The sequence below is a fragment of the Kitasatospora sp. NPDC087861 genome (assembly GCF_044742585.1).
Lineage (GTDB): Bacteria > Actinomycetota > Actinomycetes > Streptomycetales > Streptomycetaceae > Kitasatospora.
The window spans coordinates 112,129-167,023 of sequence record NZ_JBIUUS010000016.1 but is presented as its reverse complement, the minus strand read 5'-3'; the positions used below and the strand labels follow the sequence as shown (position 1 = coordinate 167,023).

General features: G+C 72.7%; 51 protein-coding genes, 5 tRNA genes and 1 pseudogene (1 of these 57 cut by a window edge). 23 read left to right on the top strand and 34 right to left on the bottom strand.

The features are described from left to right. A protein-coding gene (locus tag ACIOJE_RS23140) for an alpha/beta fold hydrolase (RefSeq protein ID WP_400778399.1) crosses the window boundary here: on the bottom strand, positions 1-437 show its 5' portion. The gene continues 250 nt to the left of window position 1, outside the view; 437 of the gene's 687 nt are visible here — the first part of the coding sequence; its start codon is at positions 435-437; its stop codon lies off the left edge, out of view. Positions 438-538: 101 nt separating this feature from the next. Next, a complete protein-coding gene (locus ACIOJE_RS23135) occupies positions 539-1,423 on the bottom strand; it encodes a sigma-70 family RNA polymerase sigma factor (RefSeq protein WP_280674071.1) in 885 nt (294 codons plus the stop codon). A 153-nt stretch (positions 1,424-1,576) separates the two neighbouring features. On the opposite strand from ACIOJE_RS23135, the gene ACIOJE_RS23130 reads away from it, so the two are divergent. Beyond that, on the top strand, positions 1,577-3,004 hold the full coding sequence (locus tag ACIOJE_RS23130; RefSeq protein WP_400778396.1) for a PLP-dependent aminotransferase family protein: 1,428 nt from the start codon (positions 1,577-1,579) through the stop codon (positions 3,002-3,004). Between the two features lie 18 nt (positions 3,005-3,022). Here the strand turns inward: ACIOJE_RS23130 and ACIOJE_RS23125 are convergent, their stop codons facing one another. The 8 genes from ACIOJE_RS23125 to ACIOJE_RS23090 form a co-directional block, all read right to left on the bottom strand. Then, positions 3,023-3,235 (bottom strand): DUF6126 family protein, encoded by a 213-nt coding sequence (locus ACIOJE_RS23125; protein WP_280674069.1) that lies wholly within the window; start codon positions 3,233-3,235, stop codon positions 3,023-3,025. A 32-nt stretch (positions 3,236-3,267) separates the two neighbouring features. After that, positions 3,268-3,900, bottom strand: coding sequence for an XRE family transcriptional regulator (locus tag ACIOJE_RS23120; protein WP_280674068.1), 633 nt, complete (start codon positions 3,898-3,900; stop codon positions 3,268-3,270). 71 nt (positions 3,901-3,971) lie between these two features. Beyond that, entirely contained in the window at positions 3,972-5,684 is a 1,713-nt protein-coding gene (locus ACIOJE_RS23115) for a pyruvate dehydrogenase (RefSeq protein WP_400778467.1), read from the bottom strand. Between the two features lie 160 nt (positions 5,685-5,844). Further along, positions 5,845-8,253 carry a glycoside hydrolase family 65 protein gene (locus ACIOJE_RS23110; RefSeq protein WP_280674066.1) on the bottom strand — a complete coding sequence of 803 codons (2,409 nt, stop codon included), beginning with the start codon at positions 8,251-8,253 and terminating at the stop codon, positions 5,845-5,847. Beyond that, on the bottom strand, positions 8,250-9,002 hold the full coding sequence (locus ACIOJE_RS23105) for an HAD family hydrolase (protein ID WP_400778391.1): 753 nt from the start codon (positions 9,000-9,002) through the stop codon (positions 8,250-8,252). Before ACIOJE_RS23105 ends, ACIOJE_RS23110 begins: the two co-directional genes overlap by 4 nt. Before the next feature lie 111 nt (positions 9,003-9,113). Beyond that, entirely contained in the window at positions 9,114-9,914 is an 801-nt protein-coding gene (locus ACIOJE_RS23100) for a VOC family protein (protein WP_280674064.1), read from the bottom strand. Between the two features lie 181 nt (positions 9,915-10,095). Beyond that, the gene (locus tag ACIOJE_RS23095; RefSeq protein ID WP_400778388.1) at positions 10,096-10,545 is read right to left on the bottom strand and encodes an SRPBCC domain-containing protein; all 450 of its coding nucleotides are present in this window, start codon (positions 10,543-10,545) and stop codon (positions 10,096-10,098) included. A 140-nt stretch (positions 10,546-10,685) separates the two neighbouring features. Further along, a complete protein-coding gene (locus tag ACIOJE_RS23090) occupies positions 10,686-12,500 on the bottom strand; it encodes an LCP family protein (RefSeq protein ID WP_280674062.1) in 1,815 nt (604 codons plus the stop codon). A 386-nt stretch (positions 12,501-12,886) separates the two neighbouring features. On the opposite strand from ACIOJE_RS23090, the gene ACIOJE_RS23085 reads away from it, so the two are divergent. Then, positions 12,887-13,969: an acyl-CoA desaturase gene (locus ACIOJE_RS23085; protein ID WP_280674061.1), complete on the top strand. Its 1,083-nt coding sequence runs from the start codon at positions 12,887-12,889 to the stop codon at positions 13,967-13,969. Positions 13,970-14,444: 475 nt separating this feature from the next. On the opposite strand, the gene ACIOJE_RS23080 is transcribed toward ACIOJE_RS23085, so the two are convergent. Both ACIOJE_RS23080 and ACIOJE_RS23075 read right to left on the bottom strand, forming a co-directional pair. Then, positions 14,445-14,520 (bottom strand) — tRNA-Lys (locus ACIOJE_RS23080). Between the two features lie 37 nt (positions 14,521-14,557). Continuing rightward, entirely contained in the window at positions 14,558-15,349 is a 792-nt protein-coding gene (locus tag ACIOJE_RS23075) for a DNA polymerase beta superfamily protein (RefSeq protein WP_400778383.1), read from the bottom strand. A gap of 127 nt (positions 15,350-15,476) precedes the next feature. On the opposite strand from ACIOJE_RS23075, the gene ACIOJE_RS23070 reads away from it, so the two are divergent. After that, positions 15,477-16,238 carry an SDR family oxidoreductase gene (locus ACIOJE_RS23070; protein ID WP_400778382.1) on the top strand — a complete coding sequence of 254 codons (762 nt, stop codon included), beginning with the start codon at positions 15,477-15,479 and terminating at the stop codon, positions 16,236-16,238. A 152-nt stretch (positions 16,239-16,390) separates the two neighbouring features. Further along, the gene (locus tag ACIOJE_RS23065; RefSeq protein WP_400778379.1) at positions 16,391-17,086 is read left to right on the top strand and encodes a tyrosine-protein phosphatase; all 696 of its coding nucleotides are present in this window, start codon (positions 16,391-16,393) and stop codon (positions 17,084-17,086) included. Positions 17,087-17,125: 39 nt separating this feature from the next. On the opposite strand, the gene ACIOJE_RS23060 is transcribed toward ACIOJE_RS23065, so the two are convergent. Next, entirely contained in the window at positions 17,126-17,641 is a 516-nt protein-coding gene (locus ACIOJE_RS23060; protein ID WP_400778377.1) for an RICIN domain-containing protein, read from the bottom strand. 81 nt (positions 17,642-17,722) lie between these two features. On the opposite strand from ACIOJE_RS23060, the gene ACIOJE_RS23055 reads away from it, so the two are divergent. Together ACIOJE_RS23055 and ACIOJE_RS23050 are read left to right on the top strand one after the other, a co-directional pair. Beyond that, a complete protein-coding gene (locus ACIOJE_RS23055) occupies positions 17,723-18,817 on the top strand; it encodes a hypothetical protein (RefSeq protein WP_400778375.1) in 1,095 nt (364 codons plus the stop codon). A gap of 109 nt (positions 18,818-18,926) precedes the next feature. After that, complete coding sequence (locus ACIOJE_RS23050; RefSeq protein WP_280674056.1) at positions 18,927-19,262, top strand: hypothetical protein; 336 nt, start codon at positions 18,927-18,929, stop codon at positions 19,260-19,262. 137 nt (positions 19,263-19,399) lie between these two features. Here ACIOJE_RS23050 and ACIOJE_RS23045 read toward each other — a convergent pair whose 3' ends face one another. The 5 genes from ACIOJE_RS23045 to crcB (ACIOJE_RS23025) all read right to left on the bottom strand — a co-directional run bounded on the left by ACIOJE_RS23045 (position 19,400) and on the right by crcB (ACIOJE_RS23025) (position 25,072). Next, complete coding sequence (locus ACIOJE_RS23045; protein ID WP_280674055.1) at positions 19,400-20,230, bottom strand: TIGR02452 family protein; 831 nt, start codon at positions 20,228-20,230, stop codon at positions 19,400-19,402. A 184-nt stretch (positions 20,231-20,414) separates the two neighbouring features. Further along, positions 20,415-22,763: a DEAD/DEAH box helicase gene (locus ACIOJE_RS23040; RefSeq protein WP_400778370.1), complete on the bottom strand. Its 2,349-nt coding sequence runs from the start codon at positions 22,761-22,763 to the stop codon at positions 20,415-20,417. A 1,093-nt stretch (positions 22,764-23,856) separates the two neighbouring features. Further along, on the bottom strand, positions 23,857-24,231 hold the full coding sequence (gene crcB / locus ACIOJE_RS23035; protein WP_400778368.1) for a fluoride efflux transporter CrcB: 375 nt from the start codon (positions 24,229-24,231) through the stop codon (positions 23,857-23,859). After that, positions 24,228-24,578, bottom strand: coding sequence for a DUF190 domain-containing protein (locus ACIOJE_RS23030; protein WP_280674051.1), 351 nt, complete (start codon positions 24,576-24,578; stop codon positions 24,228-24,230). The genes crcB (ACIOJE_RS23035) and ACIOJE_RS23030 overlap by 4 nt, the downstream gene beginning before the upstream one ends. Beyond that, positions 24,575-25,072, bottom strand: a complete 498-nt coding sequence (crcB, locus tag ACIOJE_RS23025; protein WP_400778366.1) for a fluoride efflux transporter CrcB — start codon at positions 25,070-25,072, stop codon at positions 24,575-24,577. Before crcB (ACIOJE_RS23025) ends, ACIOJE_RS23030 begins: the two co-directional genes overlap by 4 nt. 70 nt (positions 25,073-25,142) lie before the next feature. Between crcB (ACIOJE_RS23025) and ACIOJE_RS23020 the strand changes: the two genes are divergently transcribed. From ACIOJE_RS23020 to ACIOJE_RS23005, 4 genes are all read left to right on the top strand, one after another. Then, positions 25,143-25,484 carry a metallopeptidase family protein gene (locus tag ACIOJE_RS23020; RefSeq protein WP_280674049.1) on the top strand — a complete coding sequence of 114 codons (342 nt, stop codon included), beginning with the start codon at positions 25,143-25,145 and terminating at the stop codon, positions 25,482-25,484. Between the two features lie 115 nt (positions 25,485-25,599). Then, positions 25,600-25,672: transfer RNA gene (locus ACIOJE_RS23015), tRNA-Glu, on the top strand. Positions 25,673-25,726: 54 nt separating this feature from the next. After that, positions 25,727-25,800 (top strand) — tRNA-Asp (locus ACIOJE_RS23010). 27 nt (positions 25,801-25,827) lie between these two features. Next, positions 25,828-25,901, top strand: a tRNA-Phe gene (locus ACIOJE_RS23005). 129 nt (positions 25,902-26,030) lie between these two features. Here ACIOJE_RS23005 and ACIOJE_RS23000 read toward each other — a convergent pair. The 4 genes from ACIOJE_RS23000 to ACIOJE_RS22985 are packed head-to-tail and all read right to left on the bottom strand — an operon-like array spanning position 26,031 to position 27,909. Beyond that, positions 26,031-26,291, bottom strand: a complete 261-nt coding sequence (locus tag ACIOJE_RS23000) for a helix-turn-helix domain-containing protein (RefSeq protein ID WP_400778363.1) — start codon at positions 26,289-26,291, stop codon at positions 26,031-26,033. A 13-nt stretch (positions 26,292-26,304) separates the two neighbouring features. Beyond that, positions 26,305-26,640: a helix-turn-helix transcriptional regulator gene (locus tag ACIOJE_RS22995; RefSeq protein WP_329566339.1), complete on the bottom strand. Its 336-nt coding sequence runs from the start codon at positions 26,638-26,640 to the stop codon at positions 26,305-26,307. After that, positions 26,637-27,014, bottom strand: a complete 378-nt coding sequence (locus ACIOJE_RS22990) for a type II toxin-antitoxin system RelE/ParE family toxin (RefSeq protein WP_400778360.1) — start codon at positions 27,012-27,014, stop codon at positions 26,637-26,639. Before ACIOJE_RS22990 ends, ACIOJE_RS22995 begins: the two co-directional genes overlap by 4 nt. Positions 27,015-27,060: 46 nt before the next feature. Continuing rightward, positions 27,061-27,909, bottom strand: coding sequence for a hypothetical protein (locus tag ACIOJE_RS22985; protein ID WP_400778357.1), 849 nt, complete (start codon positions 27,907-27,909; stop codon positions 27,061-27,063). A gap of 70 nt (positions 27,910-27,979) precedes the next feature. Here ACIOJE_RS22985 and ACIOJE_RS22980 point away from each other — a divergent pair, with 70 nt between their 5' ends. Then, positions 27,980-29,221, top strand: a complete 1,242-nt coding sequence (locus ACIOJE_RS22980; protein WP_400778354.1) for a plasmid pRiA4b ORF-3 family protein — start codon at positions 27,980-27,982, stop codon at positions 29,219-29,221. Between the two features lie 417 nt (positions 29,222-29,638). Here ACIOJE_RS22980 and ACIOJE_RS22975 read toward each other — a convergent pair whose 3' ends face one another. Further along, positions 29,639-30,799: an alpha/beta hydrolase family protein gene (locus ACIOJE_RS22975; protein ID WP_400778352.1), complete on the bottom strand. Its 1,161-nt coding sequence runs from the start codon at positions 30,797-30,799 to the stop codon at positions 29,639-29,641. 48 nt (positions 30,800-30,847) lie between these two features. Then, the gene (locus ACIOJE_RS22970; protein WP_280674047.1) at positions 30,848-31,768 is read right to left on the bottom strand and encodes a zinc-binding dehydrogenase; all 921 of its coding nucleotides are present in this window, start codon (positions 31,766-31,768) and stop codon (positions 30,848-30,850) included. A 178-nt stretch (positions 31,769-31,946) separates the two neighbouring features. On the opposite strand from ACIOJE_RS22970, the gene ACIOJE_RS22965 reads away from it, so the two are divergent. Beyond that, entirely contained in the window at positions 31,947-32,927 is a 981-nt protein-coding gene (locus ACIOJE_RS22965) for a LysR family transcriptional regulator (protein WP_280674046.1), read from the top strand. Here the strand turns inward: ACIOJE_RS22965 and ACIOJE_RS22960 are convergent. After that, positions 32,917-33,105, bottom strand: a complete 189-nt coding sequence (locus ACIOJE_RS22960) for a hypothetical protein (protein WP_280674045.1) — start codon at positions 33,103-33,105, stop codon at positions 32,917-32,919. The two genes, ACIOJE_RS22965 and ACIOJE_RS22960, sit on opposite strands and share 11 nt — an antisense overlap. A gap of 171 nt (positions 33,106-33,276) precedes the next feature. Between ACIOJE_RS22960 and hrpA the strand changes: the two genes are divergently transcribed. Continuing rightward, entirely contained in the window at positions 33,277-37,260 is a 3,984-nt protein-coding gene (gene hrpA / locus ACIOJE_RS22955; RefSeq protein WP_400778348.1) for an ATP-dependent RNA helicase HrpA, read from the top strand. A gap of 117 nt (positions 37,261-37,377) precedes the next feature. Continuing rightward, positions 37,378-37,451, top strand: a tRNA-Asp gene (locus ACIOJE_RS22950). A gap of 347 nt (positions 37,452-37,798) precedes the next feature. Here the strand turns inward: ACIOJE_RS22950 and bldC are convergent. Together bldC and ACIOJE_RS22940 are read right to left on the bottom strand one after the other, a co-directional pair. Beyond that, positions 37,799-38,005 carry a developmental transcriptional regulator BldC gene (gene bldC, locus ACIOJE_RS22945; protein ID WP_014137253.1) on the bottom strand — a complete coding sequence of 69 codons (207 nt, stop codon included), beginning with the start codon at positions 38,003-38,005 and terminating at the stop codon, positions 37,799-37,801. A gap of 485 nt (positions 38,006-38,490) precedes the next feature. Further along, a complete protein-coding gene (locus tag ACIOJE_RS22940; protein WP_400778345.1) occupies positions 38,491-39,387 on the bottom strand; it encodes a hypothetical protein in 897 nt (298 codons plus the stop codon). Between the two features lie 198 nt (positions 39,388-39,585). On the opposite strand from ACIOJE_RS22940, the gene ACIOJE_RS22935 reads away from it, so the two are divergent. Further along, entirely contained in the window at positions 39,586-40,743 is a 1,158-nt protein-coding gene (locus tag ACIOJE_RS22935; protein WP_280674042.1) for a Glu/Leu/Phe/Val dehydrogenase dimerization domain-containing protein, read from the top strand. Between the two features lie 386 nt (positions 40,744-41,129). Continuing rightward, positions 41,130-41,387: a DUF3073 domain-containing protein gene (locus tag ACIOJE_RS22930; RefSeq protein ID WP_280674041.1), complete on the top strand. Its 258-nt coding sequence runs from the start codon at positions 41,130-41,132 to the stop codon at positions 41,385-41,387. 147 nt (positions 41,388-41,534) lie between these two features. Here ACIOJE_RS22930 and purM read toward each other — a convergent pair whose 3' ends face one another. The 3 genes from purM to ACIOJE_RS22915 all read right to left on the bottom strand — a co-directional run bounded on the left by purM (position 41,535) and on the right by ACIOJE_RS22915 (position 45,380). Continuing rightward, positions 41,535-42,623, bottom strand: coding sequence for a phosphoribosylformylglycinamidine cyclo-ligase (gene purM / locus ACIOJE_RS22925; RefSeq protein WP_280674040.1), 1,089 nt, complete (start codon positions 42,621-42,623; stop codon positions 41,535-41,537). A gap of 76 nt (positions 42,624-42,699) precedes the next feature. Continuing rightward, positions 42,700-44,283 carry an amidophosphoribosyltransferase gene (gene purF, locus ACIOJE_RS22920; protein WP_280674039.1) on the bottom strand — a complete coding sequence of 528 codons (1,584 nt, stop codon included), beginning with the start codon at positions 44,281-44,283 and terminating at the stop codon, positions 42,700-42,702. A gap of 242 nt (positions 44,284-44,525) precedes the next feature. Next, positions 44,526-45,380 carry a diacylglycerol kinase gene (locus tag ACIOJE_RS22915; RefSeq protein WP_400778340.1) on the bottom strand — a complete coding sequence of 285 codons (855 nt, stop codon included), beginning with the start codon at positions 45,378-45,380 and terminating at the stop codon, positions 44,526-44,528. 126 nt (positions 45,381-45,506) lie between these two features. Here ACIOJE_RS22915 and ACIOJE_RS22910 point away from each other — a divergent pair, with 126 nt between their 5' ends. From ACIOJE_RS22910 to ACIOJE_RS22900, 3 genes are all read left to right on the top strand, one after another. Then, the gene (locus ACIOJE_RS22910) at positions 45,507-46,790 is read left to right on the top strand and encodes an adenylosuccinate synthase (RefSeq protein WP_280674037.1); all 1,284 of its coding nucleotides are present in this window, start codon (positions 45,507-45,509) and stop codon (positions 46,788-46,790) included. A gap of 123 nt (positions 46,791-46,913) precedes the next feature. Further along, the gene (locus tag ACIOJE_RS22905) at positions 46,914-47,516 is read left to right on the top strand and encodes a GNAT family protein (RefSeq protein WP_280674036.1); all 603 of its coding nucleotides are present in this window, start codon (positions 46,914-46,916) and stop codon (positions 47,514-47,516) included. Between the two features lie 129 nt (positions 47,517-47,645). Further along, positions 47,646-47,843, top strand: coding sequence for a DUF397 domain-containing protein (locus ACIOJE_RS22900; RefSeq protein WP_280674035.1), 198 nt, complete (start codon positions 47,646-47,648; stop codon positions 47,841-47,843). 71 nt (positions 47,844-47,914) lie between these two features. On the opposite strand, the gene ACIOJE_RS22895 is transcribed toward ACIOJE_RS22900, so the two are convergent. Further along, positions 47,915-48,163: a hypothetical protein gene (locus ACIOJE_RS22895; protein WP_280674034.1), complete on the bottom strand. Its 249-nt coding sequence runs from the start codon at positions 48,161-48,163 to the stop codon at positions 47,915-47,917. Positions 48,164-48,473: 310 nt separating this feature from the next. Here ACIOJE_RS22895 and ACIOJE_RS22890 point away from each other — a divergent pair, with 310 nt between their 5' ends. The 3 genes from ACIOJE_RS22890 (at position 48,474) to metG (ending at position 51,384) form a co-directional block, all read left to right on the top strand. Continuing rightward, positions 48,474-49,325, top strand: a complete 852-nt coding sequence (locus ACIOJE_RS22890) for a helix-turn-helix transcriptional regulator (RefSeq protein WP_280674033.1) — start codon at positions 48,474-48,476, stop codon at positions 49,323-49,325. Beyond that, entirely contained in the window at positions 49,322-49,522 is a 201-nt protein-coding gene (locus ACIOJE_RS22885; protein ID WP_280674032.1) for a DUF397 domain-containing protein, read from the top strand. Before ACIOJE_RS22890 ends, ACIOJE_RS22885 begins: the two co-directional genes overlap by 4 nt. A 128-nt stretch (positions 49,523-49,650) precedes the next feature. Continuing rightward, the gene (gene metG, locus ACIOJE_RS22880) at positions 49,651-51,384 is read left to right on the top strand and encodes a methionine--tRNA ligase (protein WP_400778334.1); all 1,734 of its coding nucleotides are present in this window, start codon (positions 49,651-49,653) and stop codon (positions 51,382-51,384) included. A gap of 168 nt (positions 51,385-51,552) precedes the next feature. On the opposite strand, the gene ACIOJE_RS22875 is transcribed toward metG, so the two are convergent. Beyond that, positions 51,553-52,461, bottom strand: coding sequence for a class I SAM-dependent methyltransferase (locus tag ACIOJE_RS22875; RefSeq protein ID WP_280674030.1), 909 nt, complete (start codon positions 52,459-52,461; stop codon positions 51,553-51,555). Between the two features lie 224 nt (positions 52,462-52,685). On the opposite strand from ACIOJE_RS22875, the gene ACIOJE_RS22870 reads away from it, so the two are divergent. Continuing rightward, on the top strand, positions 52,686-53,741 hold the full coding sequence (locus ACIOJE_RS22870) for an aldo/keto reductase (protein ID WP_400778330.1): 1,056 nt from the start codon (positions 52,686-52,688) through the stop codon (positions 53,739-53,741). A 29-nt stretch (positions 53,742-53,770) separates the two neighbouring features. Here ACIOJE_RS22870 and ACIOJE_RS22865 read toward each other — a convergent pair whose 3' ends face one another. Together ACIOJE_RS22865 and ACIOJE_RS22860 are read right to left on the bottom strand one after the other, a co-directional pair. Next, the gene (locus tag ACIOJE_RS22865; RefSeq protein ID WP_280674028.1) at positions 53,771-54,340 is read right to left on the bottom strand and encodes a GNAT family N-acetyltransferase; all 570 of its coding nucleotides are present in this window, start codon (positions 54,338-54,340) and stop codon (positions 53,771-53,773) included. Positions 54,341-54,363: 23 nt separating this feature from the next. Next, positions 54,364-54,837 (bottom strand): annotated as a pseudogene (locus tag ACIOJE_RS22860) (NAD(P)-dependent oxidoreductase); the annotation flags it as partial. Positions 54,838-54,895 lie beyond the last annotated feature (58 nt).

The following is a 54,895-nucleotide window of genomic DNA, read 5'->3' as shown; positions in this document are numbered from 1 at the left end:
TGCCCCGTCGTCAGCCCCTGGTCGGCGAACTCGGCGGCGGGCAGCGGCGCCCAGAACCCGCCGTTCGCCGCGACCGCCGCCGCCAGCGCGGTCGGCTCCGCCCCCTGGTCGGCGAAGGACTCGCCGACCACCGGCACGTTGGCGTCCACGAAGACCACCCTGGTCAGCCGGGCCCCGATCCGCGCCGCGGCCTGCCCCGCCGGGATGCCCGCGTAGCTGTGCCCTACCAGGACGACGTCCCGCAGGTCGAGCCGCTCCACCTCGGACACGATGTCCGCCACGTGCGTGTGCTGCCCGGCCGGCCCTCCCCGCTTCTCCGCCAGCCCGGACAGCGTCAGCGGATGCACCCCGTGCCCCGCCGCCCGCAGCTCCGCCGCGACCTCGTCCCACGCCCACCCGCCGAGCCACGCACCCGCCACCAGTACAAAGTTCGCCATGGGCGGCACGGTAGCGCGCGGGTGTGGCAACCGGGCCCGTCCGGCGGGGTGCCGGACGGGCCCGATCGGGACGGCCGGGCCGGGAGGCCCGGGTCGGACGGTCAGCCGGTGAGGCCCAGGGCGGCCAGCCGGGTCGGGTCGGTGAGGACGTCCAGGGCGGTGATGCGGCCGTCGTGGATCGTGAAGGACATGACCGAGAGCGGGCGGCCGTCGGCGAAGGAGACCACGCCGGGCGAGCCGTTGACCAGGACCGGCCGACCGTCGGCGGCGAAGCGGGCGAAGGCGATCGCCTGGCCGGCCACCTCGGCCGCGCCGCGGCGCAGCGCGCTCGGCACGAGCGCCCCGCCGTCGGAGCGGGCCACCACCTCGGGGTCGAGGACGGCGAGCAGCGCCTCGAAGTCGCCGCCGCGCGCGGCGCGCAGGAAGGCGTCCACCACCTCGCGCTTGCGGGCGACGTCGGAGTCGGCGGCCGGGGTCGCGCCCTGGACCCGGCGGCGGGCGCGGCTGGCCAGCTGCCGGGTGGCGGCGGAGGTGCGTCCGAGGATCGGCGCGATCTCGTCGAAGGGCACCTCGAACAGGTCGTGCAGGACGAAGGCCAGTCGCTCGACCGGGCCGAGGGTGTCCAGGACGACCATCAGCGCGATCCCGACCGAGTCCGCGACCAGGACCTCGTGCACCGGGTCCAGCGTCGACAGCCCGCTGACCACCGGGTCCGGCAGCCGGACCTGCCCCTCCTGCTCGGGCAGCGGGTCCTCCCGGCGCGAGGTGCGGGAGCGCAGCTGGTCCAGGCAGACCCGGCCGACGACCGTGGTGAGCCAGGCCCCGAGGTTCCGCACCCCGCTCACCTCGGTGCGGCTCAGCTTCAGCCAGGCCTCCTGCACCGCGTCCTCCGCCTCGGCGAGTGAACCCAGCATCCGGTAGGCCACCGCCCGCAGTTGGGCCCGTTCCGCCTCGAAGCGCTCGGCCAGAAGACTTTCCTCGCTCACCTGTCACATCCTCGCGTCGGGATCCGTCGGTTCAGTGACGGACGCTAGCCGACGAAGCGGCGCGGACCGTGACCACCGCCCGGCGGCCGGACCGCCGCCCGCGGGATAATCCGGGGGACGGACCCGCGACCGCCCCCGTACAGAACGGCCCCCATGAGCAGCTCCTGGACCTCCTTCGGCGGCGACCTGCACCTGGACCTCACCGAGCGGCGCGCCGCCGGTGCCGGGCTGCGGGCCGCCCTGGAGGACGCGCTGCGCGAGGCCGTCCAGGACGGGCGGCTCGCGCCCGGCACCCGACTGCCGTCCTCGCGGGCCCTCGGCGAGGACCTCGGGATCGCCCGCAACACCGTGGTCGAGGCGTACGGGCAGCTCACCGCGGAGGGCTGGCTCACCTCCCGGCAGGGCTCCGGCACCACCGTCGCCCAGCGGACCACGCCCGGCCCGGGGCGGCGGACCGCCCGTCCGGCGGCGGAGCACCGGACCGTCCGGCACGACCTGATGGCCGGCCGGCCCGACCTCTCGCTCTTCCCCCGAACCGCCTGGCTCGCCGCCGCCCGGCGCGCCCTCGCCACCGCGCCGCACGAGGCCCTCGGCTACGGCGACCCGCTCGGCCGGATCGAGCTGCGGCAGGCGCTCACCGACTACCTGGCGCGGGTCCGCGGCGTCCGCACCGACCCCGACCACCTGCTGATCTGCACCGGCGTCGCCCAGGGCCTGGGCCTGCTCTGCGCCGCCCTGCGGGAGCGCGGCGCCCACGCCCTCGCGGTCGAGGAGTACGGGCTGCCGCCGCAGCACGACGTCGCCCGGGCGGCCGGGCTGGCCACCGTCCCGCTGCCGCTGGACGGGGCGGGCGCCCGGGTCGAGCGGCTCGACGCCCGCTGCGGCGCCGTGCTGCTCACCCCCGCCCACCAGTTCCCCACCGGCGCGCCACTGGCCGCCGACCGCCGGGCCGCCGCCGTGCGCTGGGCGCGCGAGCAGGACCGGTACGTCGTCGAGGACGACTACGACGGCGAGTTCCGCTACGACCGGCAGCCGGTCGGCGCGATGCAGGCGCTCGACCCGGAGCGGGTGGTGTACGCGGGGACGGCCGCCAAGAGCCTCGCGCCGGGCCTGCGGCTGGCCTGGCTGGCACTGCCGGACGCGCTGGTCGAGCCGGTGGCCCGGCTGAAGTCGCTGGCCGACACGATGTCCCCGGTGTTCGACCAGCTGACCCTCGCCGAGCTGATCACGTCCGGGACGTACGACCGGCACGTCCGCCGCTGCCGCCTGCACTACCGGCGCCGGCGCGACCGGCTGGTCGCCGCCCTCGCCGAGCACGCCCCGCACGTCCGGGTCACCGGTATCGCCGCCGGGCTGCACGCCGTGCTCCAACTGCCGCCCGGTTCCACGCCGGAGGCCGAGCTGCTGGCCCGTGCCGGGGCCGCCGGACTGGCCGTCAACGGCCTGTCCTGGCACCTCGCGGACCGGTCCGCGCCCGCTCCGGACGCCGCCCCGGCCCTGGTGATCGGCTACGCCACCCCGCCCGAGCACGCCTTCCAGGCCGCGCTGGACGCCCTGTGCGAGCTGCTGCGCGAGAGGTGAACGCCGGACGGTGAACGGCTACTTGTTGCGGTTGCCCAGCTCGAACAGCAGCATGATGAAGCCGGCGAAGGCGTGGATGCCGGCGGTGTAGATGACCAGGCGGATGCCGACGCGGCGGTTGGCCCACTTGCCGGCGTCGATGGTCTTCGCGGCGGGCTTCGCGACGGGGGCCGGGGCGGCGGCCTCAGCGGCCGCGGTGGCGGCCTGGACGGGGGTGGTGGGATCGGCCATGAGGGATCTCCTCCAAGGGTTCTGACGAAGGGTCAGTGGTTCGCGGCGGGGCCGCCGAGGCAGAGTTCACCGCCGGGGCTCTGCAGCAGGGTGTGGACGAAGAGCAGTTCGACGCCGTCCGGCGCGTCCGCGGCGATGCAGTGCGGGGTGAGCGAGTCGAAGTGGGCGGAGTCTCCGACGTCGAGGTGGTGGACCCGGTCGCCGAGGGTCAGCCTGAGCCGGCCCTGCAGGACGTACAGCCACTCCTCGCCGGGGTGGACCCGGACCACCGCGTCCTGCACGCCCGGGGGCACGTGGACGCGCAGCGCCTGCATGGCGCGGCCGGGGGCGCCGGCGCGGCGGTAGCCCCAGCCGCCGGCGCGGCCGGGCTCGATGGCGCCGCCGCGGACGACCGGGTCGGGTTCGGCCATGGTCTCGCCGAGCAGGCCGGAGACGGAGGTGCCGTAGGCGCGGGCGAGGCCGAGCAGGACGGGCAGGGAGGGCTGGCGGCGGCCGGTCTCCAGCCGGGACAGATAGGCTGGGGAGAGTCCGACCCGCGCGGAGGCGACTTCGAGGGTCAGGCGACTGCTGAGCCGGTGTTCCCGGAGGCGGGCGGCGAGGCCGGCCACCTCCTGGTCGTCGAGCCGGTCTCCCGGGGCGGCGTCCCCGGTCGGGCTGGTGGTCATGTGACCAGTGGACACCCGCCGTGCCGCTCGGGCAAGAAATTTGCCTCAGAGGCAAGAGAACCGTGCAGGCCTCACGGGCGCGGGATGTTGCGCAGGTTGCTGCGGGCCAGGTCGACCATCCGCCCGACCCCTCCGGAGAGCACCGTCCGCCCGGCCGCCAGCGCGAAGCCCTTCAGCTGGGCGGCCGTGATGCGCGGCGGGATGGACAGCGCGTTGGGGTCGGTGACCACGTCCACCAGGGCGGGCCCGGGCTGTGCCAACGCCTCCGCCAGCACCTCCCGGACCCTCGCCGGCTCGGTGACCCGCTTGGCCGGGATGCCCATCGCCCGCGCGATCCCCGCGTAGTCGACGTCCCCGTTGTCGATCTCGAACTCCGGGTAGCCGGAGACCAGCATCTCCAGCTTGATCATGCCGAGCGCCCCGTTGTTGAAGACGACGGTCTTCACCGGCAGCCGGTGCTTGGCCACCGTCAGCAGTTCGCCGAGCAGCATGCCGATCCCGCCGTCGCCGGCCATCGCGATCACCTGCCGCCCGGGGCAGGCCAGTTGGGCGCCGATGGCGTGCGGCAGGGCGTTGGCCATCGAGCCGTGCAGGAAGGAGCCGATCACCCGGCGGCGGCCGTTGGGCTGGAGGTAGCGGGCGGCCCAGACGTTGTTCATGCCGGTGTCCACGGTGAACACCGCGTCGTCGGCGGCCACCTCGTCGAGCACCGAGGCGACGTACTCGGGGTGGATCGGCAGGTGCTTCTCGATGTCCCGGGTGTAGGCGCCGACCACGCCCTCCAGCGCCCGGCAGTGCTTGCGCAGCATCTCGTCGAGGAAGGAGCGGTCCTGCCGGGCGTCCAGCAGCGGCAGGACGGCCCGCAGGGTGGCGGCGACGTCGCCGTGGACGGCCAGCTCCAGCGCGGTGCGGCGGCCGAGCCGGGTGGCGTCGTGGTCGACCTGGACGGTGTGCACCTGCGGCAGGAAGGAGTCGTACGGGAAGTCGGTGCCGAGCAGCAGCACCAGGTCGGCGGAGTGCAGGGCCTCGTGGCAGGAGCCGTAGCCGAGCAGGCCGCTCATGCCGACGTCGTACGGGTTGTCGTACTGGATCCACTCCTTGCCGCGCAGCGAGTGCCCGACCGGCGCGTTCAGCGCCTGCGCGGCCGCCATCACCTCGCTGTGCGCCCCGCGCACCCCCGCGCCGCAGAACAGTGCCACCTTGCGGGCCGCGTTGAGCAGCCGGGCCAGCTCCTGCACCTGGGACCAGGGCGGCGCGGCGACGGCCTGCTCGGTGAGGAAGTGGCTCGTCCCGGTCGGCCCGGCGGCGGGGAGCGCGGCGACGTCCCCGGGGAAGGCGAACACCGAGACGCCGTGCGAGCCGAGCGCGTGCTGGATGGCGATCCGCAGCAGCCGGGGCAGCTGGGCGGGGGTGGAGAGCATCTCGCACCAGGTGCTGCAGTCGGTGAACACCCGCTCCGGGTGGGTCTCCTGGAAGAAGCCGGTGCCGATCTGCCCGGACGGGATGTGCGAGGCGAGCGCCAGCACCGGCAGGCCACTGCGCTGGGCGTCGTACAGGCCCTGGATGAGGTGGGTGTTGCCGGGCCCGCAGGACCCGGCGCAGACCGCGAGCCGACCGCTGAGTTCGGCCTCGGCGGCGGCCGCGAAGGCACCGGCCTCCTCGTTGCGCACGTGCACCCAGCTGATGCCCTCGGCCCGCCGGATCGCGTCCACGACCGGGTTGAGGCTGTCGCCGACCACCCCGTAGACCCGCTCGACCCCGGCCTGCCGGAGCACCTCCACCATCTGTTCGGCCACGCTCGCCACGGGTGCTCTCCATTCGCCGGCCGATCGCCGCTCGCCGCCGGGCGCTCAGGACCGAGGCCGCCGGCTGCCGCAGGACACCTGCACCCTCCGGCGCCCCGGCCCGCTCCGCACCCGGAGCGGGCCCGAACAGGTGAACCGGCTACTCCGCCGCCAGGTGGTCCGCCCCCTGCCCGACCTTGCCGCTGACCAGGCCCGCCTGCGCCTGCCGCCGCGCGGGCTCGCGGCCGGGCGGCTGGCCGCACCGCTCCTGCGCCGGCGGCACCGTGGTCGGCAGGGTGACCGGCGCCCCGGCCTTCACCTGCACCGCCTCGCCGTCGTGCCGCAGGTGGAGCACCTCGCCGCGGCGCAGCGTGTACGTCGTCCCGTCGTGGGTGATCTGGACGCCGAGCAGCTGCCCGTGGACCATCAGCGAGAAGCCGAGCTTCATCAGCCCGGCCGGCAGCCGGGGCCGGAAGGACAGCGTCTCGCCGTGGTCGCGCAGCCCGCCGAAGCCGGCCACCAGGGCGATGCAGGCACCGGCGAGCGAGGCCATGTGCAGCCCGTCGCGGGTGTTGCCGCCCAGGTCCTGCAGGTCCATCAGCGCCGCCTCGGCCGTGTAGTCGTACGCGAGGTCGAGCTGGCCGACCTCGGCGGCGATCACCGCCTGGGTGCACGCGGAGAGCGAGGAGTCGCGGACGGTGAGGCGCTCGTAGTAGGTGAAGTTGCGGGCCTTCTGCTCGTCGGTGAAGGCGTCGCCGCGGACCTGCATGGCGAGCACCAGGTCCGCCTGCTTCACCACCTGCTTGCGGTACAGGTCGAAGTACGGGTAGTGCAGCAGCAGCGGGTACTTCTCGGGCGGGGTGCGCTCGAAGTCCCAGACCTGGTGGTGGGTGAAGCCGTCGGCCTGCGGGTGGACGCCGAGGTCCTCGTCGTAGGGGACGTACATCGCGGCGGCGGCGTCCCGCCAGGCGGCGGTCTCCTCGGTGTCGACGCCGAGTTCGCCGGCCTCGTGCGGGTGGCGGGCGGCGGCCTCGGCGGCGGCCCGCAGGTTCGCCTGCGCCATCAGGTTGGTGTACACGTTGTTGTCGGCGACGGCGCTGTACTCGTCCGGGCCGGTGACGCCCTCGATGCGGAACTTCCCGGCGACGTCGTGGTGGCCGAGCGAACGCCACATCCGGGCGGTCTCCACGAGCAGTTCGAGCCCGTACGCGCGCTCGAACTCGGCGTCCCCGGTGGCCCTGACGTAGCGGACGACGGCGGCGGCGATGTCGGCGCCGATGTGGAAGGCGGCGGTGCCGGCCGGCCAGTACCCGGAGCACTCCTCGCCGCGGATGGTCCGCCAGGGGAACACCGCACCGGCCAGGCCGAGTTGGGAGGCCCGCTCACGGGCCAGCGGGAGCGTGGTGTGCCGCCAGCGCAGGGCCTGGTTGACGGCGCCGGGCAGGCAGTAGGTGAGCACCGGCAGGACGAAGGTCTCGGTGTCCCAGAAGCTGTGCCCGTCATAGCCCGGACCGGTCAACCCCTTGGCGGGGATGGCCCGTTCCTCACTGCGGGCGCCGGCCTGCAGGACGTGGAAGACGGCGAACCGGACGGCCTGCTGGAGCTCGACGTCGCCTTCGATCTCGATGTCGCTGGTCTCCCAGAACTCCTTGAGGTAGTCGGCCTGTTCGGCGACGAGGCCGTCCCAGCCGGTGTACCGGGCGGCGGTCAGCGCGGCCTCCACCTGGTCCCGGACGGCGGGCAGCGAGCGGGTCGCGGACCAGCCGTAGGCCATCAACTTGACCAGCCGCAGCCGCTGTCCGGGCCGGAGCACGGTGGTGACGCTGATCCGGCAGTGGTCGACCTCGGCCTCGGCGACGGTGTCGAGCTCCTCCGGGCCCTCGATGACGTGGTCCATCCCGGCGGCGACCCGGATGCCGCTGTAGCGGGTGCGGTGCACCAGGACGGCCTTGCTGCCGCTCGCGTGGTGCACCTCGGGCAGCAGCGGCGCCTCCAGGACGGCCGAGGCCCGCGGGTCGCCCTCGGGGCCGCCGGGCAGCTGCTCGTTGGCGACCAGCTCGGACTGGAGCACGATCCGCACCGGCCCGTCCACCGCCTCGACGCTGTACTCGACGGCGGCGATCGCGCGCTGGGTGAGCGAGACCAGCCGGGTGGAGCGCACCCGGATGGTCCGGCCGGCCGGGGAGGTCCACTCGGCCTCCCGGTGCAGCAGCCCGTCCCGGAAGTCCAACCAGCGCTTGTGGCGGACGAGTTCGCCGTAGCGCAGGTCGAAGGGCTCGTCGTCGACCAGCAGCCGGATGATCTTGCCGTTGGTCACGTTGATGACGCTCTGGCTGGACTCCGGGTAGCCGTAGCCGCCCTCGCCGTACGGCAACGGGCGGAGCTCGAAGACGCCGTTCAGGTAGGTGCCGGGCAGGCCGTGCGGCTCGCCCTCGTCCAGGTTGGCGCGCAGCCCGATGTGGCCGTTGGAGAGCGCGAGCACCGACTCGGCGCGGGCCATCGAGGTGAAGTCCAGGCCGTGCTCGGCGATCTGCCAGGGGTCGACGGTGAAGTTGTCCACGCCGGTCATCGGACGTCGTCCTCCTGCAGCAGTTCGGCGAGGTCGTCGACGACCACGGTGGCGCCGTCCCGGCGCAGTTCGGCGGCCTGGCCGGTGCGGTTCACCCCGACGACGGCCCCGAAGCCGCCGGCCCGGCCGGACGCCACCCCGGCGAGCGCGTCCTCGAACACGGCGGCGTGCGCGGGCTCCACGCCGAGGGTGCGGGCGGCGTACAGGTAGGTGTCGGGGGCGGGTTTGCCCGGCAGGCCCTCGCGCCGCGCGACGACGCCGTCCACGATCACGTCGAACAGCTCCGCGATGCCCGCCGCCCGCAGCACGTCCCGGCAGTTGGCGCTGGAGGACACCACGGCGCTGGGCAGCCCGAGCGCGCGCAGCCGGTGCACGTACGCCACCGAGCCGTCGTACGGCTGGACGCCCTGCTCGCGGATCATCCGCAGCACGGTGTCGTTCTTGGCACGGCTGATCCCGTGCACGGTACGGGCGTTGGGCGGATCGGCCTCGGTGCCCTCGGGCAGGTCGACGCCCCGGCTGTGCAGGAACGCCCGGGTGCCGTCGAGCCTCGGGCGGCCGTCCACGTAGGCGTCGTATTCGGCGAGGGCGTCGAAGGGGACGAACTGCCCGCCGGTGCGGGCGGCTTCGGCGCGCAGGAAGGTGTCGAAGGTGTCCTTCCAGGCCGCGGCGTGCACCTTGGCGGTCTGGGTGAGGACCCCGTCGAGGTCGAAGAGGAAAGCGCGGATGTCGTCCGGTAGCCCCAGCATGGGTGCAGTCTTACCCGCGAACGCGGGGAAGCCGCCCATTTCCCGGCGGCGCGTCGCGGGAAGGGCGACTTCCGGTCACCCTCGGGGTGCCCCTGGCGCTACGGCCGGGTGTCAGGGCGAGTCGGGCATCTGCGCCTCGGCGGCCTCCGCCACCGCGAACACGGCGCCCTGCGGGTCCTGGACGACCGCCATCCGGCCGGACTGCATGTCGAACGGCGGCTGGATCACCGAGCCGCCCGCCTTGACCAGGGCGTCCACGGTGGAGTCGGTGTCGTCCACCGAGAAGTACGGCATCCAGTGCGAGGGCGTGCCCGCCGACAGGTACCCGGGGATCGGCTGCATGCCGCCCACCGTGCGGTCGCCGACGTTGAGCGAGAAGTAGCCGTCCATGCCCTGGATGGTCGCCGGGCGCAGCCCCAGCGCCGGCCGGTAGAAGCGGCCGGCGGCGTCGGTGTCGGCGGTGTTGAGCTCGTTCCAGACCAGCGCGCCGGGCTCGTTCACCACGCCCGCGCCGATGAAGTCCATGGCCTGCCAGACGCCGAACACCGCGCCGGTCGGGTCGGCGGCGACCAGCATCCGGCCGATCACGCCGACGTCCATCGCCGGGTAGAGGATCGTGCCGCCCTGCTCGGCGATGGCGGCGCCGGTCGCCTCGGCGTCGTCCGAGGCGAGGTAGGTGGTCCAGCTGACGGGCGGCAGCGGCTGGCCCTCGGGCGCGGACCGCGCCATGATCCCGGCGACCGGCCTGCCGTTGAGCATGCACACGGCGTAGCCGCCGAACTCGGCCGGCCCGACCTCGCCCTGCCAGCCGAACAGGTCGCGGTAGAAGTCGAGCGCGGCCTGCTGGTCGCTCGCCATCAGATCGATCCAGCACGGGGTGCCGGGCTTGTACGGAGCGGTCACTACGGGCATTGCTGGGCCTCCCGAAGGCAGTGGTCGCCGGCGTGGCCGCCGGGGCGGGCGGATCCGGGGCCGCCCGGTGCCGGGCGTCCGGTGCCCGCCGTCGGCGCGAACGGCGGTACACCGCCACCATCGGCCCGCCGCCGCGATCCCGCCACCGGACGGCGCCCTGGCGGGCGACGGTCACGTCCGCTCACGCCTCGTCGTGCCGCCGGGCCGTGACGAAGTACGGCTGCGCCTTGCCGCTCTGCACGTAGTCCTTGAGCCGCACCAGCAGTTCGGCCCAGGTGCCGGCGACCATCGGGACGCCCTCCTCGCTGCCCGGCTGCCAGCCGCCGTGCCGGAACAGCAGCCGGGTGCGCCCGGGCTCGTCGGGCTGGTCGGCGAGGTCCCAGCTGATCCAGGTGCCGGCCCAGTGCGGCGGGAAGGCCCCGGCGTTGGTCCACACCACCCGGTCCTGGTCGGCCCGCTCGCGGCGCAGCCGGAACGGCTCCGGGACGTCGGGGAAGTCGAACAGCAGGACGTCGCCCTCCCGGTCCACGGCGGTGGTCCACCAGCTGGTCAGCCCGTCGTGCGTGTTGAGCGCGGCGAGGACGACGTCCCGGGGTGCGGCGACGTCGATCTGCAGGGCGATCTCGGGCATGGGGTCCGCCTTTCGGTGCGCGCCCCCTCGTCCCCGTGTCGGGCCCCTCCGCGGGTTCTCCCGGCCACCATGGCACGACCCCCGGGCCCCCGCGCCCTGGAGGGCGCCGGCCCGGGGGTCGTCCCCGTGTCACGGTGCGGTCAGCCGCCGCTGCCGTAGGTGGTGTTCGCGCAGATGTCGTCGTCCGCCGAGCGGGCGTCGTTGGTGACGGTGGTGGGCAGCGGTGCCGGGGGCGTCGGGGCGCCCGTGGCCGTACCGCTCGCCGCCGCGCCGGTCGTGCCGCCCGCGCCGGGGGCCGTGCCGCCGTTGGCCGCGGCGAAGTCCTTGCCGACGATCAGGGTCACGCCCGGCGAGTTGCCGGCCTCGACGCTGGCGCCCGGGAACAGCGCGGCGACCTTCTCGGCGTTCGCCTTCTGCCCGGCCCCGTACTCGACCATGGTGGTCCTGTACTTGGTGCTCGCCGCCTGGCCCGCCGTGGTGGCGGCGAACTTGGCGGCCTTCAGCTGCTCGGTCGCCTTGCCGGCCAGGCCGTTGTTGATCGTCCCGTTGTAGACCGCCACCTTGATCGACGCGTTACTGGTGTCCGCGGCCGGTGCGGCGGGCGTGCTGGGCGCGGCCTGCTGCGGCGCGGTCTGGGCGTCCGGGCTGGCGGGGGCGTCCGGCTGCTGGCCGGTGGCGTTCTGCCCGTCGATCGTCCGGTCCGCCTTGAGGGTCTCCCAGAGCTTGTTGGAGTCCGGCTGGATCAGGTCGATGTTGGCGTCCTGGGTGCGGTAACGCCAGGGTGCCGTCACGAACTTGAGGTCGTGCATGTCGATGTTCTTCAGCGACAGGCCGAACGAGAGCAGCTTGTCCGCGGAGGCCAGCCCCGGGTCCACGGTCAGCGACTTGGTGGCGGCGTCGGCCAGCGGCAGCAGGTTGGTGGGGCTCAGCCCGTCCTTCTTGACCTTGGTGGCGAGCGAGCTGAGGAAGGCCTGCTGGCGCTTCATCCGGCCGATGTCGGAGCCGTCGCCGATGCCGTGCCGCAGGCGCACGTAGTCGAGCGCCTTCTGGCCCTCCACGGTCTGCTTGCCCTGCGGCAGGACGAGGTCGCCCTTCTTCTTCAGGTTGGGGTTGATGTCCCCCTCGTAGATCGCCTTCGGGAGGCAGACGTCGACGCCGTTCACGGCCTTGGTCATCGAGGCGAAGCCGTTGAAGTCGACCACGATGGTGTGGTCGACCCGGATCCCGGTGAGCTTCTCGATCGTGTTCTGGGTGCAGGCCGGGTTGCCGTCGTCGCTGCCGCCGGTCGAGAACGCGGCGTTGAACAGGTCGGTGCCGCCCTTGGTCCACTTGCCGTTGGGGAGCTTGCAGGACGGTATCTGGACCATCGCGTTGCGCGGGATCGAGATGCCCACCGCGTGCTTGTGGTCGGCGTAGACGTGCAGCAGGATCGTGGTGTCCGAGCGGGCGCCGCCGTCCTCGCCGCCGCCGAGGTCGGCGTTGTTCTTGCCGCGGCTGTCCGAGCCGATCAGCAGCACGTTGACCGGCTTGTTGCCGTCCGCGTCCGCCTGCGCCTCCGGCGGGCGGTCGGTGGCTATCGCGTCGCCGTCGAAGGACTTGATGTTGGCGTTCAGCTTGAAGTAGATCGCCCCGCCGGCGCCCGCGATCAGCACCAGCACACCGGCCGCCGACCACGCCACGATCTTCTTCACGTTCCGCTTCGGCTTGCGGCTGTTGCGCGCCGCCGCCCGGCCGCCGCCGGCCGCCGCCTCCGACCGGCCGCCGTCCTTGCCGTCCTTGCCGCCGTCCCGGCCGCCGTCCTTGCCACCCCGGCCGCCGCCCTTGCCCTGAGCGGCACGCCGGGCCTCCGCCCGGCCGCCAGTGCGCGGCGGCGGCACGGCTCCGCCGCCCTCCGTCGTGAGCGCGCCGGGCTCGTTCTCACCCCGAGCCGGGCCCTCGCCCCACTGACCTGACATGCGCGTACCTTTCACCGACGGAAGCGACGCCCCGGACGATCTGGCGCACCGCACACAGGGAGACGGCCGAAACCGGTCCCAGGTTGCACATACGAACGTTGATACAAACCGACCAACGTGGCTTCCGATCATATTTAGGCCCGACGTGATCACCGACCTCCGGTACACCACCAGCCACGGCCGCCATCTCCCAATCCCCCTACAGAACACCCGAAACCGGCCGATTCCAACGTGACCTACGCCACGTCCGCCACGCACCGGCAACCCCACGAGACACCACACGTCACACAAGCACCACCGTCCGACCGGCCCGGGGGTTTTCCTCCCCCCGCCCCTGGGGCTGCCCCCGTTTCTCAAGGCCCGTTCGCTAGACCACACTCATCACCATGACCACCGACACCGCGGGGACGCCGACCGCGCAAACCCGGCCGCCGCAGCCCGCCGGACCACCGGACACCGCCCAGTCCGGCACCGGCGGCAGCGACTTCGCCCAGCTGAGCCGCCGGATCACGGCCGAGGGCCTGCTCGACCGGCGCCCGGTCTACTACACCGTCCGCGCGGGCCTCGTCCTCGCCGCGTTCCTCGGCGGCTGGTGGGCCATGTTCGCCCTCGGCGACACCTGGCTCCAACTCGCGCTGGCCGCCGCCATGTCCATCGTCTTCGCCCAACTGGGACTACTGGCTCACGACCTGGCCCACCGTCAGGTGTTCACCGGCCGCCGGGCCGGCGAGCTCGGCGGCCGCATCGTCGCCAACCTCCTGATGGGCATGAGCTACGGCTGGTGGATGAACAAGCACACCCGCCACCACGCCAACCCCAACCACGAGGAGCGGGACCCGGACGTCTCCCCCGACCTCGTCGTCTGGTCCCAGCGCCAGGCCCGGCAGGCCAGCGGCCTCGCCCGCTTCATCGGCCGCCGTCAGGCCTTCCTCTTCTTCCCGCTGCTCCTGCTCGAAGGCCTCAACCTCAGCTTCAACAGCTTCCGCGCGCTGCGCAGCCCGATCATGAAGCGCCCGTACCTGGAGGGCGTCCTGCTGGTCGTCCACTTCGCCGCCTACCTCGGGCTGGTCTTCGCCGCCCTCCCGGTCGGCAAGGCCTTCGCCTTCCTCGCCATCCACCAGGCCCTGCTCGGCGTCTACCTCGGCTGCGTCTTCGCCCCCAACCACAAGGGCATGCTGATGGTCACCCCCGGCATGCGGCTCGACTTCCTCCGCCGCCAGGTCCTCACCTCCCGCAACGTCCGCGGCGGCTTCTTCCTCGACGCCCTGATGGGCGGCCTCAACTACCAGGTCGAGCACCACCTCTTCCCCAGCATGCCCACCCCGGCCCTGCGCCGCGCCGCCCGGATGACCCGCACCTTCTGCGCCGAGAAGGAGATCCCCTACTACGAGACCGGCCTCTTCCGCTCCTACCGCGAGATCCTCGCTCACCTCCACCACACCGGCGCCCCCCTCCGCACCCCGTCCTGACCCACCCCTCCGGTCCCACGACGGGCGGCCCATCCGCCCGCACCCCGAAAACCCAGCGGCACCCCGGCAGCACGAACAGCCGGGGTGCCGCTGTCACTCTCGTTCACGACCCGTCCGGCGGAAACCGGGATCCTTCGGCCACCCGAAGGACCGGCGCCGACTCCGGTCGACTTCAGTCGAGTTCGTCCATTCCGGGGCCGCCGGGCCGCACTCGGCTCCGTGCCGTTGGAGGGGAGCCCGAGCCGCTCGGCGAGCGCGTCGGCAAGCTCCCGACGGCGTCCGATCAGCCCCGGGGACTCCCCCGGTCGTGCGACGGCCCGTACCGCGACGGCCGCTCGGGCCGCTCGCTCAGGGGCCGCTCGCTCAGGAGCCGCGATCGCGGCCAGGCGCGGGGGACGAAACCCACCGGCGCGGTCAGCTGCCCGCCGGACACGAAAAAGGCCAGGTCAGAGGAGGTCTGACCTGGCCTTCGGTGTGGTGGGCCACCAGGGGCTCGAACCCTGAACCTACGGATTAAAAGTCCGCAGCTCTGCCAATTGAGCTAGTGGCCCGCGGCCCCGGTCCCGGTCGGGGAGGGCCATCGTGATCCTACCCGGTGGGGCCCAGGGCTCCGCCAGTGGATTGCGCGGGCGCGCCGGGGGTGGGGAACGGGGTGTAGTGGGCGGCGCGGACGCGGCGGAGCCAGGATTCGACGGGGCGCGGGTCGGGGGCGGCCGGGAGGACGCCGGGGCGGGCGAGGCGGTCGGCGGCGTCGGCGAGCAGGGATTCGGCGACGGCGGGGCGGTCGGCGATGCGTTCGCCCAGGTCGCGGACGTGTTCGGGGTCGGGGAGGCGGACCAGGTTGCGGCCCGTCTCGTGCAGACGGACGGCCTGTTCGACCAGCCGGACCAGGTGCCGGGCGTGCTTGGCGGCCCGGCGGCGGGTGGCCGGGTCGGTGGTGTCGCGGGTCAGCAGTTTGCGGAACTGCTGCTCTGCGTAACCGAGATAGGCCTTCCGGACGGCCGGCGCGCTGAGGAAACTCGAGCGGATCTCGACCAGTTCACCACCGAGCGGGGTGCGGATCTCGTACAGGTCGTCCGGCAGCCAGACGAGTTCGGAGGCGGTCGGGTTGCAGGACAGCGCCAGGCGGCACCACTTGGCGGCCTCGTGCAGGGTGACGTCGGGCCCGGTGGTGACGTGCGACTCGGCCGGTCGGTGCAGGCCGTGCAACTCCTCGGTGGGGGCGGCGTACAGGCCGAGCCGGTCGATGTCGGAGCCGGCGTGGGCGAAGCCGTACGCGGTGGAGCCGACAACGCCGGCGAGCAGCACGGTGCCGGGCACGGTGCCGGGCGCGGCGGGTGCAGCAGCTGCGGCGGGTGCGGCGGGTGCGGCGGACATCATCGGACTCCTCTCGGCCGGGCGGGCGGTGGCGGCGCCGGTACCGCATCCTCGCCGGTCCGGGCCGCGCCGGGCGAACGATTTCCGCTCCGGACGCTGCCCGGCCGGAGCGCCGGGTAGCGTACCGGCCATGTCGACCACCAACTCCGACGAGGTCCTCCTCGTCACCGGCGCCGGCCGCGGCATCGGCGCCGCCACCGCCCTGCTGGCCGCCCGCCGCGGCTACCGGGTCTGCGTCAACTACCGTGCGGACGAGGCCTCGGCCACCGCCGTGGCGGACGCGATCCGGGCCGAGGGCGGCACCGCGCTCGCCGTCCGGGCCGATGTCACCCGCACCGCCGAGGTGGAGCGGCTGTTCACCACCGTGGACGCCGAACTCGGGCTGCTCACCGGCCTGGTGAACAACGCCGGCACGCTGGAGAAGCAGTGCCGGCTGGAGGACATCGACGAGGACCGGCTGAACCGGATCTGGGCCGCCAACATCACCGGCCCGTTCCTGTGCGCGGCCCAGGCCGTCCGCCGGATGTCCACCCGGCACGGCGGCCGCGGCGGCGCCATCGTCAACGTCTCCTCGGCCGCCTCCCGGCTCGGCTCGCCCAACGAGTACGTCGACTACGCGGCCGCCAAGGGCGCCGTCGACTCGATGACCCGCGGCCTCGCCCTGGAGGTCGCCGCCGAGGGCATCCGGGTCAACGCCGTCCGCCCCGGCCTGATCCACACCGACATCCACGCCCTCGGCGGCGAGCCCGGCCGGGTCGACCGGGTCGCCCCCGGGCTGCCGATGCAGCGCGGCGGACGGCCGGAGGAGGTCGCCGAGGCGATCCTCTTCCTGCTCTCCCCGGCCGCCTCGTACACGACCAACGCGTTCCTGGACGTCTCCGGCGGACGCTGAGGCGGGTTCCGGGCGCCCGGAGCGGGTACCCCGGGCGCCCGGCGCTGATCCGGCGCCGATGCGAGCTGGCTCCGGATCGGCGTCCGGCGGACGCTGAAAGGCTCCCTCCGGTTTCCTTCCGCCGGCCCGCTCCCCGCCCGTACGGTGGGGCCATGACCGACGCCTTCATCGACATCCCCGGTGTGCGCAACTTCCGTGACGCGGGCGGGATCGGCGCCCTGCGGCGGGGCGTGCTCTACCGCTCCGGTTCCTTCCACACCCTCACCGAGGAGGGCGCCCGGCGCCTCAAGGACCTCGGCCTGCGCACCGTCCTCGACCTGCGCAGCCCGGTCGAGCTGGAGGCCTGGCCCGACCTGCGGCACGGCCTCGACCTGGAGTCCCTGAACCTGCCGACGCTACCCGCCAACCGCGAGGACGTCGACCAGCCCTGGCCCGAGGACCAGGCCGCCCTCTACCCCTTCATGGCCGAGCACGCCGGTCCCTCGCTCGCCGCCGTCGTCCGCCGTCTCGCCGCCCCCGGCGGGCTGCCCACCGTCGTGCACTGCGCCGTCGGCAAGGACCGCACCGGCCTGACCATCGCCGTCCTGCAGTCCCTGCTCGGCGCCTCGGAGACGGACGTCACCGCCGACTTCCTGCGCTCCAACGTCGGCCTCGGCCTCGACCAGGGCCCCACCCCGTACCTCGACGAGACCGGCACCGAGCGCATCTCCCGTCCCGTCGGCGCCGAACTGCTCGCCTCCGCCCTCGGCTGGATCCGCGCCCGGCACTCCTCCATCCCCGCCTACCTCCGGGCGCACGGCGTCACGGAGGAGGAACTGACCGCCCTGCACGCCAACCTGTCCGCCTGACCCGGCCCTGACCTGACCTGCCCGGACCTGTCCGGCCCCCTATCCCCGGCGCTCGAAGCGCCACCACTGGGTGGGGGAGTCGGTGTCCTCCCACTGGTGGACGGCGCGGTCGGGCGGTGCGGCGGCGGTGAGGGGCTTGCCGCTGATGAAGCTGGTGATGGTGTAGGTGCCGGGGTCGTCCACGTGGGCTTCGAGCAGCCACTCCTGGGCGCCGAAGGCGTTGGCGGACCACTGCTGGATGGGGACGCCGTTGTCGGGCGAGGCGCCCGCGACGTCGAGGCGCTTGCCGCTGGCGACGTTCTCCAGGTGGCAGAGGGCGCCGCCCGGGTGGACGGCGGTGAGCTGCCAGAGCTGGGCGTCGGAGCCGTCGTCCGCGCCCTGGCGGACGCGGGCGCCGCTGCGCCGGCTGCCGTCGGCGACTTCGAGCAGCAGGCAGCTGCCGACGTTGCGGATCAGGTAGCGGCCGTCGGTGATCGCGGTGTCAGTCACGGTCGAAGTCTGCCATCGGGGACCGACAGGCCTCGTGGCCGAAAACGGCGGCGGGGACGGCGGCACGGGGGTCGAGGGTGCGGGGGGCGCCGCCGACGCGGTACCCGGCGCCGACCCCGCCCGTGCCCCCCGCCTATGCTGCGGCGAATGTCTTCCGACCACGTTCCGCCGCACCGTCAGCAGCCCACCCTCCTGGAGGCGGTGGCCGCGTTGGAGGCGGTGGCCGTCGCCGGGGAGGACGAGCGCTTCGGCCCCGCGCTGGGCCTGGTGGGCGGGCTGTTCGGGTCGGCCGCTCCGGCCGAGGTGGCGGCGGCCGGCCCCCGGCTGGCCGCGCTGCTGCCGGACGCCCCGCCGTTCCCCCGGGCGCACCTGGCGATGGTCGTGGGCGCCTGCGTGGAGAACGGCGCCGACCCGGCCGCCTGCGCGGGCCCGGTGCTGGCAGGCCTGCGCGGGGCACTGACCGGCGCGCAGCACCTGGTGCAGCGGTGGGCGGAGACCGGCGGCGGCCCGCTGCCCGACCCGGAGGGGGATGATCCGGTCGAGGCGCACGACCGGATCGCGGATCCGGCGCGCCTGGACGCCTGGCACGCGCACCTGGCCGTGGTCGCCTGGTGGACGCTGCACCTGTGGCAGCGGGCCGCCTGGGCGGTGTACGCGCACGCGCCGGTGCGCGGCGAGTCGCGCACCTCGGGCGTGACGGACGTGCTGCTGGAGCTGTTCGGCCGGTACGAGGGCGGGCAGCACGACTTCAAGGGCCTGGCGTCGCTGGCGCTGATGCTCGACGACGAGCCGCTGCTGGTGCTGGACCGCCCCACCGGCACCGGTTACCTGCTGCGCATGGACGGGCTGGGCGACACCTTCCAACTGCACACCCTGCTCGCCGACGTGCTGATCGGCGGCGGCCACCTGCCGGGCACCCGGCCGGACCCGGAGGTGGTGGCGCTGGCCCGCACCGCCGTCCTGGACGGCCGCCTGGTGATCGCGACCGGCGCGTTCAACCTGGTCGCCCCGGACGGGTCGTGGCTGTGGAACGAGGGGACGCCCGGCGACATCCCGGTGGTGGACGGCGTCCGCACCCTGGTGCTGGACCCGCTGCCGTACGAGCGCAGTTGGTCGGCCGGGCGGTTCATCCAGGAGATCCCGGGCGACCTGCGGCTGGAGCGGGTGCTGACCCCGGCGGAGGCCGCGCAGCGGCTGGCCCGTACGGCGCCGGCGCAGAGCGCGGAGCAGGCGTTCCGGTAGCGGCCTGCCTGCCGGCGGTAGCGGCCCGGTCGGCCGCGCCGGACGGCCGGGTTAGGGTCGGAGACCGGAACAGGAAATCGAGAGACAACCTCTACGAGTGGAGTCGACGATGGCGAAGGTCCCGAACGTGCTCTCGGCCGCCGCGCCCGCCGCGCTGACCGCGGCGAGCGGTCTGGTCGGCGGTTACGGCGTCGCGCGCTGGAGCGGCCGGCGCGAACTGGGCGGCGCGGTGCTGGCGGTGGCCGGTGCCGGGGCGGCCGCGCAGTGGCACCGCAGCTCGGGCGCGGCCACCGCGGCGGCGCTGACCGGCCTGTACGTGGCGGCGTTCGGCGGCTCGCACCCGCTGGCGAAGAGGATCGGCGCCTGGCCGTCGGTCTTCGCCGTCACCGGTGTGGTCGCGGCGGCCTCGACGGCTGCGACGGCGCTGGCCGCCCGCAAGCGGTAACCGGCGCAGGCCCTCCGACGGACCGCTCGCCGGCCTCACCCACCGCGGCCTCACCCACCGGCCCGAGCCGACCTCACCGGCCTCACCCACCGGCCCGAGCAGGCCTCGCCGGCCTCACCCACCGGCCCGAGCCGATCTCACCGCACCGCCGCGCCGAACCGCGCCTCGAACGCGGCCCGGTTCGCCGAGACCGGTGAGCGGTCCCACACCGCGAACACCACCCGCTCGAAGGCCGCCCCGTACCGGGCCAGCGCGCCCTCGAAGGCCTCGGCGACCTGGCCGGGGTCGTTGCGGAACACCCCGCAGCCCCAGGCCCCGAGCACCAGCGCGCGCACCTCGTGCCGGGCCGCCGCCGCGAGCACCCGGACGGCCCGCTCGGCGAGCACGCCCCGGACGTCCACGTCGGCCGAACGCCGTTCCAGCTGACCGGCGTTGGGCGCGGGCGAGGTCAGGAAGGTGACCGGGTACGGCCGCGCCAGCAGGTCACCGCCCCGGCCGCGGACCACCGGCACGTCGGGCGAGACGATCACCCGGTGGCTGTACCGGAGGTCGGTGGAGGCGCGATGCGCCTCGTAGTAGTCCGGCGCCTCCAGCAGGCAGGTGTACAGCAGCGCGCTGCGGCACAGGTCCTCCTCCTGGGCGCGGGCCCCGCGCAGGTAGCCGCCGCCGGGGTTGCGCGCGGAGGCGAAGTTGAGCACCCCGACCGGGCCGGCCCCGTCCTCGACCAGGCGCCGGGCGGCCTCGATGCTCCCCTCGGCCGTCACCTCCACCGGCCCGCGCGGCCCGGGCCCCGGGTCCCCGGCCCGCAGCAGCGCGTCCAGCGCCTTCGGCGCGTACGACACCGTACCGGCCCTGGCGGCCGCCAACTGCTCCCCCACCGGCACGAGTTCGCCGCCGGCTGCCCGGTAGCTCCCCCGCTCGGCGATCTCCTCGTTCACCCGCGCCACGTCATGCAGTCTGCTGCTCATGTCCGGGACGCTACGGGACTTCCGTAGTGGCGCGCCACAGGTTATTCTCAACCACAGAACAACACCTCGGGGGAATCGGGGGAACGCGAAGGGCCCGCTCCAGTCCATGGAGCGGGCCCTTCGTGTGTGCTCGGCTACGTCGTCCGTGCTCGGCTACCGGTGGTCACCCACCGGCCGTACGGCGTCAGTTCTTCCAGCGCGGCTTGCGGTCGTCGCGGTTGAAGCCGCCACGGTCACGGTCGAAACCGCCCGAACGGGCGCCACGGTCGCCACCGCGGTCATCGCGGTTGAAGCCACCACCGGAGGCCTGCGGACGGCCACCGGAGCGGTGGTCGTCACGACGCGCGAACGGACGGCTGCTGCTGCCGCCGCCGCGCTCGTCGCGGTCCCGGCCGAAGGACGGGCGGTCACCGAAGGAACGGGCCGGACGGTCACCGAAGGAACGGCCGCCACGGTCGTCACGGTCCCGGTTGAAGCCACCGCGGTCACGGTCGAAGCCACCGGAACGGGCCGGACGGTCACCGAAGGAACGGCCGCCACGGTCGTCACGGTCCCGGTTGAAGCCGCCACGGTCACGGTCGAAACCGCCCGAACGGGCGCCACGGTCGCCACCGCGGTCATCGCGGTTGAAGCCACCACCGGAACGACGGTCGTCACGGTCCCGGTCGAAACCACCACCGGAACGACGGTCGTCACGGTCACGGTCGAAACCACCGGAGCGACGGTCGTCACGGTCACGGTTGAAGCCACCACCGGAACGGCGGTCGTCACGGTCACGGTCGAAACCGCCCGAACGACGGTCGTCACGGTCACGGTTGAAGCCACCACCGGAGCGACGGTCGTCACGGTCCCGGTCGCGGTCCCGGCCGAACGCCGGGCGCTCGGTGCGCGCCTCGCGGTACGACGGCGTGCGCTCCTCGGCCTGCGGCGCGGCGGCCGGAGCCGTCGCCTCGGCGGCCGGAGCCTGCGCAGCGTCCTCGTCGCCCGCCTCGGCGGCCGGGGCCTCGTCCTCGATGCCCAGCTCGGCCCGCTCGCGCGCGGCCCGGGCGGCGAGGCGGTCGGCCTCGTCGCGCAGCTCGGTGGCGCGGCGCTGCGCGCGCTCCAGCTGGCGGGTCATGTCGGCGAGCTCGCGCTCGGCGGCACCGGCGATGTTGGCGGCGCTCTCGGCCTGCACCTCGGTGAGCGAACGGGCGCCGGTGATCTTGGCGACCTCGGCGTCGAAGGCGTGGTCGAGGATGTGGCGCGAGGCGTCGACGCCCGCGTCCTCCATCAGGCGGAAGACGCCACGGCGCTGGTGCGGCAGCACCAGGGTGACGACGGCGCCGGAGCGGCCGGCCCGCGCGGTGCGGCCGGAGCGGTGCAGGTAGTCCTTGTGGTCGCCGGCCGGGTCCACGTTGAGGACCAGGTCGATGCCGTCGACGTGGATGCCGCGGGCGGCGACGTCGGTGGCGACGACGACGTTGACGTAGCCGTCCTTGAAGTCGCCGAGGACGCGGGTACGGGCGCCCTGGGTCATGCCGCCGTGCAGCGCGTCGGCCTTCACGCCGGCCTCGATGAGCTGCTCGGCGACGCGGTCGGCGCCCATCTGGGTGCGGACGAAGATGATCGTGCGGCCCTTGCGGGCGGCGATCGCGTTGGTGATCGGCGCCTTGTCCTTGGGCTTCACCACGAGGATGTGGTGGGTCATGGTGGTGACCGCGCCGGCCGACGGGTCGACCTCGTGGGTGACCGGGTTCTTCAGGTAGCGCTTGACCAGGGTGTCGATCTCGTTCTCCAGGGTGGCGGAGAACAGCAGGCGCTGGCCGCCGGCCGGCACCTGGTCGAGGATCTCGGTGACCTCGGGCAGGAAGCCCATGTCGGCCATCTGGTCGGCCTCGTCGAGCACGACGGTCTTGACGTCGGCGAGCTTGGCGCTGCCGCGGTTCAGCAGGTCGCGCAGACGGCCGGGGGTGGCGACCAGGATGTCGACGCCGCGCTCCAGCGCGTAGATCTGGTTCGACATCGAGGTGCCGCCGCAGACGACCTTCAGCTTGAGGCCGAGCACCGAGCCGAACGGCTCCAGGGCGTCGGCCACCTGCATGGCCAGCTCGCGGGTCGGGACGAGGATCAGGCCGCGCGGGTGCTTGGGCTTGGTGCGCTCGCCGTCGGCGAGGCGCGTCAGCAGCGGCAGGCCGAAGCTGAGGGTCTTGCCGGAGCCGGTACGGCCACGGCCCAGGACGTCCTTGCCGGCCAGCGCGTCCGGGATGGTCGCGGCCTGGATCGGGAACGGGGTGGTGACGCCACGCTTGGCGAGCGCGCGCACGACGTCGTCGTGCAGGCCCAGGTCACCGAAGGTGATGGTGGGCTCGGCGTCCTCGGCCTCGGCCTCGGCCTCGTCGAGCTCGGCGTCGGTGTCGACGTCCTCGACCTCGACGGTCTCGGTGACGGCGTCGGTCGGCTCGACCTCGACGGCGTCGGGGGTGGATTCGGTGGTGACATCGGCGGCGGACTCGCTCGCGGGCATGGCGAAGCGGGCGTCGTCAACGAGAGACATGCAAAACCTTCCGGAAGTGGCACGCGCCAAAGTCCGGGGTTCTGTTTCACAACCGCCTCTATGCGGTCAGCCACGGATCGCCGGAACGCGCCAAGGGCGCCAGATGGGAATAGGGCGCCAGTCAAATGAATCAAACGAACGATCTACCACCATAGAGGACCCTCGGGATCAGAGGCAAATGCCCTGGCCAGCCCCCTAATGCCCACCCGCCCGCGGGCTCGGGGCCGAGGAACCGGAACTACCGGCCGAGGGCTCCGGGGTCGGCGGGACGGTCGCGGCGGGTGAGGTGCGCCCGGGCTCGGGGGAGGTCGACGGGTGGCTGCTCGGCGAGGCCGACGGCGTGCCCGCAGCTCCGCCGGCGGAGCGGCCGTCACCGGTGCCGCCCGCGCCCCCGGCGCCTCCGGTGCCCGCCTGACCGCCGGTACCGGCCGACGCACCGGAGCCCTGCCGGGGCGCGGGGCTGGCGCTCACGCCGCCTGCCGAGTCGTTCACGCCGGTGGCACCCGGCGCGGCGTCGACGGCGGGCGCCCCCGGCACCGGGACCACGCCGGCGGCCGCGCCGTTCACGCCGGGCACCACCTCGCCCGCCACCGTGGCCGTCGCCCCACTCGGCGCGTTCTCGCCCTGCACGCCCCCCGGACGCTCCGGGCGCCCGGACGCACCACCCGAGTGCCCGCCGGTCGGCGAGGCCGACGGACCGGCCGTCGCCCCCGGCCTGCCCGCCGGACCGACCTGTCCGACCGGCGCCACGCCGTGCTGCTCCTCCGCCCCACCCGGGCCGACCGACATGCACCCCGTCAGCCCCAGCCCGGCCACCGCCAGCACCGCCGCCGCCCGAAGTCCCGCCGCCCGAAGTCCCGCCGCCCGCGGCCCCGCCGGACGAACCGTACGAAGTCCCGCCACCCGCACCGAAGCCGTACGCACCGAAGCCACCGAGCTTCCTCTCCACCGCCCCACCCGGGCCGCCCACTGCTCGCGCGGCCGCTTTTCGGTGCCCAACGCGCGCCCGCCCCGACGGGACACGGGCAGCGCGCCAGGAAGCGCCCGGGCCCCCGGCCGGACCGGGCGGACCGGGCGGACCGGGCGCCCCGGCTCAGCCCCAGAGCGCCGAGGCCAGCCCCGCCCCCGCGTACACCGCGGCCAGCCCCGCCACCACGCTGCCCACCACGTTCGCCAGCGCGTACCGCCCGGCCCCGGTCTCGACCAGCCGCAGCGTCTCGTACGAGAAGGTCGAGTACGTGGTCAGCGCCCCGCACAGCCCCGTCCCCAGCAGCACCTGGACCTGCGCAGACGCGGCACCCGCCACCACCGCCCCGGTCACCAGGCCGAGCACCAGGCTGCCGACCACGTTCACCGTGAACGTCCCCCAGGGGAACACCGAGTCGCGCCGGGCCTGCACCGCCCGGTCGGTCAGGTACCGCAGCGGCGCCCCGACCACCGCGCCCGCCACCACCAACAGCCAGTTCACCCCGAAGCCCCTTCCCGCCCCACGTACCTGACCACCTCGCAGCGGTCCAGCAGCACCAGCCCCTCCGCCACCAGCCCGTCCAACTGCGGCAGGAACGCCCGCACCCGCTCCTCCTCGTCCACGATCACCACCGCCACCGGCAGGTCCTCGCTCAGCGACAGCAGCCGTGCCGTGTGCACCAGCGACGACGCCCCGAACCCCTCGATCCCCCGGAACACGCTCGCCCCGGCCAGCCCCGCCGCCCGCGCCCGGTGCACGATCTCGCTGTACAGCGGCTTGTGGTGCCAACGGTCGTTCTCCCCCACCAGCACGGTCAGCCGCAGCGCCGGCCCGCTCAGCCGGCTCACCGCGCACCCCCGGCGCCGCGGCCGATCAGACGCCGCGCCAGGACGGCCGCCGCCCACACCGCGCCGAGCGCGCCCAGCAGCGTCAGGCCCAGGTACGCCAGCCCGATCCCGGGCCGCCCCGCCTCCACCAGCCGCCGGATGTCCACCGCGTACGTCGAGAAGGTGGTGAAGCCGCCCAGCACCCCGGTGCCGAAGAACGGCCGCAGCAGCGGATGCGCCGGACGCCCCTCGGTGATCACCACCAGGAAGACCCCGATCACCGCACAGCCGACCACGTTGATCAGCAGCGTCGTCCACGGGAACACCGTCGGCCCGTCCGCCCGGGCCAGCCCGGCCCCGTACCTCGCCACCGCCCCGATCGCCCCGCCGACCGCGACCACCGCCACGGTCGGCCCCTGCCCCCGCCACACCGGCGGCCGCCTGCGGGCCACCGCTTCGCCGTCCACCGGCCGGGTTCGCGCCGGCCCGTCCACCGTGCCGTCCGAGGTCGCCATAGCCCCATCAAACACCGGCTCCCGCCACCTGGCACACCGTCACTCCAGACCCGACAATGATCCGGTGGAGATGACCCGGGAAGAGTTCGAGACGCTGGTCAGTGACGCCCTCGACCAGATTCCCCCGCAGCTCGCGGCCATGATGGACAACGTCGCCGTCTTCGTCGAGGACGAGCCCGACCCCGCCGACCCGGAACTCCTCGGCCTCTACGAGGGCACCCCGCTCACCGAACGCGGCGAGTGGTACGCGGGCGTCCTGCCCGACCGGATCCTCATCTACCGCGGCCCCACCCTCCGGCACTGCGAGACCCACGACCAGGTCGTCGAGGAGGTCCGCACCACGGTCATCCACGAGGTCGCCCACCACTTCGGCTTCGACGACCACGAACTCGACGAACTCGGCTGGTCCTGACCCCCTGCCCGGGCCGCCCCCACCCACCCGGCCGAAACCCGTTTTGGCGATCCGCCCGGCATCCCATATGCTTCTCGACGTCCCCGAACGCTGGAAACAGCGGGACAGGCCGCAAGCCCTCATCGTCTAGTGGCCCAGGACGCCGCCCTTTCAAGGCGGTAGCACGGGTTCGAATCCCGTTGGGGGCACGCAGTACCGTAGTAAAAGCAGTGCCGCAAGACCTTAGTGGGCAACCACTACAAGGTCCCGTGGAGCAGTTGGTTAGCTCGCCACCCTGTCAAGGTGGAGGTCGCGGGTTCAAGTCCCGTCGGGATCGCTCGTCTCGCAAGAGACGGTGCAGTACGGCCAGGTAGCTCAGTTGGTACGAGCGTCCGCCTGAAAAGCGGAAGGTCGCCGGTTCGACCCCGGCCCTGGCCACATAGCCTGACCAGGCACGATGCCCTCGAAGCAGCTCGCTTCGGGGGCGTTTTCGTGCCGTTTGACGCCAACGGCACAGCGGACGGTCAGGCCCTCCGCGTCTTTGCCGCACCTCCACCGCACCTGCCGTCACCCCGCGCCGGCGTGACGGTGGGGCACGAAGCGCATCGTCGTCCTTCCGTCCAGGGGGGCCAGCCGGATGTCGAGGTCTGCCTCCAACGCCTCGGCGAGCCGCGCCAGGAGGGGAAGGGTCGGGGTCGTGTCCCCCAGTTCCACGCGGGAGATGCCAGGCTGCGTCATACCGGCCCGCCGGGCGAGTTCGGCCTGGGAGATCCCCAGTTGCCTTCGCCTGTCCCGCAGAGCGGCCGACAACTGCTGCCCGTAGTCCACGGCTTCCTCCTGGCTATGCGGCGCGAGCGGCGAAGCTGACTGCCGTGCCCGAGGTCGCCAGATGGACGTCCACGGACACCTCCAGAGCCGCGGCAATCCGGAGAAGCAGGTCGGACGTGACCGGAAGGACTCCACCGACCTCGATGTGTTCCACCTCGTCAGCGGTGCTACCGAGGCGAACCGCCAGATCGTCCTCGCTCAGTCCCAACTGGGTACGCCGGTCGTAGACGAGCTGGCCGAGCGCCATGGCCAGACGAATCTGCTCCCGCTCGGCGATGATCGCAGGGGGCTCGAACTCCCTGTGAAGCGCGCGCTTGTCCCGAGCCAGCTGCCAGCGTGCGTGATTCACCGTTCCTCCTCCGCCGTGTTGCGACTGTAGATCTCATGAGCTTCAGGATGCCCCGTCTCGCACACCAGCTTGGCAGCCTTGGCTCGTTTGACCTCCGCTTCCTCACGCATTCGGGTCTTGCGAAAGACGGTAAGCAGAACGATGCGGCGTCCAGGCGCCAGCCAGTAGCTGATCCGCACCGCGTTCCCGCTCAGGCCGAGGCGCAGTTCACGCACCCCATCACCCAGGTTCCGCGAGTGCGGTTCGTCGAGCGTGGTTGGGTACTCGGCAAGGAGATCAGCCTTCTCCTCGACCTGCCGATAGTGCTGCGGGGTGAGACTCGCAAGCCAGAGACGCACCTCCGGTTCCAGCTCGATGGAGTAGCGCTCGCCCATACCAGCCACTGTATATCACGCAGATGGTATGGGTCGTCGGTTCGTTTCAAGCGGCCCGCGCGTGCGCTGCGTCCAGCAGTTCAGCTGCGGATCGCTGCCCCGGCACGGTCGCGGCAACCGGTTCGCCGCGCAGGCGGCGCAGCAGTTCGGCGCCCAGCTGTGCCTCACTGCCCAGGGCCAGGCGCAGCAGGAGGTCGTTCTTCTCCTTGTCGGGGAGTGCGGCGATCAGCGGTTCCAGCGCCTTCTTCCCGGGCCGCTTCCGAGGGGCGGGGGCGGGCGGGCTGGCCTGGGCGGCGACCGCCAGCAGGTCGTCATCGACACGCAGGAAGTCCGCGAGCGCTCGCTGCGGTGCGGTGAGCCGGTCGAGCCCGGCCGGGACCGGAGGCTCGACCGCTTCCTGGTAAGCCTCCTCCTCGTCGTCCTGGAGCCCCCAAACGCCGATGGCGGACAGCCATGCGAGGTAGAGGGCACGGTGATCCCCGGAGGCCAACTCGGCCCGAACCCCGGCGATGGCACCGAGCGAGTCCTCGGCGCCCTCCTCCCAGTCCCCACCCTCGTCCTCACTGCGCAGGTCCAGGACGAGGTGGGTCTTGGTCGTCCATGCCTCGACGCACTCGTCGAAGCAGTACGGCTCCAGCGCCCGCAGCGCGAGCTGCCCCTTCGGCAGGCGCAGGATCACCTGATGGGTGCCCCAGTTGGTCAGGTAGAGGTGAGCGTCGTAGTACCGCTCCACCATCCGCCTCGGATCACCGCGGAAGTTGCCCCAGTGGTACTCGTTGGTGAAGCTGGTCGCCGTGATCCGGGCCCGGGTCGACAGCGATCGCAGCTGCTCCCGCTCATCGCCGGTCAGCGGCCGGTCGATCGCCAGGAACTCGTAGTACTGGTACTCGCTCATCGCTGCGACCCTAGCGGGACCCCCGACCCCCGATGATGGAATCGGTCAAACCCAAAGCGGACAGGAAGCGATGATGGATCCCGAGCAGCCACGCACCATCGAGCAGATCCGAGGTCTCCTCAGCTGGATCGGCGCGGGACGCAAGCTCACCCAGACGGGGAAGGTGACCCTCGCGGATGGGCGGGCCCTGGTCACTCTCCTGGAGACCGGCGACACCATCGACCCGGCCATCGGTGACAGGACCTTCAAGACCAAGTCCAGCCAGGAGCTGTACCACCTGAACCTGCTGGTGGAGTGGGCCAAGGCGGCCCGGCTGCTTCGGGTCGCCGGCGGGCGCCTGGTGCCCGTCAAGAAGAACGCGCGCGTGGTGGAGAACCCCGAGCGCCTCCTCGACGCGCTGTTCGAGGCCCTGTCCCGCATCGGCGAGGCGGTTCTCCCCTCCGGGTGGCTCGACTCGATGCTCGCGGAGGAGTACCCGGCCGGGCTGCGGGCGGTACTGACGAGCCTCTACGCCACCGACCTTCCGGTGCCGGAGCAGAAACTGCGGGCTGCGGTGTGGGACACACTGTCCGGGTTCTTCGTCCTCGATGACCTTCCGGAGAACCGCCTCGGCCTCCTGCGCCAGGGCAACGACCGTGACGTGGCACGCCTGCTCACCGTGCTCACGGGCCTCGGCGCAGTCGAACTGGCCGGTAACACCGTCGCATTCACCGCGGCCGGCCGTGAAGCCCTGGCCCGGCTTCGCGGGGAGCCGCGCCCTGGTGACCCGGTCTACGAACTCCGCATCCAGCTCTCCGACGTGGACCAGCCTTCGGTCTGGCGTCTCGTCCAGGTACCGGCAGGCATCCGCCTCGACAGGCTGCACCAGGTCATCCAGGCCGCCATGGGCTGGCAGAACTGTCACCTGCACGCGTTCAGCGCGAACGGCGTCCAGTACGGACGCCGCTCCGCCGAACTGGACTTCGTGGACGAGACCACCGCTGTCCTGGACAGCCTGGTCAAGGAAGATGGAGGCCTCGATTACGACTACGATTTCGGCGACTCGTGGGAGCACCGGATCACCGTCGAACGCCGGATGACAGCCGGGGCCGGCCACCACTATCCCGCCTGCGTGGACGGCGCCGGAGCCTGCCCACCTGAGGACTGCGGCGGCCCGGGCGGGTACGAGGACCTCAAGCGGACCCTCCAGGACTACGCCGACCCGGAGCACGAGGACCTGCTTCGCTGGCTCGGTCTCAAGACGGCAGCCGACTTCGACCCGGCCCACTTCGACCTGCGCGAGATCAACCGGCAACTGCGCACCCTCGACTGACGAGCACAGGCCGATCCCGAGACTCCGGTCGACGCCAACGTTGACGCCAACCGCCGTGCACGATGACGTCCGAAGCCGCACTTCTGCGGACGGCGGAAGCGCTCAAATCAGGGCATTCCGGCGCCCCGGCTTGGCCTGAAAAGCGGAAGGTCGCCGGTTCGACCCCGGCCCTGGCCACAGCAGAGGAAAGGCCCCGGAGAGTTCGCTCTTCGGGGCCTTTCGCGTGCCACGCGCCGCCCGGCGGGGTACGCCCGCTGTACCTGCTGGTCGAGGCCGGGCAGAAGACCGTCACCCTGTTCAGCCGACCCGACGGCACGAAGTACCACCGCCGCGAGGACATCGAGTTCGGTGAGACTCCGCACATCCCCGGTCCCTTCGACTTCGACCTGACCACGAGCGACCTGCTGCCGTACCGAACTACACCGGCTCGCGCACCGCCCGACGCCGATCGGCCCCGACGCCGCCGGGTGCTCCGTGACCGGGCGTTCCGTGGCCGGTGAGGCGGATGGTGAGCCAGTCGGCGGTGGCGGGGAGCCAGTCGGGGAGGGCCGTGCCCAGCAGGTGGTTGCCGTGCGGGACGAGCAGGAGTTCGGTGTCGGGGGCCTGCTCGACCAGGGCGGTGGCGGCGGTGACGCCGGGGATGCGGTCCTCGCCGCCCTCGACCACGAGGAGCGGGGTGGTGATCGCGGGGGCGAGGGCGGTCAGGTCCACCCGGCGGACGAAGGCGCGGGCGGCGTCGAGGCCGCCACAGCGCTGGGCGAGGGTCGCGGTGACGAACGGGACGAGGGCGTCCCAGTCCAGCCGGTACGGGCCGCTGACCAAGGCGGCGGCTCGGATGCGGGGCTCGTGGGCGGCGGCCGTGGCGGCGTAGTAGCCGCCCAGGCTGAGGCCGATCACCGCCGTCCGGGCCAGGTCCAGGCGACTCCCGGCGCCCAAGGCGTCGAGGGCGTCGAGGGCGTCGAGGGCGCGGCCGACGACACGGTGGTAGTCCGGTTCCGGCGCGCTGGTGGTGGCCAGCACGCCCTGCCCGGGGCCGTCGATCGCGAGGACGGCGAGGCCGCGGGCCAGCAGTGCCTCCGCGACCGCGTGGAACTCCTCCTTGCCGGAGTCCATCCCCGGCACGACCACCACCACCGGGAAACGGCCCCCGGCGGCCGTCGCCGGGCGGCGCAGCCAGCCCGCGAAGCCCTCGCCCTCGACGCGTTCCGCGTCCGGGTCGAGGAGGGCCAGCGCACGTCGCATCGCCCCGTCGGCCTCGGCGGCGGTGCGGGCGGCGGCGGCCCGGTCGGGGTGCGGGAGCAGCCCGGCGGCGTGGAACCAGCGGGCGGCCGCCCGGTGGCTGCTGCCGGCCGTGACGGTACGGCCCTCGGCCGCGGCGCGGTCGGCGGCCTCGGTGTAGCGGTGGCCGGCGGCGCGGCAGGCGGCCGGCCAGTCGCGCAGGGAGGTCAGCGGGGCGGTCACCCGGGTGTACTCGTACGGGTCGAGGCCGGCGCCGTGGGCACGCGGGCGGTTCTCCTCGACGAAGGCGGCCAGGAGGCCGGGGGCGTCGAGGAAGCTCAGGTCGGGGGTGTCGGACATCGGGGGGTTCCCTTCTTCGGTCCTCAGGGCCGGTCCGGCCCTCGTCGGTCAGGCGACGGTCAGCACGGCCTTGCCGCGGATCCGGCGCTCGCGCAGGTCGGTGAGGACGGCGGCGGTCTCGCTCCAGGGCGCGACCCGGCCGAGTTCCGGGGTGAGCCTGCCCTCCCCCGCCAGGCGCACCAGGGTGGCCAGGTCCTCGCCGTCCGGCACGTCGGAGTCGGCGTAGTGGAAGTGCCGCAGGGTGGCGGACTCCGGGCCGGCGAAGAAGTCGAAGAAGTCGAGGGTGACGGGCGTCCGGGAGGCCTGGCCGAACCAGATCAGGGTGCCGCGCCGGGCCAGCCGGGCGAGCGCCAGCGGCAGGGCGGCGCCGCCGGTGGACTCCAGCACCAGGTCGTACGGGCCGCGCGCCGCGCCGACCTCGTGGACCACCTCGGCCGCGCCCAGCTCGGCCAGCCGGCGGCCGCGCTCCGGCGAGGCGGTGACCGCGGTCAGCTCGGCGCCGGCGGCGGCGGCCAGTTCGGTGACGTAGTGCCCGACGCCGCCGGAGGCCCCGGTCAGCAGCACCCGGCGCCCGGCCAGCGCGCCCGCGGTACGGAGCAGGCGCAGCGCGGTGAGGCCCGCGAGCGGGAGGGCGGCGGCGCGGACGGCGTCCAGGGTGTCGGGCAGTTCGGCGAGCGAGGAGGTCGGCACGGCCACGTACTCGGCCCAGCCGCCGGCCGGCGGGTGGCCGACCACCCGCCGGCAGACGGCCGGCCCCGAGCCGTCGGCGGCGGCCTGGACGACCAGCCCGGCGACGTCCTTGCCCGGCCGCCAGCCGGGGCGGGGTGCCTCCAGCTGGAAGGTCTCGCCCCGGTTCACCGAGAACGCCTCGACCTTCACCAGGGCCTCCCCCGGCCCCGGCCGCGGCTGCCCGACCTCGGCGAACCCGACCGGCGCAGCCGCCGACCCCGTCCCCACCAGCGCCCTCATCCCGCTCAGCCTCCCTCGACACCGCCCCGGCCCCTCCGGCCCCGGCACACCCCCACCCCACCGCGCGGCCCCGCCCCCGGTCCAACAACCCCGCCGCGGCAACGACAACCATCGGTTGTGGAGCCGAGACCCGCCGCCGCCGGCGACGGTCCCGAGACAGGCCCTAGGGTGGGCGGCCATGGATCTTGATCTCGCGCAGGTGCGGGCGTTCGTGGTGGCCGTGGAGGAGTTGCACTTCGGCCGGGCGGCGGGGCGGTTGGGGATCACCCAGCAGGCGGTGTCGAAGCGGGTGTCCCGGTTGGAGGGGTCGCTCGGGGTACGGCTGCTGGAGCGGGACGCGCGGGGGGTGGGGCTGACCGGGGCGGGGCGGCGGTTCCTGGGGCCGGCTCGGCGGGTGCTGGAGCAGGGGGACCGGGCGGTGGCGGCGGTGGGGTGTGCCGAGCGGCCGCTGCGGATCGACGTCTGGGGGCATCTGTACGCGCCGATGCGGACGGTCGCGCAGGCGGTCGGCGGGGTGCCGGGCCTGGAGGTGGAGCCGGTGCCGGGCCGGGACCTGCCGTCGGTCGCGGCGGCGCTGCTGCGCGGGGAGTCGGATGCCGGGTTCGGCCGGGTGCACGCGCTGCCGGACGGCGGTGACGCCGGGTTGAGGCACCGGCTGGTGCGGCTGGAGCCGGTGGACGCACTGCTGAGCACCGACCACCCGCTGGCCGACCGGGACGTGCTGAGTCCGGCGGAGCTGCGGGGCAGCGTGCTGCGCTACCCGGCGGCCGTGGACCGGCTGGACTTCCTGACCCGCTTCGCGGCCCGGTTCGAGGTCACCGAGCGGGTCGGTTCGACCAACCTGGGCTTGGAGCACTTCGTCGAGCAGGTCCGCACCGATCCGTCCTGCTTCTCGCTCGTACCCGCCGACTGCCCGCTGCCGGAGGTCCATTCCGGCCCGGGCCGCCCGGGGGTGCGGACGGTGCCGCTGGCCGACCCGACGCCGCTCTACGCGTGGTCCCTGCTCTGGTGCGAGGACGGGGGCGCCGCCGATCCCCACCCCCGGCTGGAGCCGCTGCTGCGGGCGTTCGCCGCGGAGGCCCGCGGCAGCCGGTGGCTGGAGTACGACCCGGCCCGCGACTGGCTGCCGGACGCCGACCAGGCCGCGCTCAACCCGTGAGCCGTCCGCTCAGCGCGTGAGGCCGTGGCCGAGCCGGGGTGTCCCGCCGCATCGGCGCGCCGCCGGCCAGGTCGTGGCCGCCGGGCGCCTCGACGTGCTCGTCGCCGTCCCGGGCGACGACGGCCGCCAGGCCGGACACCTCGCCCCGTGCGACGTGACCGGACAGCACCGTGTGCATCCGGACCGGCCGCTCCTTCGACAACCCCGCCGCGCCGCTCATCCGTCACCGCCCTAGAACCCGAGCATCGATCCCGACCCGCCGTTCGCGCTCGGCCGTCGGCGACTGTGACACTGGAGGAGCTCGAAAACCGAGGTGCGCACCGCCGCACCTCCTTGCGAACCTAGAGGGATGCCCGCAGTGAGTTCTCCCGCAGTCCAGTCCGCCCCCGCACCCGCCGAGGGTCCCGGCATCGGTGAGCTGGCCGCCCGCCTGCCCGAGCTGACCCTGCGCGACCAGGTGCGGATCGGGCGCCGGCTGGAGGGGGCCCGTCGGGTCCGCAAGCCCGAGGCCCGGCAGAAGGTCGCCGCCGAGATCGCGGCCGACATCGACCGCGCCGAGCTGCTGGTCGAGCAGCGCCGCGGCGCCGTCCCGACCATCACCTATCCCGCCGAGCTGCCGGTCAGTCAGAAGAAGGACGAGATCCTGGCGGCCATCCGGGACCACCAGGTGGTGATCGTCGCGGGCGAGACCGGCTCCGGCAAGACCACCCAGATCCCGAAGATCTGTCTGGAGCTGGGCCGCGGCGTGCGCGGCCTGGTCGGCCACACCCAGCCGCGCCGGATCGCCGCCCGCACGGTCGCCGAGCGGGTCGCGGAGGAGCTGAACAGCCCGCTGGGCGAGGCCGTCGGCTGGAAGGTCCGGTTCACCGACCAGGTCGGCCAGGACACCCTGGTCAAGCTGATGACGGACGGCATCCTGCTCGCGGAGATCCAGACCGACCGCGAGCTGCGCCAGTACGACACCCTGATCATCGACGAGGCGCACGAGCGCAGTCTGAACATCGACTTCATCCTCGGCTACGTCAAACAGCTGCTGCCCCGCCGCCCCGACCTCAAGGTCGTGATCACCTCCGCGACCATCGACCCGGAGCGCTTCTCCCGGCACTTCGGCGACGCCCCGATCATCGAGGTCTCCGGCCGCACCTACCCGGTGGAGGTCCGGTACCGCCCGGTACTGGACGAGGACGACGCCGACGAGGCGACGGACGTCGACCGCGACCGGGACCAGATCCAGGCGATCTGCGACGCGGCCAAGGAGCTGCAGGCCGAGGGCCCGGGCGACATCCTGGTCTTCCTCTCCGGCGAGCGCGAGATCCGCGACACCGCCGACGCCCTGGACCGGCTGAAGCTGAAGTCCACCGAGGTCCTGCCGCTGTACGCCCGGCTGAGCTCGGCCGAGCAGCACCGGGTGTTCCAGCGCTCCGGCAGCCGCCGGATCGTCCTCGCCACCAACGTCGCCGAGACCAGCCTCACCGTCCCCGGCATCAAGTACGTGATCGACCCGGGCACCGCCCGGATCTCCCGCTACAGCCACCGCACCAAGGTGCAGCGGCTGCCGATCGAGGCGATCAGCCAGGCCAGCGCCAACCAGCGCAAGGGCCGCTGCGGCCGCACCTCGGACGGCATCTGCATCCGGCTGTACTCGGAGGAGGACTTCCTCTCCCGCCCCGAGTTCACCGACGCCGAGATCCTGCGCACCAACCTGGCCTCGGTGATCCTGCAGATGACGGCGGCCGGCCTCGGCGACATCGCCGCCTTCCCGTTCCTGGACCCGCCGGACTCGCGCAACATCAAGGACGGCGTGCACCTGCTGCACGAACTGGGTGCGCTGAACCCGGACGAGAAGGACCCGCGCAAGCGCCTCACCCCGCTCGGCCGCCAACTGGCCCAGCTCCCGGTGGACCCGCGGATGGCACGGATGGTGCTGGAGGCCGACCGGAACGGCTGCGTGCGCGACGTGATGGTGATCGCCGCCGCGCTCTCCATCCAGGACCCGCGCGAGCGCCCCGCCGAGAAGCGCCAGGCCGCCGACGAGCGGCACCGCCGGTTCACCTCGGAGAGCTCCGACTTCCTCGCCTACCTGGCGATGTGGCGCTACGTCCGGGAGCAGCAGAAGGAGCTCTCCTCCTCGGCCTTCCGCCGGATGTGCAAGGCGGAGTTCCTGAACTACCTGCGGATACGGGAGTGGCAGGACGTCTACACCCAGCTGCGCACGGTCGCCAAGCAGTTGGGCGTCACCATCGAGGAGCCGCGCGAGGACGCCGAGCCGGACGCCGACCGGATCCACCAGTCGCTGCTGGCCGGCCTGCTCTCCCACATCGGCCTGTTCGACGTGGAGAAGCGCGAGTACGGCGGCGCGCGCGGGGCCCGGTTCGCGGTCTTCCCGGGCTCCGGCCTGTTCAAGAAGCCGCCGCGCTGGGTGATGTCGGCCGAGCTGGTCGAGACGTCCCGGCTGTGGGCGCGGATCAACGCGAAGATCGAGCCGGAGTGGGTGGAGCCGCTGGCCGGCCACCTGATCAAGCGCGGCTACAGCGAGCCGCACTGGGAGAAGAAGGCCGGCGCCGTCCTGGCGTACGAGCGGGTGACCCTCTACGGGATGCCGATCGTCGCCCAGCGCAAGGTCAACTACGGCCGGATCGACCCGGAGCTCTGCCGCGAGCTGTTCATCCGCAACGCGCTGGTCGAGGGCGACTGGGAGACCCACCACCGGTTCTTCGCCGAGAACCGCAAGCTGCTCGGCGAGGTCGAGGAGCTGGAGAACCGGGCCCGCCGCCGGGACATCCTGGTCGACGACCAGACCCTGTTCGACTTCTACGACAGCCGGCTGCCGGAGGAGATCGTTTCCACCCGGCACTTCGACTCCTGGTGGAAGCAGGCCCGGCACGAGCAGCCGGACCTGCTCAACTTCGAGAAGTCGATGCTGATCAACGACTCGGCGGACGGCGTCACCGAGGCGGACTACCCGGACCACTGGCAGCAGGGCAAGCTCCGCTTCCGGCTGACCTACCAGTTCGAACCGGGCAGCGACGCGGACGGCGTCACCGTCCACATCCCGTTGCCGGTGCTCAACCAGGTCACCGCGGAGGGCTTCGACTGGCAGATCCCGGGCCTGCGCGAGGAGCTGGTCACCGCCTACATCAAGTCGCTGCCCAAGGCGATCCGGCGCAACTTCGTTCCGGCCCCGGACTTCGCCAAGGCCGCGCTGCGCCAGGTGAAGGACCGCCAGGAACCGCTGCTGCCGACCCTGGAACACACCCTCAAGCGGCTGACGGCGATCACCGTCCCGCCGGAGGCCTGGGACGACGAGCGGGTGCCGGACCACCTCAAGGTGACCTTCCGGGTGGTGGACGGCAAGAAGAAGCTCGCCGAGTCCAAGGACCTGGAGGAGCTGCGGCTGCGGCTCAAGCCGAAGCTCAAGGAGACGCTGTCCTCGGCGGCCTCCGGCCAGGGCATCGAGCAGGGCGGGCTGACCGCCTGGCCGAGCGGCCTGCCCGTCCTCCAGCGCACCTTCGAGCAGCGCTCCCGCGGCCACTCGCTGCGCGCCTACCCGGCCCTGGTGGACGAGCGGGAGGCCGTCGGCGTCAAGCTGTTCGACACCCCGCAGGCGCAGACGCAGGCGATGTGGGAGGGCACCCGGCGGCTGCTGATGCTGGCCACCACCTCCCCGGCCAAGTCGATCCAGGGCCGACTGGGCAACCAGGCGAAACTGGCGCTGTCGTACAACCCGCACGGCTCGATCAACGCCCTGTTCGAGGACGTGGTGGCCTGCGCGACGGACCGGCTGATGACCCTGGCCGGCGGCCCGGCCTGGGACGAGGCGGCCTTCGGCAAGCTCCACGACAAGGTGCGGGCGGACCTGTACGACCTGTCCGCGGACACCACGCTGAAGACGGCCACCGCGCTGATCGCCTTCCACAAGGCCTCGACCCGGCTGAAGTCGGTGAGCAGCCCGGTGCTGCTGAACGCGGTGAACGACATCCGGCTGCACCTGGCCTCGCTGGTGCACCCGGGCTTCGTCACGGACACCGGCTGGCAGCGGCTGCCGGACCTCAAGCGCTACCTGCTGGCGGTGGACCGCCGGCTGGAGGCGTTGCCCAACCACCCGCAGCGGGACGCCCAGCAGCTGCTGAAGGTCCAACAGGTGCAGCAGGAGTACGGGGAGCTGCTGGCGGCGGTGCCGGCCGGGCGGCAGCCGTCCGCGGAGGTACGGGCGATCCGCTGGATGATCGAGGAGCTGCGGGTCAGTTTCTTCGCCCAGTCGCTGGGCACGCCGAGCCCGGTCTCGGAGAAGCGGATCACCAAGGCGATGGAAGCGGCCAGGGCCACGCTCTGAGCTGGGCGCGGCCTCCTCGGGGGCCCTCAGGTGCCAGTTCGACCTGGGGGCCCACCATGGGCTACGATCTGTCTTGTTCGCAGCGCGGCAAGCGAGTGAACGAGATCAGAAAACTCTGGTCCCGTGGAGCAGTTGGTTAGCTCGCCACCCTGTCAAGGTGGAGGTCGCGGGTTCAAGTCCCGTCGGGATCGCCGCAGTGCGAGAGGCCCGGAACCGTCAGGTTCCGGGCCTCTCGCTTTTGACCGTCCGGCTTCTATCCCGGACTAGGTCTAGACCACAAGTGACAGGCGGTGTGACGGTCGTCACTTGTCTTTTCCTGAGAACCCCCCTGCACCACCCTCACCAGGACCTCACTAATTTAATATGTAAAATTGTACAGCTATTAACTGTAAATCCCCCCCGCCACCTGCGCATCAAATCGTTATCCGGAGTTCAACATTCCGTACGTTCCCCCGGGTGCCGGCGGGCATGGCAAAGGGGCCGCTTACCGGACCCGGCGGAGTCCGGTAAGCGGCCCCTTTAAAGAGCCTTTGGCCCATCAGGCCTCAGTGCGCTGAGCGGGAATCCCGGCCAGCAGAGCGCGCACCTCCGCCTCGCGGTAACGGCGGTGACCGCCGAGCGTGCGAATGGACGTCAGCTTGCCTGCCTTGGCCCAGCGGGTAACCGTCTTCGGGTCCACGCGGAACATGGTGGCAACCTCTGCCGGCGTCAGCAGGGGCTCAGCATCAGGGGTACGAGCGGTCATGAGCGGCCTCCTCGGGAGAACCGAACCAGGGCGGTTCTATCCTTCAAATTCTGCACCTTGGCCCGCGATGCCCGAAATGGCATAGACGGGCCGAGTCGGTTATAGGACGAACGGCTTGTCCTGGTGTCTACAACTACACCATCCGTCCAGCCCTATCGACCAAACCGCCAAAATTGACCCCTCACGGGTTCAAGACCGACGGATGGCAATGGACCATCCCATAACGGGCAGTCACGCGGCCGTGACGCCCGGTTACGAAGGGACCAGACCCTCCATTTCCCCACAAAGCGCGCATCGACTCCAGAACCACCCAAAAGTGGGCACGCTCACGTGAAGTTGGGCTGGTTGTCCCATTTTTGCACATAGGGGTAAGTTCGCGTCAACGGTGAGTAGTGTCACGTTCGACAGCTATTGACCCGAACCGGGACCTTGGTCATCCCGCTCGGGCCGTAGGACTCTTCCAGTCATACACGGGCCGTCGGACATCAGTTCGCGTACCTCAGCGCCAGCACCCGCCGCCACCGCACCGTCAGTTCCCCGTACACGCGCAGCGCCTCCGCGGTGTCCCCCGCCCGCAGCGCGCGCAGCCCCTCCTCCAGCTCCCCCGCCGAACGGTCCGCCAACAACCGCTCCGGCCCCAGCAGATGCACCAGCCCCCCGTAGTCCAGCTCCACCAGCGAGCGCGGATGGAACTCCTCCAGCCACCGCCCGATCCGCTCCGCCCCCCGGACCAGTTCCCCGTCCGGCACCTCCTCACGCAGCGCCCGGAAGGCCCGCGCCACCCGGCGCCGCGCCTGCGCCATCGGCACCAGGTAGAACAGCGCCGCCGCCCGCCCCGGCTTGCCCGGCTCCCCCGCCGGCACGAAGCAGCGGTCCTCGTCCCCGAACGGCAGGAACCAGCGCACCGGCACCTCCCACCGGCTGGTCAGGATCCACGGCCGGGCGTCCGGGTGCCCGGCCCGCCAGCGCTCCCGGTCCGCCTCGGCGGCCGCCCGGACCACCGGCGGCACCGCGGTGTCCAGCAGCGCCACCGGCGCCGCCGCCCGCAACTCCTCCAGCGCCTGCCAGCTGCGCAGCCTGGTCGCCCACGGGCAGACGTACAGCACGCCGTCCAGCACCCGTACGTAGGCCCGCTCGCTCTCCCGCTCGGGCAGCGCCCGGGGCGTCCGGGCGGCCAGCTCCGCCAGTGCCTCCCGCTGCTCCTCCAGGACGGCCGACGCCACCGGCTGCGCCGCCTCGACGGCGTCCGGCCCGTGCTCCGCCGCGTAGGCCTGCCAGCGCGCCCGCTCCGGCTCCGGGTAGGCGGCCAGCGGCTCGTAGACCCGCAGGTGGGCGGCGTAGGGCGGCAGTACCGAGGTGCGTACGACGGTCACGTCCTGCATCGTCGCACGCGCCGCCCGACCCGGGGAGGGCGCGCCCCCGAACCGTTCGCGCCCGCACCGCGCACCCCCTCCGTCTCACTCCCCGGACGGCCGGTACGAGCTCGGACAAGAGGGCGGACCGGCGGCGGTCCCACGGCTACGCTTCGCCTTAGGCGCCCGCACCACAGCAGGCGGGCCTTCGATACTGGAGTCACCACAGTGACCGACGTACAGACATCCGCCACGCACCCCGCACCCGGAGTGCTCAGCAGGATCTTCCGTACCGAGCAGGACGGCGCCCCCGGCGACGGCCACGAGCAGGTCGTCCTCTGCCACGACCGCAGCTCCGGACTCAAGGCGATCATCGCCATCCACTCCACCGCGCTGGGCCCGGCCCTCGGCGGCACCCGCTTCTTCCCGTACGCCTCCGAGGAGGCGGCCCTGGAGGACGCGCTCAACCTGTCCCGCGGCATGTCCTACAAGAACGCGCTGGCCGGGCTCGACCTCGGCGGCGGCAAGGCCGTCATCATCGGCGACCCGAACAAGGACAAGAACGAGGCCATGCTCCGGGCCTACGGGCGCTTCGTGGAGTCCCTGCGCGGCCGCTACATCACCGCCTGCGACGTGGGCACCTACGTGCAGGACATGGACGTCATCGCGCGCGAGACCGAGTTCGTGACCGGCCGCTCGCCCGAGCACGGCGGCGCCGGCGACTCCTCCATCCTGACGGCCTTCGGCGTCTTCCAGGGCATGCGCGCCACCGCCCAGGCCCGCTGGGGCCAGCCGACCCTGCGCGGCAAGCGGGTCGGCGTCGCGGGCGTCGGCAAGGTCGGCCACTACCTGGTCGGCCACCTCGTCGCGGACGGCGCCAGCGTCGTCATCACCGACGTCTCCGAGGCCGCCGTCAACCGCGTCCGCGCGGCCCACCCGGAGGTGGAGGTCGTCGCCGACACCGCCGCCCTGCTCCAGGCCCGGCTGGACGTCTACGCCCCCTGCGCCCTGGGCGGCGCGCTGACCGACGCCACGGTGGCCGCGCTCGGCGAGCTCGGCACCGCGATCGTCTGCGGCGCGGCCAACAACCAGCTGGCCCACCCGGGCGTCGAGAAGGACCTCGCCGACCGCGGCATCCTCTACGCGCCGGACTACCTGGTGAACTCCGGCGGCGTGATCCAGGTCGCCGACGAGATCGAGGGCTTCAACTTCGAGCGGGCCAAGAACAAGGCCACCAGGATCTTCGACACCACCCTGGAGATCTTCACCCGGGCCGCCTCCGACGGCGTCCCGCCGGCGGTCGCCGCCGACCGCCTGGCCGAGAAGCGGATGCGCGAGATCAGCGCGCTGCGCACGGTCCTGCTGCCGGGTGCCCGCCGCGCCTGATCCGGCGCCCCGCGGAGCCCCGATGCGCGGGGGACGGGTGAACCCCTCCGTCCCCCGCGCATCACGATGTGGAACCGGATTCTCACTTCTGCGCCCGATCGGGTGATCCGAGGTCCCCCTTGGGGGGATAATCGGTCCTGGAACGACGGACCTCAGACACCTCCGGACAGCGCGCAAACTGCCGCAAAACCTCCCCCGACCTGGGAAGACCTGGTCTCGGGTGCAGTCGGTGCGCGCCACGTCACACCGACGACGTACCGTCCAGCGGCGGAAACAGGTACCGTTAATGCTCCAAGGGACGGTCCTCCCATTCGGGCAGGCCGGTCCTGATCATGAACACGTGTCAGACTCGGGGCCGTGAGCCCCATCGTTGAGGGGGTCGACCCATGGGGCGCGGCCGGGCCAAGGCCAAGCAGACGAAGGTCGCCCGCGAGCTGAAGTACAACAGCGGCGGGTTTGACGCTAACCGTCTGTCCAACGAGCTGGGCGTATCGCCGTCCACCGCTTCGATCGACCCCGAGCCGATCGAGGAGGAGGAGGACGACGACCCGTACGCGGAGTACGCCGCCCGCTACGCCGACCTCGACGACGAGGACGACACCGAGCCGGGCACCGGGCCGTCGCAGGCCTCCCGCCGCTCGTAGTCAGCAGTTCTGCCGGCCGGTCCGGGCGCCCAGGGCGCCGGGCCGGTCTTCGGCGTTCCCGCGGACCGGTGCCGCCCGCGGACGGTGGAACGACGAAGAGGGCCCCTCCGGTGCGCCGGAGGGGCCCTCTCGTCCGTCGGGCCGGACTCAGCCCGCCGTGAAGCCCTCGTAGGCGTTGTAGAGCGCCGCGCCGCCCTCGTGCCCGTCGGTGCGCTCGACGATGTCGCCGAGCAGCCAGGACTCGACGCCGCGGTCCTCCAGGATCGCCAGCACGACGTCCACCGAGGACGGCGGGACGACCGCGACCATGCCGACGCCCATGTTGAGCGTCTTCTCGATCTCCAGGGTGGCCACCTTGCCGACCTCGGCGACGGTCTGGAAGACCGGCAGCGGGGTCCAGGTGCCGCGGTCCAGGCGGGCGTGCAGGCCGTCCGGGACGACCCGGGCCAGGTTGGCCGCCAGGCCGCCGCCGGTGACGTGCGAGAAGGCGTGGATCTCGGTGGCGCGGGTGAGCGCCAGGCAGTCCAGCGAGTAGATCCGGGTCGGCTCCAGCAGCTCCTCGCCGAGGGTGCGGCCGAACTCCTCGACCTTGCGGTCCAGCTTCCAGCCGGCCTCGTTCAGCAGCACGTGGCGGACCAGCGAGTAGCCGTTGGAGTGCAGGCCGGAGGCGGCCATCGCGATCACCACGTCGCCGGCCCGCACGCGGTCCGCACCGAGCAGCGCGTCGGCCTCGACCACGCCGGTGCCGGCGCCCGCGACGTCGTACTCGTCCGGGCCGAGCAGGCCCGGGTGCTCGGCGGTCTCGCCGCCGACCAGGGCGCAGCCGGCCAGGGCGCAGCCCTCGGCGATGCCCTTGACGATCGCGGCGACCCGCTCCGGCACGACCTTGCCGACGCAGATGTAATCGGTCATGAACAGCGGCTCGGCGCCGCACACCACCAGGTCGTCGACGACCATGCCGACCAGGTCGTGGCCGATGGTGTCGTGCTTGTCCATGGCGGCCGCGATGGCCACCTTGGTCCCCACGCCGTCGGTGGCCGAGGCCAGCAGCGGCCGCTCGTAACGCTTGAAGGCGGACGCGTCGAAGAGGCCGGCGAAGCCGCCGAGACCGCCGACCACCTCGGGGCGGTTGGCCTTCTTCACCCACTGCTTCATGAGCTCGACGGCGCGGTCGCCCGCCTCGATGTCGACGCCGGCGGCGGCGTAGGTGGCGCCGTTCTGGTTGCTGCTGGTCACTGCGGCCCTTTCGGGTCTGTGGTGGGGGTCGGAACAGCGGTGGGGTCCCGGTTCGCGGGACCCCACCGTGGGTTCTTTACGGGCGGCGCAGCGCGTCGGCCGCGCCCGCCCCGCCGAGCAGCGACTGGACGCCGTCCAGGTCGCTGCCGCTGGTCGGCTTGCCGCGCACGGCCGGCGGCTGCTGGCCGCCCTTGATCTCGGCCTCCAGCAGGAGCTTGCCGAGCAGCGCCGGGTCCGGCAGCTCCATCGGGTACTCGCCGTCGAAGCAGGCCCGGCAGAGCCGGTCCTTGGGCTGCTTGGTGGCCTCGATCATGCCGTCGATCGAGATGTACGAGAGGGAGTCCGCGCCGAGCGTGCGGCCGATCTCCTCGATGGTCATGCCGTTGGCGATCAGCTCCGCGCGGGTGGCGAAGTCGATGCCGAAGAAGCACGGCCACTTGACCGGCGGCGAGGAGATCCGGATGTGGACCTCGGCGGCGCCCGCCTCGCGGAGCATCTTGACCAGGGCGCGCTGGGTGTTGCCGCGGACGATCGAGTCGTCGACCACGACCAGCCGCTTGCCCTGGATGACCTCGCGCAGCGGGTTGAGCTTGAGCCGGATGCCGAGTTGACGGATGGTCTGGCTGGGCTGGATGAAGGTGCGGCCCACGTAGGCGTTCTTCACCAGGCCGGAGCCGTACGGGATCCCGCTGGCCTCGGCGTAGCCGATCGCGGCGGGCGTACCGGACTCCGGCGTCGCTATCACCAGGTCGGCCTCGACGGGCGCCTCCTTCGCCAGGCGGCGGCCCATCTCCACCCGGGAGAGGTGCACGTTGCGCCCGGCGATGCTGGTGTCGGGGCGGGCCAGGTAGACGTACTCGAACACGCAGCCCTTGGGCTTCGCCTCGGCGAAGCGGGAACTGCGCATGCCGTTCTCGTCGATGGCGATCAGCTCGCCGGGCTCGACCTCGCGGATGAAGGAGGCGCCGCAGATGTCCAGCGCCGCCGTCTCGGAGGCGACCACCCAGCCGCGCTCCAGCCGACCGAGCACCAGCGGGCGGATGCCCTGCGGGTCGCGGGCGGCGTAGAGGGTGTGCTCGTCCATGAAGACGAGCGAGAAGGCGCCCTTGACCTTGGGCAGCACGACCTTGGCCGTCTCCTCGATGGAGAGGTCCGGGTGGCCGGCGAGCAGCGCCGTCACCAGGTCGGTGTCGTTGGTCGCGGCGGTGCGCCCGGAGCGGGAGACGTGCTCCTCACCGGGCAGTTCGGCGACCATGGCCGCCAGTTCGGCGGTGTTCACCAGGTTTCCGTTGTGCCCGAGGGCCAGCGAACCGTGCACGGTCGCGCGGAAGGTCGGCTGGGCGTTCTCCCAGACCGAGGAACCGGTGGTCGAGTAGCGGGCGTGTCCGACGGCGATATGCCCGTGCAACGACCCCAGCGAGGCCTCGTCGAAGACCTGGGAGACGAGCCCCATGTCCTTGAAGACGAGAATCTGGGAGCCGTTGCTCACTGCGATGCCCGCGGATTCCTGACCGCGGTGCTGCAGGGCGTAAAGGCCGAAGAACGTGAGCTTGGCGACCTCCTCGCCGGGAGCCCAGACACCGAAGACGCCGCAAGCGTCCTGGGGGCCTTTCTCACCGGGAAGAAGATCGTGGTTGAGTCTTCCGTCACCACGTGGCACGTCTTCGAGTCTAGGGCAGTGCGCACGGGCTTCCGGAACCCGGGCGGCCGGGATTGTCCGGCGATCGATCGGTAACGCGCGTAGACAAAACCCCTTACCAGGTGGGGATTTCGGGTGGGGGGAATTCCGGCCGGTGGCGGTTGGCCTTGCGGTTCGCGCCTGTTGGGGCGTTCCGTGTGCGGAGTGCCGGGGGCCGGGGAGGTGACGAACGTGAGCCTGCTCACCCGGGATTCACCCCGGCTTCACGCGGCGGGCAGCAGCAGGCCCCAGGCGCCCGGATGCGCCGTCCAGGTGCGGGCGCGGACCGGGCCGACGGGGTGGCCGTCCGCCTCGTAGCCGAAGCCGCGCCCGACCACCGAGACGCTCGCCGCCCGGGCGCGCACCAGTGCGCCGGACGCGCGGACCACCACCTCCAGCACGCCCCCGCCGTCCGGCTCACCGCCCGGCAGCGTCACCTGGACCAGCCGCACCGGCCGGTGCACGTCCGCGAGCAGCCGGCCGTCGGCCTCGACCCGGATCCGGGGGTGGTGCTCGGCGGAGGGCCGGCCGTCCGCCGTGAGTGCGTTCGCCTGCTCGGCCGCAGCCAGTTTCGCCCATAGCGAACGCCAGCCACTCGTACGGCCGCCCGGCCGACGCGCCCCGGCGCCGGTGATCCGCACCCCGCCCAGCGCCACCCCGCCGCCGTCGTCCACCAGCAGGTCGAACTTGCGCGACGCGCCCGACAGCACCGCCCGCGCGGCCCGGACCGGCTCGCCCGGCACACCGAGCGCGCGGGCCGCCGACAGCTCCTCCGAGCGGCCGACCGGAACCATGCCCACCGGATCCGCGCCCAGCTCACGCTGCCGGTACAGGGCTTGGAGCACTCGTTGCAGCGCGAGGTCGGAACCGATCACCACCGGGCGCCGCCGGCCCCGGTGCGAAAGCACCCGATCGAGTTCGGAAGGACTCTCCGGGTAGACCACCTTGACGTCCGCACCCCCGCAGAGCACGTCCTTCGCGATCCGCACCGACTCGCCGTCGGTCTGCCGGGCCGCCGGGTCGAGGAGCAGCAGGAGCGGCTCGGGGCCGCCGGTTGCGGGCGTGGACAGGGACGACACGACCGGTCCTTCCTCAGGTAATCTCTCGGTGCAAGAGCCCCTTGCGCTACTGCGCCAGGGGCTTCGTCTATCTCTGGGCAGACTGCGGCCTACGCAGGATGCCCCAACCGGAAGGGGTGTACGCCTGTGCCGGCACTCGTGCTCGTTGGCGCTCAGTGGGGGGACGAGGGCAAGGGGAAGGCCACCGACCTCCTCGGCGGTTCCGTCGACTACGTCGTCCGCTACCAGGGCGGCAACAACGCCGGTCACACGGTGGTCATCGGCGACCAGAAGTACGCCCTGCACCTGCTCCCTTCCGGCATCCTCAGCCCTAACGTGACGCCGGTGATCGGCAACGGCGTCGTCATCGACCCGGGCGTGCTGCTGTCCGAGCTGAGCGGTCTCAACGACCGTGGCATCGACACCTCCAAGCTGCTGATCTCGGGCAACGCCCACCTGATCACGCCGTACCACCGCACCCTGGACAAGGTCACCGAGCGCTTCCTCGGCAAGCGCCGGATCGGCACCACCGGCCGCGGCATCGGCCCGACCTACGCGGACAAGATCAACCGCGTCGGCATCCGGGTCCAGGACCTGTTCGACGAGTCGATCCTGCGCCAGAAGATCGAGGCGGCGCTGCACGACAAGAACCAGATCCTGGTCAAGCTGTACAACCGCCGCGCCATCCCGGCCGAGCTGGTCGTCGAGGAGTACCTCGGCTACGCGGAGAAGATCAAGCCCTTCCTCGCCGACACCACCCTCGTCCTGGACCAGGCGCTCAAGGCGAACAAGGTGGTCCTGCTGGAGGGCGGCCAGGGCACCCTGCTCGACGTCGACCACGGCACGTACCCCTTCGTGACCTCGTCGAACCCGACCTCGGGCGGCGCCTGCACCGGCGCCGGCATCGGCCCGACCAAGATCGACCGGGTCATCGGCATCCTCAAGGCCTACACCACCCGCGTCGGCTCCGGCCCGTTCCCGACCGAGCTGCTGGACGAGGACGGCGAGGCGCTGCGCCGCATCGGCGGCGAGCGCGGTGTCACCACCGGCCGCGACCGTCGCTGCGGCTGGTTCGACGCCGTCATCGCGCGCTACGCGACCCGGGTCAACGGCCTCACCGACTTCTTCCTCACCAAGCTCGACGTGCTCACCGGCTGGGAGCAGATCCCGGTCTGCGTCGCCTACGAGGTCGACGGCAAGCGCGTCGAGGAGCTCCCCTACAACCAGTCCGACTTCCACCACGCCAAGCCGATCTACGAGACGCTGCCGGGCTGGACCGAGGACATCAGCAAGGCGAAGACCTTCGCCGAGCTGCCGAAGAACGCGCAGGCGTACGTGAAGGCGCTGGAGGAGATGTCCGGCGCCCCGATCTCCGCCATCGGCGTCGGCCCGGGCCGCGACGAGACGATCCAGATCAACTCGTTCATCTGAGCGCCGTGACCTCCTGAGGGCCCTGCGGGATGCGTCCCGCAGGGCCCTTCGGCTTACGCCGGACACTTTGCACTAGTTCAGATATCCATTGCATCTAGTGCAGCGTGGCGCTACTTTCGGATCATGACCGCGCAGTTGCCCACGCCCGTCACCCTGACCGGCCGCCACGTCCGTCTGGAGCCCCTGGGGCGCCACCACCTCCCCGACCTGTGGGCCACCGTCGGCCCCGACCCGGACGTCTGGCGGTGGATCCCCTTCCAGCCGCCGACCGCCGAGGAGGAACTCGGCGCGATCCTCGACGTCCGCCTCGCGGAGGTGGCGGCCGGGAAAGCGGTGAAGTTCGCCGTGATCGACCTCGCCACCGGCCGGGCCGTCGGTATCACCGGCTACTACGACTTCAGCTCCGTCGACGAACTCGTCGAGATCGGCGGCACCTGGTACGCCCGGTCCGCGTGGCGGACGGCGATCAACACCGAGTCCAAGCTGCTGCTGCTCACCCACGCCTACGAGGACCTGGGCATGGGCCGGGTGTTCTGGAAGACCGACGCCCTCAACGACCGCTCCCGCAACGCCATCCTGCGGCTCGGCGCCCAGTACGAGGGGATCCACCGCCGGGAGAAGCTGCGCGCCAACGGCGTCTGGCGGGACACCGCGTACTTCTCGATGCTCGCCGACGAGTGGCCGGCCGCCAAGGCCCGCCTCACCGGCCGCCTTTCGCGCGGCTGATGCCCCCGATGCGCCCCCGGTCCGCCTCACCCGCCGGGAGTGGCGGAGGCCCCGCGACGGGGTAGCCATGGGGTAGCCATGGGGGTGTTCCACCGTCCACCAGCATCCGAGTCGTCCGTAGGAGCCAAGATGAGCGACTGGCAGCGGCCATCCCTGGCCGGCGAGGCCGACGAGTGCCTCGAAGTCCGGACCGTCGACGGCATCGTCGAGATCCGCGAGACCGCCACCGCCGAGGTCGTCGTCCGTACCACCCCGCAGAAGTGGGAGGCGTTCCTCCAAGGCGTCCAGGCCGGCGAATTCGACCACTTCATCGCCGACGAAGCCTGACGATCCGTTCCGGCGGCCCCTTCTGGCCACGGGGCCGCCGGCCGAAGCGGGCTTCTCCCGCGATCCGGGGCTCAGTTGTCGGCGTTTCCGGGCGATCGCACCGCGGCGGACGGACGAATGTTCCGGGCGGGCTGGGGAATGGCACGCCGGCCGGGGAAAGGGCCTGCTTCGTCCTTGCCGCCGGGCGAATTCCGCCCGGCGAACTCGGATTTCGGCGAACGGGGTTCGCGGGGTTGGACGTTGACAAGCCAGACCAGCCAGCCGACGAAGAGGACGGCGAGCAGGAGGGCGGACAAACCGGCGACGAGCAGGGCGTTCACCGGGCTGCGGGAATGCGGCGGGGAGGGGTGAGAGGCAGCGGAAGCGGCATGACAGTCTCCGGTCGGTGATGTCGAGCGTGCCGACCATGCATCTGGTGTGTATTTACGGCTGATTGGCGGCTGTTTAGACGACAACAAGTCAGTGACTGACGCGACAACGACCATAGGCCCGGGGTGCAAGACTTGCTACCGAGCGAGAGAACGTTCACTCCATCGTGGGGTATCAGCCATTTCAGTAGCTAGGGCCGGGTGAGCACGGCACACTTCACCGGAAGCATCGACCGAAGCCCGCCATCCGGAGAAGAGAGTCATGCCACCCCGCTTGTCGCCGACCGTGCGCCAGCAGCGCCTTGGCATCGAGCTGCGCAAGATGCGCGAACGCGTGGGCGTGACGCCCAAAAGCCTGGCCGCCACCCTGGGCACCGACCTGCCCAAGATCTCGCAGATGGAGAACGGGAAGTCCGGCATCAGCGCCGAACGGCTCCGGCTCTGGGCCCATACCTGCGGCTGTGCGGACGGCCCCTACCTCGACGCGCTGCTCGCGATGACCCAGGACCGGCGGAAGTACTGGTGGGACGGCTACCGCGGGCGGATCCCGAACGGGATCATCGACGTCGCGGAGATGGAGCACCACGCCGAATCGCTGGCGATCCTGCACACCACCTTCATCCCCGGGCTGCTGCAGACCCCGGCGTACGCCTCGGCGGTGTTCGCCCGGCTGCGACCGCCCCTGCCCCGGGAGGACGCGGACGCGCGGACGGCATTCCGGATTCAGCGCCAGCGGATCTTCACCGAGCGCCCGAAGCCGTACACGGCTTTCATCCACGAATCCGCGCTGCGCATGCAGTTCGGCGGGCCGGTGGTGCTGCGCGAGCAGTTGCTCAGCGTGCTGGAGGATTCCGAGCGGCCCGGAGTGGAGATCCGGACCATCCCGTTCAGCGTGGACACCTATCCGGGCTCCGGGGAGAGCCTGTATCTCGCCCGCGGGCCGGTTCCGGAGCTCGACACCGTCCAGGTCGATCTCTCCCAGGGGCCGAAGTTCGTGCACGCCGAGGACGAATTGCAGACGTACCGCCGGATCAAGGAGGAGACCGCGACGATCGCACTCGACCCGGACGAGTCCCGGGACTTCATCCGGGCCTTACTGAAAGACTTCGCATGAGCGACTGGCAGAAGTCGTCATCGAGCGGCGAGAGCAACGAGTGCGTCGAGATCCGGACCGCCGACGGCCTGGTGGAGATCCGGGAGTCGGACCGCGCCGAGGTCGTCGTCCGGACCACGCCGCGCAAGTGGGCCGCGTTCGTCCGCGGGGTGAAGGCCGGGGAGTTCGACCGGTACGGCGACTTCGGCACCGTCTGACCGGCACCGCCCGACCGGCGACGGCAGCCGTCACGGCGGCGGTAGGCTTGGCAACCCACAGTGGACCCCTGCGCCTGGCACAGCACTCCGGGTGGGGTGCTGTGCGGGAGAAATCGGAGCATCCGAGGATGGCTCGGCACCTGATCACCAGCGCCCTTCCGTACATCAACGGGATCAAGCACCTGGGCAACATGGTCGGGTCGATGCTCCCGGCGGACGTCTACTCCCGCTATCTGCGCCAGCGCGGCCACGAGGTGCTGTACATCTGCGCGACCGACGAGCACGGCACGCCCGCCGAACTCGCCGCGCAGGAGGCCGGGCTGCCGGTGGCCGAGTTCTGCGCTCAGGCGCACGACGCGCAGAAGGCGGTCTACGACGGCTTCGGGCTGTCCTTCGACCACTTCGGCCGCAGCTCCTCGCCGCAGAACCGGGAGATCACCCAGGAGATCGCCCGCGAACTGCAGCGCAACGGCTTCATCGAGGAGCGCTCGGTCCGCCAGGTGTACTCCAACGCCGACGGCCGCTTCCTGCCGGACCGCTACATCGTCGGCACCTGCCCGCACTGCGGCTACGACAAGGCGCGCGGCGACCAGTGCGAGAACTGCACCCGGGTGCTGGACCCGACCGACCTGCTGGAGCCGCGCTCGGCGATCAGCGGCAGCTCCGACCTGGAGGTCCGGGAGACCAGGCACCTGTTCCTGCTCCAGTCGAGGCTGACCGAGGAGGTGGAGGGGTGGATCGCCGCCAACGGCGACCAGTGGCCGGTGTTGGCCTCCTCGATCGCCCGCAAGTGGCTCACCGAGGGCCTGCAGGACCGCTCGATCACCCGTGACCTGGAGTGGGGCGTCCCGGTGCCGGCCGACGTCTGGCCGGAGCTGGCGGCCGAGGGCAAGGTGTTCTACGTCTGGTTCGACGCCCCGATCGAGTACATCGGCGCCACCAAGGAGTGGGCGGACGCGGCCCCGGCCGGGCAGCTGCGGGACTGGAAGTCCTGGTGGTACGAGGCCGACGAGACCGTCCGGTACACCGAGTTCATGGCCAAGGACAACGTCCCGTTCCACACCGTGATGTTCCCGGCGACGATCCTCGGCTCGCGCCGCCCGTGGAAGATGGTCGACTACGTCAAGGCCTTCAACTGGCTGACGTACTACGGCGGGAAGTTCTCCACCAGCCAGAAGCGCGGCATCTTCACCGACGTCGCCCTGGAACTGCTGCCGGCCGACTACTGGCGCTACTTCCTGATGGCGCACGCCCCCGAGTCGGACGACTCCAGCTTCACCTGGGACCTCTTCGCTTCCGTGGTCAACAAGGACCTCGCCGACACCCTCGGCAACTTCGTCAACCGGGTGCTGTCCTTCAGCCGCAAGCGCTTCGGCGACGCCGTCCCGGGCGGCCACGCGCCCGGCGAGGCGGAGCAGCGCCTCGGCGAGCAGGTCGTCGGACTGCTGGCCGAGTACGAGGCCCAGCTGGACGCTCTCAACTTCCGCAAGGCGGCGCAGGCCCTGCGCGCGCTGTGGAGCGCGGGCAACGCGTACCTGGACGAGAAGGCGCCCTGGCTCCAGGTGAAGACCGACCCGGACGCCGCGGCGCTGACCCTGCGCACGGCGATGAACCTGATCCAGCTGTACGCGGTGGTCTCCGAGCCGTTCATCCCGACCGCGGCGGCGGCCATGCGAGGCGCGTTCGCCCTGGCCGAGGACGCTCCGGCGGCCGCCCGCTCCTGGGTGAGCCCGGAGGACGCGCGGGCGCTGGACCTGGTGCCGGCCGGGACGGCGTTCACGGTGCCGCCGGTGCTGTTCGCCAAGATCACCGACGAGGACCTGGCCGCCTGGACCACCCGCTTCGGCGGCCAGGAGGGCTGAGGCCTTGCGGTAGGGCCCGTCGTCTGAAGGGCCGTCGCCGAACCCTCGCCGGTACGCTTCCGGCCATGGATGCCGACCTGGTCACCGCCCTCGGCCACACCCTGTAGCCGCCCGGGCCCAGCGCTTGCCCCGCCCGGGCGGCGTCGCCCGGGAGCGGGGCGGGCGCGGTCAGGCCTTGCGGGCGGTGTGGACGGTCATGGCCGCGAGGTAGAAGGCGTCCGGGCGGTGCAGGATGCCGGTCGGGGCGTCCTCGGCGAGCAGGGCGTCGAGGGTCCTGCCGTCCTCGGGGTCGAGGTGGTCGGTGAGCTGGTCGCGCAGGCGGGCGAGCTGGGTGTGGAGGCGCTCGCGGGCGGGGCGAGCGAGCGGGGCCGGGTGGTCGATCAGGAAGGTGCGGGTGCCGCTGGGGGTCAGACCGGCGCGGCCGAGCATGGCCGGCCAGTCCTCCACCTCCTCGGTGGCGCCGGGCAGTTCGGCACGCATGGTGCTGAAGCCGTCCTCGTGCGCCGCGTCGATCCGGGCCTGGAAGCCGGGCCGGCCGAGGCCGAAGTCGCGCGGCAGGTAGCGCAGCGGCAGGCCTCGTTCGGCGACGGCCAGCAGGCCGCCGGGCCGCAGCGTCGCGGCGAGGGAGGTCAGCGCGGCCTGCTGGTCGCCGAGGTGGTGGATCGCGTTGCCGGACCAGATCAGGTCGGCCTCCCCGAGCTTGCCGAACTCGGCGGGCAGGTCGGCCTGTTGGATGCTCAGGCGGCCGCCGGAGCGGGTCCGGGCGCGCTCCAGCAGGGCGGCCGACTGGTCGACGGCGACCGTCTCGGCCTCCGGGAAGACGTCCGCGAGCAGCCCGGCGATCACCCCGGGACCGCTGCCGACGTCGAGTACCCGCCGCACCTCCCCGGCCGCGCCGTGCAGCGACCGCAGCCACTGCGCGGCCCCGGTCACGGCGCCGGCGCGCAGTTCGGCCTCCTGCTCCAGGTCGGCGGCGAGGGCGTCCCAGTCGAAGTCGGCGGCGGGGACGTTCCCGTGCCCGTGGTGGTGGTGCCCGGACTGGTGTCCCTGCCCGTGCTGGTGCTGGTGTTCGGACATGGCGGTCTTCTCCGATCGTGGATGGCGGAAGGGTGGTCGCCCATGGCGCCCACCGCCACGGCCAGGCTGCGACCGGACCCGCCACATCGGCAAGCTTTGTTGCCGATTCCGCAAACGCGCACCACGCAGCGCCCGTCCCCGGCCGCCCGCGGGCCTTGCCCTAGAGCACACTCCAAGCCCTAGCCTCTGGGCCACCACCGACCCACCACCAGGGGAGCAGCACCATGCGCTACCGCGTCCTCGGCGGCACCGGCATCGAAGTGAGCGCCTACTGCCTCGGCACGATGATGCTCGGCCACATCGGCAACCCCGACCACGACGACTGCGCCCGGATCATCAACACCGCCCTCGACCGAGGCGTCAACTTCGTGGACACCGCCGACATCTACTCGGCCGGCGAGTCCGAGGAGATCGTCGGCAAGACGCTGGCCGCCCGCGGCGACCGCGACGAGATCGTGCTGGCCACCAAGGCGCACTTCCCGATGGGCGAGGGGCGGGGCCGGGGCGGCAACTCGCGGCGCTGGATCGTCCGGGCGGTCGAGGACAGCCTGCGCCGGCTGCGCACCGACCGGATCGACCTGTACCAGATCCACCGGCCGGACCACACCACCGACGTCGAGGAGACCCTGTCCGTCCTCGGCGACCTCGTCCGGGCCGGCAAGATCCGCGCCTTCGGCTGCTCCACCTTCCCCGCCGAGCAGATCGTCGACGCGTACCACGTCGCCGAGCGCCGCGCCCTGCCGCGCTTCCGCACCGAGCAGCCGCCGTACTCGCTGCTCGCCCGCGGCGTGGAGCGCGACGTGCTGCCCGTCGTCCAGCGGCTCGGCATGGGCGCGCTGACCTGGGGCCCGCTCGCCTCCGGCTTCCTCACCGGCCGCTACCGCAAGGACCGCCCGGCCGACCTGACCACCGGCCGCCCCGTCATCACCCCGGGCCGGTTCGACCCGGCGCTGCCCACCACGGCGGCCAAGCTGGAGGCCGTCGAGGCCTTCACCGCCCTCGCCGAGGACCTCGGCCGCACCCTCCCCGAACTGGCCGTGGCCTTCCCGCTGGCCCACCCCGCCGTCACCTCGGTGATCCTCGGCCCGCGCACCCACGACCAGGTGGAGGCGGCCCTCAAGGGCGCCGACCTGGTCCTCGACGACGCCGTCCTCGACCGCATCGACGCCATCGTCCCGCCCGGCACCGACGTCTACCACCCCGACGGCGTCTGGCAGCCCCCGTCCGTCACCACCCCCGCGCTCCGCCGCCGCCCCGCCGCGGACCGATCGGCGGGGTAGCCGGCAGCCGGCGAACCGTCGCCCCCCCTTCACTCCCTCGGTGCGGCGAAGCAGTGGACCACGACCGTGCGGTCCGCGGCCCACTGCTGTTCGCCACTGCCGAGCCAGGTCCAGCCGAGGCGCCGGTAGAAGGCGGTCGCCGGGGCGTCGGTCGCGAGGACGTCCAGGACGGGGTGGAGCCCGAGCGCCCGCGCGTGCGCCACGGCGGCAGCCATCAGCCGTGCGCCGATCCGGTGGCCGCGGGCCGTGGGGGCGACGTAGAGCCGGCCGATCACGGCGGTGAGCTCCGGTCGGCCGCCGGTGCGGCGGCTCCACAAGCCGGGGGCGACGTCGCCGGGGGCGCTGCGGGAGAGGCCGACGTGGCCGGCCGGGTGGCCGTCCAGTTCGGCGACCCAGGCGGCGAGCAGGCCGTCGGGGGTGAGCCAGGCGGCGGGGCGGTCGGGCCAGTCGGCGGGGTAGCCGTCGGTGGTGTGGACGTCGCCGAGCACCCGGACGCAGTCGGCGAGGTCGGTGACGCGGCGCCGTCGAACGGACACCCCGACCCCGGCCTGCCGTGAGCCGGACGCGACGACGTTGGCGCGTTCTTCAAGGTCAGCCATGCCGGTACGTTACCGGCCGGGCCTCACCGCCGCAGCAGGTCGACGACCCCGGTCAGGTCCTCCTCGCCACTGCCGGCCTCCAGTCGACGCTCCATCAGCCGGAAGTACGGAGCCAGGAGTTCCGCGCTCACCCCCTGCTCCTCGGCCGTGCGCAGCAGCGTGTCCTGGCCCGCGACCTGCATCGCCAGGTTCGAGACCACGCCCCCGGTGTAGTCGCCGCTCTCCAGCTGCGCCGCGGTCCTGGCGATCGACCCGGACATCGCGGTGATCCAACTCCCCAGCAGCGGCGCCAGCTCGCCCGGTGCGACGGGCTCCTCGCGGATCAGCGCGAAGGCGTGCGCCACGCCGGCGAACATGCCGTACATCGCACTGAGCAGCGCCACGTCGTGCAGGGCCGCGAAGCCCGTGTCGGCGCCGACGTACCGGGCGTCGGCCGGGGCGCCGAGGGCCGCCCGGTGCTCCTCGAACAGCGCCGCCGAGCCGCTGTAGAACACGTACGGGCGACGGCGGCGCCCCGCACCCCGCCTGACCACGGCCCTTCCGGCTGGCCGCGGC

Excerpts from the sequence above, each read along its gene's own strand:
- ACIOJE_RS23130 (WP_400778396.1), top strand. The coding sequence starts at position 1,577 with ATGAGCAGCTCCTGGACCTCCTTCGGCGGCGACCTGCACCTGGACCTC.
- ACIOJE_RS23125 (WP_280674069.1), bottom strand. The coding sequence starts at position 3,235 with ATGGCCGATCCCACCACCCCCGTCCAGGCCGCCACCGCGGCCGCTGAG.
- ACIOJE_RS23120 (WP_280674068.1), bottom strand. The coding sequence starts at position 3,900 with ATGACCACCAGCCCGACCGGGGACGCCGCCCCGGGAGACCGGCTCGAC.
- ACIOJE_RS23115 (WP_400778467.1), bottom strand. The coding sequence starts at position 5,684 with ATGGTGGAGGTGCTCCGGCAGGCCGGGGTCGAGCGGGTCTACGGGGTG.
- ACIOJE_RS23110 (WP_280674066.1), bottom strand. The coding sequence starts at position 8,253 with ATGACCGGCGTGGACAACTTCACCGTCGACCCCTGGCAGATCGCCGAG.
- ACIOJE_RS23105 (WP_400778391.1), bottom strand. The coding sequence starts at position 9,002 with ATGCTGGGGCTACCGGACGACATCCGCGCTTTCCTCTTCGACCTCGAC.
- ACIOJE_RS23100 (WP_280674064.1), bottom strand. The coding sequence starts at position 9,914 with ATGCCCGTAGTGACCGCTCCGTACAAGCCCGGCACCCCGTGCTGGATC.
- ACIOJE_RS23095 (WP_400778388.1), bottom strand. The coding sequence starts at position 10,545 with ATGCCCGAGATCGCCCTGCAGATCGACGTCGCCGCACCCCGGGACGTC.
- ACIOJE_RS23090 (WP_280674062.1), bottom strand. The coding sequence starts at position 12,500 with ATGTCAGGTCAGTGGGGCGAGGGCCCGGCTCGGGGTGAGAACGAGCCC.
- ACIOJE_RS23085 (WP_280674061.1), top strand. The coding sequence starts at position 12,887 with ATGACCACCGACACCGCGGGGACGCCGACCGCGCAAACCCGGCCGCCG.
- ACIOJE_RS23075 (WP_400778383.1), bottom strand. The coding sequence starts at position 15,349 with ATGATGTCCGCCGCACCCGCCGCACCCGCCGCAGCTGCTGCACCCGCC.
- ACIOJE_RS23070 (WP_400778382.1), top strand. The coding sequence starts at position 15,477 with ATGTCGACCACCAACTCCGACGAGGTCCTCCTCGTCACCGGCGCCGGC.
- ACIOJE_RS23065 (WP_400778379.1), top strand. The coding sequence starts at position 16,391 with ATGACCGACGCCTTCATCGACATCCCCGGTGTGCGCAACTTCCGTGAC.
- ACIOJE_RS23055 (WP_400778375.1), top strand. The coding sequence starts at position 17,723 with ATGTCTTCCGACCACGTTCCGCCGCACCGTCAGCAGCCCACCCTCCTG.
- ACIOJE_RS23050 (WP_280674056.1), top strand. The coding sequence starts at position 18,927 with ATGGCGAAGGTCCCGAACGTGCTCTCGGCCGCCGCGCCCGCCGCGCTG.
- ACIOJE_RS23045 (WP_280674055.1), bottom strand. The coding sequence starts at position 20,230 with ATGAGCAGCAGACTGCATGACGTGGCGCGGGTGAACGAGGAGATCGCC.
- ACIOJE_RS23040 (WP_400778370.1), bottom strand. The coding sequence starts at position 22,763 with ATGTCTCTCGTTGACGACGCCCGCTTCGCCATGCCCGCGAGCGAGTCC.
- crcB (WP_400778366.1), bottom strand. The coding sequence starts at position 25,072 with ATGGCGACCTCGGACGGCACGGTGGACGGGCCGGCGCGAACCCGGCCG.
- ACIOJE_RS23020 (WP_280674049.1), top strand. The coding sequence starts at position 25,143 with ATGACCCGGGAAGAGTTCGAGACGCTGGTCAGTGACGCCCTCGACCAG.
- ACIOJE_RS22990 (WP_400778360.1), bottom strand. The coding sequence starts at position 27,014 with ATGGGCGAGCGCTACTCCATCGAGCTGGAACCGGAGGTGCGTCTCTGG.
- ACIOJE_RS22985 (WP_400778357.1), bottom strand. The coding sequence starts at position 27,909 with ATGAGCGAGTACCAGTACTACGAGTTCCTGGCGATCGACCGGCCGCTG.
- ACIOJE_RS22980 (WP_400778354.1), top strand. The coding sequence starts at position 27,980 with ATGATGGATCCCGAGCAGCCACGCACCATCGAGCAGATCCGAGGTCTC.
- ACIOJE_RS22975 (WP_400778352.1), bottom strand. The coding sequence starts at position 30,799 with ATGTCCGACACCCCCGACCTGAGCTTCCTCGACGCCCCCGGCCTCCTG.
- ACIOJE_RS22970 (WP_280674047.1), bottom strand. The coding sequence starts at position 31,768 with ATGAGGGCGCTGGTGGGGACGGGGTCGGCGGCTGCGCCGGTCGGGTTC.
- ACIOJE_RS22965 (WP_280674046.1), top strand. The coding sequence starts at position 31,947 with ATGGATCTTGATCTCGCGCAGGTGCGGGCGTTCGTGGTGGCCGTGGAG.
- ACIOJE_RS22960 (WP_280674045.1), bottom strand. The coding sequence starts at position 33,105 with ATGCACACGGTGCTGTCCGGTCACGTCGCACGGGGCGAGGTGTCCGGC.
- hrpA (WP_400778348.1), top strand. The coding sequence starts at position 33,277 with ATGCCCGCAGTGAGTTCTCCCGCAGTCCAGTCCGCCCCCGCACCCGCC.
- bldC (WP_014137253.1), bottom strand. The coding sequence starts at position 38,005 with ATGACCGCTCGTACCCCTGATGCTGAGCCCCTGCTGACGCCGGCAGAG.
- ACIOJE_RS22940 (WP_400778345.1), bottom strand. The coding sequence starts at position 39,387 with ATGCAGGACGTGACCGTCGTACGCACCTCGGTACTGCCGCCCTACGCC.
- ACIOJE_RS22930 (WP_280674041.1), top strand. The coding sequence starts at position 41,130 with ATGGGGCGCGGCCGGGCCAAGGCCAAGCAGACGAAGGTCGCCCGCGAG.
- ACIOJE_RS22905 (WP_280674036.1), top strand. The coding sequence starts at position 46,914 with ATGACCGCGCAGTTGCCCACGCCCGTCACCCTGACCGGCCGCCACGTC.
- ACIOJE_RS22900 (WP_280674035.1), top strand. The coding sequence starts at position 47,646 with ATGAGCGACTGGCAGCGGCCATCCCTGGCCGGCGAGGCCGACGAGTGC.
- ACIOJE_RS22890 (WP_280674033.1), top strand. The coding sequence starts at position 48,474 with ATGCCACCCCGCTTGTCGCCGACCGTGCGCCAGCAGCGCCTTGGCATC.
- ACIOJE_RS22885 (WP_280674032.1), top strand. The coding sequence starts at position 49,322 with ATGAGCGACTGGCAGAAGTCGTCATCGAGCGGCGAGAGCAACGAGTGC.
- metG (WP_400778334.1), top strand. The coding sequence starts at position 49,651 with ATGGCTCGGCACCTGATCACCAGCGCCCTTCCGTACATCAACGGGATC.
- ACIOJE_RS22875 (WP_280674030.1), bottom strand. The coding sequence starts at position 52,461 with ATGTCCGAACACCAGCACCAGCACGGGCAGGGACACCAGTCCGGGCAC.
- ACIOJE_RS22870 (WP_400778330.1), top strand. The coding sequence starts at position 52,686 with ATGCGCTACCGCGTCCTCGGCGGCACCGGCATCGAAGTGAGCGCCTAC.
- ACIOJE_RS22865 (WP_280674028.1), bottom strand. The coding sequence starts at position 54,340 with ATGGCTGACCTTGAAGAACGCGCCAACGTCGTCGCGTCCGGCTCACGG.